Origin of the sequence: Halococcus salsus (assembly GCF_009900715.1) — an archaeon.
Taxonomy (GTDB): domain Archaea; phylum Halobacteriota; class Halobacteria; order Halobacteriales; family Halococcaceae; genus Halococcus; species Halococcus salsus.
Genome location: NZ_JAAAJC010000002.1, coordinates 164,383 through 222,053 on the forward strand (window position 1 = coordinate 164,383; position 57,671 = coordinate 222,053).

Annotated in this window: 47 protein-coding genes, 1 tRNA gene and 1 pseudogene (2 of these 49 only partly in view); 29 read left to right on the forward strand and 20 right to left on the reverse strand. The window is 64.5% G+C overall.

Annotation, left to right across the window (positions count from 1 at the left end; genetic code table 11):
* The 8 genes from dacZ to GT355_RS08035 form a co-directional block, all read left to right on the forward strand.
* A protein-coding gene (gene dacZ / locus GT355_RS08000; protein WP_120074615.1) for a diadenylate cyclase DacZ crosses the window boundary here: on the forward strand, positions 1–791 show its 3' portion. The gene continues 22 nt to the left of window position 1, outside the view; only the last 791 of its 813 coding nucleotides appear in the window; its start codon lies beyond the left edge, outside the window; the stop codon is at positions 789–791.
* Positions 791–1,573, forward strand: coding sequence for a mechanosensitive ion channel domain-containing protein (locus GT355_RS08005; protein ID WP_160134174.1), 783 nt, complete (start codon positions 791–793; stop codon positions 1,571–1,573). The genes dacZ and GT355_RS08005 overlap by 1 nt, the downstream gene beginning before the upstream one ends.
* A 364-nt stretch (positions 1,574–1,937) precedes the next feature.
* Entirely contained in the window at positions 1,938–2,465 is a 528-nt protein-coding gene (locus GT355_RS08010; RefSeq protein WP_120074611.1) for an amino acid-binding protein, read from the forward strand.
* Complete coding sequence (locus GT355_RS08015; protein WP_160134175.1) at positions 2,462–3,415, forward strand: homoserine dehydrogenase; 954 nt, start codon at positions 2,462–2,464, stop codon at positions 3,413–3,415. Before GT355_RS08010 ends, GT355_RS08015 begins: the two co-directional genes overlap by 4 nt.
* Before the next feature lie 151 nt (positions 3,416–3,566).
* Positions 3,567–4,832, forward strand: coding sequence for a translation elongation factor EF-1 subunit alpha (gene tuf / locus GT355_RS08020; RefSeq protein WP_160134176.1), 1,266 nt, complete (start codon positions 3,567–3,569; stop codon positions 4,830–4,832).
* Entirely contained in the window at positions 4,829–5,140 is a 312-nt protein-coding gene (gene rpsJ / locus GT355_RS08025; RefSeq protein WP_199694056.1) for a 30S ribosomal protein S10, read from the forward strand. The genes tuf and rpsJ overlap by 4 nt, the downstream gene beginning before the upstream one ends.
* A 67-nt stretch (positions 5,141–5,207) precedes the next feature.
* Positions 5,208–5,816, forward strand: coding sequence for a rhomboid family intramembrane serine protease (locus tag GT355_RS08030; protein ID WP_160134177.1), 609 nt, complete (start codon positions 5,208–5,210; stop codon positions 5,814–5,816).
* A gap of 7 nt (positions 5,817–5,823) precedes the next feature.
* Positions 5,824–5,895 (forward strand) — tRNA-Ala (locus GT355_RS08035).
* Between the two features lie 212 nt (positions 5,896–6,107).
* On the opposite strand, the gene GT355_RS08040 is transcribed toward GT355_RS08035, so the two are convergent.
* From GT355_RS08040 to GT355_RS08050, 3 genes are all read right to left on the reverse strand, one after another.
* Positions 6,108–6,716, reverse strand: coding sequence for a hypothetical protein (locus GT355_RS08040; RefSeq protein WP_160134178.1), 609 nt, complete (start codon positions 6,714–6,716; stop codon positions 6,108–6,110).
* Between the two features lie 552 nt (positions 6,717–7,268).
* Positions 7,269–7,991: a M48 family metallopeptidase gene (locus tag GT355_RS08045; RefSeq protein ID WP_160134179.1), complete on the reverse strand. Its 723-nt coding sequence runs from the start codon at positions 7,989–7,991 to the stop codon at positions 7,269–7,271.
* Positions 7,984–10,938, reverse strand: a complete 2,955-nt coding sequence (locus GT355_RS08050; protein ID WP_160134180.1) for a type I restriction endonuclease subunit R — start codon at positions 10,936–10,938, stop codon at positions 7,984–7,986. The genes GT355_RS08045 and GT355_RS08050 overlap by 8 nt, the downstream gene beginning before the upstream one ends.
* Positions 10,939–11,075: 137 nt before the next feature.
* On the opposite strand from GT355_RS08050, the pseudogene GT355_RS18550 reads away from it, so the two are divergent.
* Positions 11,076–11,415: pseudogene (locus GT355_RS18550) on the forward strand (PIN domain-containing protein).
* A 1-nt stretch (position 11,416) separates the two neighbouring features.
* Here the strand turns inward: GT355_RS18550 and GT355_RS08060 are convergent.
* From GT355_RS08060 to GT355_RS08070, 3 genes are all read right to left on the reverse strand, one after another.
* Positions 11,417–12,736, reverse strand: coding sequence for a restriction endonuclease subunit S (locus GT355_RS08060; protein WP_160134181.1), 1,320 nt, complete (start codon positions 12,734–12,736; stop codon positions 11,417–11,419).
* The gene (locus tag GT355_RS08065) at positions 12,729–14,222 is read right to left on the reverse strand and encodes a type I restriction-modification system subunit M (RefSeq protein WP_160134182.1); all 1,494 of its coding nucleotides are present in this window, start codon (positions 14,220–14,222) and stop codon (positions 12,729–12,731) included. Before GT355_RS08065 ends, GT355_RS08060 begins: the two co-directional genes overlap by 8 nt.
* A gap of 189 nt (positions 14,223–14,411) precedes the next feature.
* Positions 14,412–15,053: a site-specific integrase gene (locus GT355_RS08070; RefSeq protein WP_160134183.1), complete on the reverse strand. Its 642-nt coding sequence runs from the start codon at positions 15,051–15,053 to the stop codon at positions 14,412–14,414.
* 747 nt (positions 15,054–15,800) lie between these two features.
* On the opposite strand from GT355_RS08070, the gene GT355_RS08075 reads away from it, so the two are divergent.
* The 3 genes from GT355_RS08075 to GT355_RS08085 all read left to right on the forward strand — a co-directional run bounded on the left by GT355_RS08075 (position 15,801) and on the right by GT355_RS08085 (position 17,943).
* Positions 15,801–16,853 carry a hypothetical protein gene (locus tag GT355_RS08075; RefSeq protein WP_160134184.1) on the forward strand — a complete coding sequence of 351 codons (1,053 nt, stop codon included), beginning with the start codon at positions 15,801–15,803 and terminating at the stop codon, positions 16,851–16,853.
* Between the two features lie 88 nt (positions 16,854–16,941).
* Positions 16,942–17,475 (forward strand): hypothetical protein, encoded by a 534-nt coding sequence (locus GT355_RS08080; protein WP_160134185.1) that lies wholly within the window; start codon positions 16,942–16,944, stop codon positions 17,473–17,475.
* Positions 17,476–17,691: 216 nt separating this feature from the next.
* Positions 17,692–17,943 (forward strand): hypothetical protein, encoded by a 252-nt coding sequence (locus tag GT355_RS08085; protein WP_160134186.1) that lies wholly within the window; start codon positions 17,692–17,694, stop codon positions 17,941–17,943.
* Positions 17,944–18,058: 115 nt separating this feature from the next.
* Here the strand turns inward: GT355_RS08085 and GT355_RS08090 are convergent, their stop codons facing one another.
* Positions 18,059–19,069, reverse strand: a complete 1,011-nt coding sequence (locus GT355_RS08090; protein WP_160134187.1) for a tyrosine-type recombinase/integrase — start codon at positions 19,067–19,069, stop codon at positions 18,059–18,061.
* 383 nt (positions 19,070–19,452) lie between these two features.
* On the opposite strand from GT355_RS08090, the gene GT355_RS08095 reads away from it, so the two are divergent.
* Both GT355_RS08095 and GT355_RS08100 read left to right on the forward strand, forming a co-directional pair.
* On the forward strand, positions 19,453–20,112 hold the full coding sequence (locus GT355_RS08095; protein ID WP_160134188.1) for a type I 3-dehydroquinate dehydratase: 660 nt from the start codon (positions 19,453–19,455) through the stop codon (positions 20,110–20,112).
* A gap of 125 nt (positions 20,113–20,237) precedes the next feature.
* Positions 20,238–21,350, forward strand: a complete 1,113-nt coding sequence (locus GT355_RS08100) for an NAD(P)-dependent alcohol dehydrogenase (protein WP_160134189.1) — start codon at positions 20,238–20,240, stop codon at positions 21,348–21,350.
* A 26-nt stretch (positions 21,351–21,376) separates the two neighbouring features.
* Here GT355_RS08100 and GT355_RS08105 read toward each other — a convergent pair whose 3' ends face one another.
* The 5 genes from GT355_RS08105 to proS form a co-directional block, all read right to left on the reverse strand.
* The gene (locus tag GT355_RS08105) at positions 21,377–22,435 is read right to left on the reverse strand and encodes an NAD(P)-dependent glycerol-1-phosphate dehydrogenase (protein ID WP_160134190.1); all 1,059 of its coding nucleotides are present in this window, start codon (positions 22,433–22,435) and stop codon (positions 21,377–21,379) included.
* Positions 22,436–22,497: 62 nt separating this feature from the next.
* The gene (locus tag GT355_RS08110; protein ID WP_160134191.1) at positions 22,498–23,475 is read right to left on the reverse strand and encodes an NAD-dependent epimerase/dehydratase family protein; all 978 of its coding nucleotides are present in this window, start codon (positions 23,473–23,475) and stop codon (positions 22,498–22,500) included.
* A 55-nt stretch (positions 23,476–23,530) separates the two neighbouring features.
* The gene (locus GT355_RS08115; protein ID WP_160134192.1) at positions 23,531–24,208 is read right to left on the reverse strand and encodes a DUF4396 domain-containing protein; all 678 of its coding nucleotides are present in this window, start codon (positions 24,206–24,208) and stop codon (positions 23,531–23,533) included.
* Positions 24,209–24,308: 100 nt separating this feature from the next.
* Positions 24,309–28,868 carry a glutamate synthase large subunit gene (gene gltB, locus GT355_RS08120; protein ID WP_160134193.1) on the reverse strand — a complete coding sequence of 1,520 codons (4,560 nt, stop codon included), beginning with the start codon at positions 28,866–28,868 and terminating at the stop codon, positions 24,309–24,311.
* A gap of 115 nt (positions 28,869–28,983) precedes the next feature.
* A complete protein-coding gene (gene proS, locus GT355_RS08125; protein WP_160134194.1) occupies positions 28,984–30,444 on the reverse strand; it encodes a proline--tRNA ligase in 1,461 nt (486 codons plus the stop codon).
* A 619-nt stretch (positions 30,445–31,063) separates the two neighbouring features.
* Here proS and GT355_RS08130 point away from each other — a divergent pair.
* The 3 genes from GT355_RS08130 to GT355_RS08140 all read left to right on the forward strand — a co-directional run bounded on the left by GT355_RS08130 (position 31,064) and on the right by GT355_RS08140 (position 35,628).
* On the forward strand, positions 31,064–32,302 hold the full coding sequence (locus GT355_RS08130; protein WP_160134195.1) for a TAXI family TRAP transporter solute-binding subunit: 1,239 nt from the start codon (positions 31,064–31,066) through the stop codon (positions 32,300–32,302).
* Between the two features lie 84 nt (positions 32,303–32,386).
* Positions 32,387–32,896 carry a DUF1850 domain-containing protein gene (locus tag GT355_RS08135; RefSeq protein WP_160134196.1) on the forward strand — a complete coding sequence of 170 codons (510 nt, stop codon included), beginning with the start codon at positions 32,387–32,389 and terminating at the stop codon, positions 32,894–32,896.
* Positions 32,893–35,628 carry a TRAP transporter permease gene (locus tag GT355_RS08140; protein WP_160134197.1) on the forward strand — a complete coding sequence of 912 codons (2,736 nt, stop codon included), beginning with the start codon at positions 32,893–32,895 and terminating at the stop codon, positions 35,626–35,628. Before GT355_RS08135 ends, GT355_RS08140 begins: the two co-directional genes overlap by 4 nt.
* Positions 35,629–35,633: 5 nt before the next feature.
* On the opposite strand, the gene GT355_RS08145 is transcribed toward GT355_RS08140, so the two are convergent.
* Positions 35,634–36,110, reverse strand: a complete 477-nt coding sequence (locus tag GT355_RS08145; protein WP_160134198.1) for a DUF7984 family protein — start codon at positions 36,108–36,110, stop codon at positions 35,634–35,636.
* Between the two features lie 290 nt (positions 36,111–36,400).
* Here GT355_RS08145 and GT355_RS08150 point away from each other — a divergent pair, with 290 nt between their 5' ends.
* Entirely contained in the window at positions 36,401–38,311 is a 1,911-nt protein-coding gene (locus GT355_RS08150) for a beta-CASP ribonuclease aCPSF1 (protein WP_160134199.1), read from the forward strand.
* 10 nt (positions 38,312–38,321) lie between these two features.
* Here the strand turns inward: GT355_RS08150 and GT355_RS08155 are convergent, their stop codons facing one another.
* Together GT355_RS08155 and GT355_RS08160 are read right to left on the reverse strand one after the other, a co-directional pair.
* The gene (locus tag GT355_RS08155; protein ID WP_160134200.1) at positions 38,322–39,173 is read right to left on the reverse strand and encodes a beta-keto acid cleavage family enzyme; all 852 of its coding nucleotides are present in this window, start codon (positions 39,171–39,173) and stop codon (positions 38,322–38,324) included.
* Positions 39,170–39,349: a hypothetical protein gene (locus tag GT355_RS08160; RefSeq protein WP_160134201.1), complete on the reverse strand. Its 180-nt coding sequence runs from the start codon at positions 39,347–39,349 to the stop codon at positions 39,170–39,172. Before GT355_RS08160 ends, GT355_RS08155 begins: the two co-directional genes overlap by 4 nt.
* Before the next feature lie 104 nt (positions 39,350–39,453).
* Here GT355_RS08160 and cdd point away from each other — a divergent pair, with 104 nt between their 5' ends.
* Positions 39,454–39,849 (forward strand): cytidine deaminase, encoded by a 396-nt coding sequence (gene cdd, locus GT355_RS08165; RefSeq protein WP_120075040.1) that lies wholly within the window; start codon positions 39,454–39,456, stop codon positions 39,847–39,849.
* A 36-nt stretch (positions 39,850–39,885) separates the two neighbouring features.
* Here cdd and GT355_RS08170 read toward each other — a convergent pair whose 3' ends face one another.
* On the reverse strand, positions 39,886–40,707 hold the full coding sequence (locus GT355_RS08170; RefSeq protein ID WP_205250437.1) for a restriction endonuclease: 822 nt from the start codon (positions 40,705–40,707) through the stop codon (positions 39,886–39,888).
* A 106-nt stretch (positions 40,708–40,813) separates the two neighbouring features.
* Here GT355_RS08170 and GT355_RS08175 point away from each other — a divergent pair, with 106 nt between their 5' ends.
* The 7 genes from GT355_RS08175 to GT355_RS18500 all read left to right on the forward strand — a co-directional run bounded on the left by GT355_RS08175 (position 40,814) and on the right by GT355_RS18500 (position 49,402).
* On the forward strand, positions 40,814–41,647 hold the full coding sequence (locus tag GT355_RS08175) for a nucleoside phosphorylase (RefSeq protein ID WP_160134203.1): 834 nt from the start codon (positions 40,814–40,816) through the stop codon (positions 41,645–41,647).
* A 77-nt stretch (positions 41,648–41,724) separates the two neighbouring features.
* The gene (gene fer / locus GT355_RS08180; protein ID WP_120075036.1) at positions 41,725–42,378 is read left to right on the forward strand and encodes a ferredoxin Fer; all 654 of its coding nucleotides are present in this window, start codon (positions 41,725–41,727) and stop codon (positions 42,376–42,378) included.
* Between the two features lie 111 nt (positions 42,379–42,489).
* Positions 42,490–43,164 carry a plastocyanin/azurin family copper-binding protein gene (locus GT355_RS08185; RefSeq protein ID WP_160134204.1) on the forward strand — a complete coding sequence of 225 codons (675 nt, stop codon included), beginning with the start codon at positions 42,490–42,492 and terminating at the stop codon, positions 43,162–43,164.
* 110 nt (positions 43,165–43,274) lie between these two features.
* Complete coding sequence (locus GT355_RS08190) at positions 43,275–43,739, forward strand: PH domain-containing protein (protein WP_192927996.1); 465 nt, start codon at positions 43,275–43,277, stop codon at positions 43,737–43,739.
* Positions 43,736–45,256: a PH domain-containing protein gene (locus GT355_RS08195; RefSeq protein WP_160134205.1), complete on the forward strand. Its 1,521-nt coding sequence runs from the start codon at positions 43,736–43,738 to the stop codon at positions 45,254–45,256. The genes GT355_RS08190 and GT355_RS08195 overlap by 4 nt, the downstream gene beginning before the upstream one ends.
* Before the next feature lie 107 nt (positions 45,257–45,363).
* A complete protein-coding gene (locus GT355_RS08200; RefSeq protein ID WP_160134206.1) occupies positions 45,364–46,953 on the forward strand; it encodes an ABC transporter permease in 1,590 nt (529 codons plus the stop codon).
* A gap of 58 nt (positions 46,954–47,011) precedes the next feature.
* Positions 47,012–49,402, forward strand: coding sequence for an RtcB family protein (locus GT355_RS18500; protein WP_160134207.1), 2,391 nt, complete (start codon positions 47,012–47,014; stop codon positions 49,400–49,402).
* Positions 49,403–49,409: 7 nt separating this feature from the next.
* Here the strand turns inward: GT355_RS18500 and GT355_RS08210 are convergent, their stop codons facing one another.
* The 4 genes from GT355_RS08210 to GT355_RS08225 form a co-directional block, all read right to left on the reverse strand.
* A complete protein-coding gene (locus tag GT355_RS08210) occupies positions 49,410–49,694 on the reverse strand; it encodes a DUF7967 family protein (protein WP_160134208.1) in 285 nt (94 codons plus the stop codon).
* Positions 49,695–49,760: 66 nt separating this feature from the next.
* A complete protein-coding gene (locus GT355_RS08215) occupies positions 49,761–50,798 on the reverse strand; it encodes an LLM class flavin-dependent oxidoreductase (RefSeq protein WP_160134209.1) in 1,038 nt (345 codons plus the stop codon).
* 58 nt (positions 50,799–50,856) lie between these two features.
* Positions 50,857–52,665, reverse strand: coding sequence for a glycoside hydrolase family 15 protein (locus GT355_RS08220; RefSeq protein ID WP_160134210.1), 1,809 nt, complete (start codon positions 52,663–52,665; stop codon positions 50,857–50,859).
* A gap of 448 nt (positions 52,666–53,113) precedes the next feature.
* Positions 53,114–54,268 carry an NAD(P)/FAD-dependent oxidoreductase gene (locus GT355_RS08225; RefSeq protein ID WP_160134211.1) on the reverse strand — a complete coding sequence of 385 codons (1,155 nt, stop codon included), beginning with the start codon at positions 54,266–54,268 and terminating at the stop codon, positions 53,114–53,116.
* Between the two features lie 174 nt (positions 54,269–54,442).
* On the opposite strand from GT355_RS08225, the gene GT355_RS08230 reads away from it, so the two are divergent.
* The 3 genes in view from GT355_RS08230 to GT355_RS08240 are tightly spaced (at most 54 nt apart) and all read left to right on the forward strand, a layout consistent with a single transcriptional unit that may run on beyond the window.
* Entirely contained in the window at positions 54,443–55,960 is a 1,518-nt protein-coding gene (locus GT355_RS08230; RefSeq protein WP_160134212.1) for a DHH family phosphoesterase, read from the forward strand.
* A gap of 38 nt (positions 55,961–55,998) precedes the next feature.
* The gene (locus GT355_RS08235) at positions 55,999–56,805 is read left to right on the forward strand and encodes a CBS domain-containing ParB/RepB/Spo0J family partition protein (RefSeq protein ID WP_120073045.1); all 807 of its coding nucleotides are present in this window, start codon (positions 55,999–56,001) and stop codon (positions 56,803–56,805) included.
* Positions 56,806–56,859: 54 nt separating this feature from the next.
* Positions 56,860–57,671, forward strand: partial view of an acyl-CoA mutase large subunit family protein gene (locus GT355_RS08240; RefSeq protein WP_160134213.1) — the start only. It continues 889 nt past the right edge of the window; only the first 812 of its 1,701 coding nucleotides appear in the window; its start codon is at positions 56,860–56,862; its stop codon lies beyond the right edge, outside the window.

A 57,671-nucleotide genomic window follows, 5' to 3' on the forward strand; every position in this document is an offset into this window, starting at 1 on the left:
TCGATGACGTGGTCGAGGGGGCCGAGACGGTGGTGCTGTTCTCCCCGAGCGCGGCCTACTACGAGCGGTCCCTCGACGTCGACGACGTCGACGTGGTGGTGTGTGCGGACGAGAACGACGTCGGCGCGGAGCGGTTCGTGGAGCTGCCCCTGGAGTTCGTCGACGTAGCCGAGCGGATCCGGTTCGGGATCGAGGGTGCGACCGACGAGGGCTACGTCGCCGAGGGCGACGAGATCGTGTGTGCGACGAAGCTCTTCGACGAGACCATCGACAACGTGACCCGCGTGCGCGTCGGCGACTTCGAACCGCTCGGCACCTACGACCTCCTCACGAACTCCCGAGCCGACCCCGACGTGATCAGCGCCGTGATCGACGTCGCGGTCGAGCTGGGCCAGAAGGGCCAGAAGGGTGAACCCGTCGGCGCGCTGTTCGTCGTTGGCGACGCCGGCAAGGTGATGAACAAGTCCCGACCGCTCTCGTACAACCCGTTCGAGAAGTCACACGTCCACGTCGGCGACCCGATCGTGGACGTGATGGTCAAGGAGTTCACGCGGCTCGACGGCGCGTTCGTGATCAGCGATGCGGGGAAGATCGTCTCGGCCTACCGCTATCTCGAAGCCCACGGCGAGGGCGTCGACATCCCGAAGGGGCTCGGCACGCGTCACATGGCGGCGGCCTCGGTCACGCGGGACACCAACGCCATCGCGGTGGCGCTGAGCGAGAGCGATAGGCTGGTGCGGGCGTTCAAGGGTGGCGAGCTGGTGCTCGAGATCGACCCGGAGGATTACTGATGGCGGACCTCGGAACCCTGATCGGGAACCTGCTCTCGGGCCGGATCAGCCTCGTACTGGTCGTCGGTGTGCTGGTCGTGGGCGTCCTGGTGAGCTACCTCGTCGACCGGCTCGCCGGCCAGGTCCTGATCGCGGTCGGCGTCGAGGACGCCGTCGAGGGGACCACCTCCGACCGGGCCGCCCAACGGCTCGGCACCTCGACCGTCTCCGTGCTCGCGGGGCTGGTGGCGCTGTTCGTGTTCGTGGTGTTCCTCGTGCTCGCGCTCACCGTCTCGTCCATCCTCGACGCTACCCTCTATCTCAGCCGATTCATCGATTTCCTCCCGCAGCTGCTCGTCGCGGCGCTCGTGGTGATCTTCGGGCTCGTGCTCGCCGACCGCGCCGAGCTCCTCGCCTCCGAACGCCTCCGGAACGTCAAACTCCCCGATGCCGGACTGATCCCCGAACTCATCAAGTACAGCATCGTCTTCGTCGCGGTGCTGGTCGCGCTGGGCCAGCTCGACGTCGCCGACGACGCCCTCCTCGTGCTCTTCGCGGCCTACGCCTTCGGCCTCGTCTTCCTCGGCGGGCTCGCGTGCAAGGACCTCCTCGCGTCGAGCGCCGCGGGCTTCTACCTCCTGCTCTCCGAACCCGTCTCGATCGGCGACGAGGTCCGGATCGACGGGATGGACGGGATCGTCCAGGAGATCGACGTCTTCGCGATCCACGTCGAGAACGACACCGAGGAGTTCATCATCCCGAACCATCGGGTGGTTCGCTCGGGGATCGTCCGAATCAGGTAATCCGGCCCCACTTTTTTCCTCGTCGGGTTCGCCTCCGGCGAACCACTCCTCGCAAAAACCTGGACTAAAAAGGCTGCTCGCTCCCTCCGGTCGCTCGCAGTACAACCACAGACATCTCCGCACAGCAACGCACCCGCCTCCGCCGAAGCCCTCGCGCTCCCTCCGGTCGCGCTCGCCCTTCATCCACCAGGAACACCCCACTACCGCAACCGCAACGCGGCCGCCGCACCGCCGCACGGCGGCCGGCGGGACCACCGTTTCGGCACTCGATAGCCGTCGCACTGAACGGAGAGTGTGGGATTTATCACCGCTGCTGTACGACCACCGGCATGAACTGCCTCGTTTCGTCGGTGGTGAGCGCTCGATGAGCGAGCCGTCGCCGTCGGCCTCGGCTTACACCGTCCGGCTCGAACTCGTCGACGAACCCGGCGAACTCCTCAGCGCGCTCTCGCCGATCGCCGAGAACGGCGGGAACCTCCTCTCGATCTTCCACGAGCGCGGCTCGCTGACCCCTCGCGGACGGGTCCCCGTCGAGGTCGACCTCGAAGCCACGCCCGAGCGCTTCGAGACCATCGTCTCGGCGCTCCGCGAGGGCGACGTCAACGTGATTCAGGCCGGCGCGGAGCGCTACGGCGAGGAGCTCTCGATCGTCTTCGTCGGCGACCTCGTCGAGACCGACCTCTCGGATACCCTCTCGCGGCTCGACGGCACCAGCGCCTCGGTCGCCGACGTCGCGCTCTCGGCCACCGACGGTACCAGCGAACCGTCGAGCGCCCGGATCCGGCTCGCGACCCAGACCGGCGAGCGCGACCGCGTGCTCGAAACCGTCCACGCGGTCGCCGACGAGAAGGATCTCCTGGTTATCGAACCGCTCCCGGGGACCGACCGATGAGGCTCGCGGTCGCGGGCTGTGGGGCGGTCGGCCGCGCGGTCTGTGAACTCGCCGGGGCCTACGGCCACCACGTCACCGCGCTCAGCGACTCGACGAGCGCGGTCGCGGACCCGGACGGGATCGACGTCGAGGCGGTTCTCGCCCGGAAGACCGAGGAGGGAACCGTGGGCGACGACGACCCCGCGAGCCTCCCCGAGGCCGACTACGATGTGCTCGTCGAGGCAACTCCCACGACCCTCGGCGACGCCGACCCCGGGTTCACCCACGTCGAGCGCGCGCTCGCGCGGGACGCCCACGTCGTACTGGCGAACAAGGGGCCGGTCGCCGAGCGCTACGCCGACCTCCGAGCCGCCGAGCGCGAGAGCGAGGGCGAGGTCCTCTTCGAGGCGACCGTCGGCGGCGCGATCCCGGTGCTCTCGACGGTGGCCGACCTCGGTCCCGGAAACGTCACCGCGGCGCGCGGCGTGCTCAACGGGACCGCGAACTTCATCCTCTCGCGGATGGCGGCCGAGGGGCTCGGCTACGAACACGTGCTCTCTGAGGCCCAGGACCTCGGCGTGGCCGAGACCGACCCCACCTTCGACGTCGACGGCACCGACGCCGCGCTCAAGTGTGTGATCCTCGCGAACGTCCTGAGCGACGCGGGGGCCACGCTGGCCGACGCCGACATCGTGGGGATCACCGAGATCACCCCGAATGCGCTCTCGTTGGCCGCCGAGGACGGCCGGACGATCCGGTTGGTGGGCGAAGTGGTGGTCGGCGACGGCAGCCCCTCGGTACGCGTCGGGCCGCGGCTCGTCCCCACGAACGGCACCCTCGCGGTCTCGGGCACCAAGAACATCGTGCAGCTCCAGACCGAGCACGCCGGGGAGTTGAACCTCAGCGGGCGCGGCGCGGGCGGACGCGAGACGGCGTCGGCGGTGCTCGCGGACGTGGGTCGGCTCTCCTGACCGGGGGCGGTTTCGAGCACGGATCGGAAACCGTGCTGAGGCGTACCAAGCCACCCGGCATCGCCGGATCCGCGGTCGCGAAATACCGCAATCGTTTTAACTCGAAACGCAGTAGGCATCCGATACAGCGCTACCTGCGCGTGAGCTACCAATGGCAGATAAACCGCACCAGAACTTGGCCGTAATCGGCCACGTCGACCACGGCAAGAGCACGCTCGTCGGACGCCTCCTCTACGAGACCGGGAACGTCCCCGAGCACGTCATCGAACAGCAGCGAGAGGAGGCCGAGGCCCAGGGCAAGGGCGGCTTCGAGTTCGCCTACGTCATGGACAACCTCGCCGAGGAGCGAGAGCGCGGTGTCACCATCGACATCGCCCACCAGGAGTTCGACACCGACGAGTACTACTTCACCATCGTCGACACCCCTGGTCACCGCGACTTCGTGAAGAACATGATCACGGGCGCGAGCCAGGCCGACAACGCCGTGCTCGTCGTGGCGGCTGACGACGGCGTCCAGCCCCAGACCCAAGAGCACGTCTTCCTGGCCCGAACGCTCGGCATCGACCAGCTCATCGTCGCCATCAACAAGATGGACCTGGTCGACTACGAGGAGAGTCGCTACCACGAGGCCGTCGAAGAGGTCAAAGGCCTGCTCGGTCAGGTCAACTTCTCGACCGAGGACGCGGGCTTCATCCCCGTCTCGGCCTTCGAGGGCGACAACATCGCCGAGGACTCCGAGAACACGCCGTGGTACGACGGCGAGACGGTGCTCGAGGCACTCAACGACCTGCCCGAGCCCCAGCCGCCCACGGACGCACCGCTCCGACTCCCGATCCAGGACGTCTACACCATCTCGGGCATCGGTACCGTGCCCGTCGGCCGCGTCGAGACCGGCACCATCGAGGGCGGGGACAACGTCTCCTTCCAGCCCTCGGACGCCTCCGGCGAGGTCAAGAGTGTCGAGATGCACCACGAAGAGGTGCCCTCGGCCGGCCCCGGCGACAACGTCGGGTTCAACGTCCGTGGCATCGGTAAGGACGACATCCGCCGCGGCGACGTCTGTGGCCCGGCCGAGGACCCGCCGAAGGTCGCCGAGACCTTCCAGGCCCAGGTCGTCGTAATGCAGCACCCGAGCGTGATCACCGCGGGCTACACCCCGGTCTTCCACGCCCACACCGCCCAGGTGGCCTGCACCATCGAGTCGATCGACTCGAAGATCGACCCCGCCAGCGGCGAGGTCGCCGAAGAGGAGCCCGACTTCATCCAGTCGGGTGACGCAGCGGTCGTCACCGTCCGCCCCCAGAAACCGCTCAGCATCGAGCCGTCCTCCGAGATCCCCGAGCTCGGGAGCTTCGCCATCCGCGACATGGGTCAGACCATCGCCGCCGGCAAAGTGCTCTCGGTCAACCAGAAATAATGCAGCAGGCGCGCGTCCGTCTGGCCGGCACCAGCCCGGAAGACCTGGATGACATCTGCGACGACGTTCGCGAGATCGCCACCAAGACGGGGGTCAACCTCAGCGGGCCGATCCCGCTCCCCACCAAGCAGCTCGAAGTCCCGGCGCGGAAATCACCCGACGGCGAAGGGACCGCGACGTGGGACCACTGGAACATGCGGGTCCACAAGCGGCTGATCGACCTCGACGCCGACGAGCGCGCGCTCCGCCAGCTCATGCGGATCCAGGTGCCGAACGACGTCTCGATCGAGATCGTCCTCGAGGACTGAGTCCGGCCGAGCGCGTTTTTCGTTTTCCGACCCGTGCAGTTTTCTACCGCGAGTGACAACTGGGGCTATGCGCGGGTTCGCCGACAGCCCGACCCTCCAGACCCTCGCGGTGATGGGGGTCGTGTTCGTCGTCCAGCAGGTCCTACAGTTGGTCGGGCTGATGGGGTTTTTCTTCGTGTTAAGCCCGTCCTTCTTCGTTCGGCCGTGGTCGTTGGTGACGAGCGTCTACGCCCACGCGAACCTCGCCCACCTGCTCGGCAACGCGCTCGTGCTCCTGCCGGTGGGGCTCGCGATCGAGTCGTTCACCTCGCGGGTCCGCTATCACGCCTTCTTCGTCGCGACGGGCGTGATAGCGGGTCTCAGCCAGGTCTTCCTCACCGGGAGCGGCGTGCTCGGTGCGAGCGCAGCGATCTTCGCGCTGCTCGGCTACCTCGTCACGGGCAACCCGGTCTCGAACTCCGTGCTCGACCGCCTCGGTCTCAACCGACGCGTCCAGTTGGTGGTCTTCGGCGTGCTCGCGGTGCTCGTCACGGTGTTCACCGGCTCGCCGGGCGTCGCGCTGGTCGCCCACTTCACCGGCTTCCTGCTCGGGCTGGTGAGCGGGCGGCTGGGGTTGCTCGGGACGAACAAACCCCGACACAGAACGCAAGTTACAAACCGGCCGCCCGGGTACTGATGGATGCGGGCTCGTAGATCAGTGGCAGATCGCTTCCTTCGCAAGGAAGAGGCCCCGGGTTCAAATCCCGGCGAGTCCATCCTTCTAGAGCTTGAAACACATGGCACAGACGGCATCCGGATAGGCTGCTATATCGTGTCCAACCCGTTCCGAGTTCAAGCGGAAAGGGCTGGGACTCATTCCAGATTGGGCTTCCCTGTGAGCTGACGCTTCTCTCTGTTCGTTCAAGACATAAAAGCGTGTGTGAGTCGTTGACTACACAGAGTGCTGGAACATCATAGGTTCAATACACTAAGCAGCATTCGTCGGCAATTCATCCTCATCACGTTCGTGGACATCATCGAAGGAGGCACTCGACTCATTGCCTGCCCATGCGATAGGAGTACCAAACGGTGTACAAACATCAATGACCTCCGCGATAGACTGAGACCGTCTCATCATCAACTTGACCGAGTCTGTCAATTCGACGTACCTTTCCACTGAGACACCGAGTGCATCAGCACCCTGCTCGTTTTCCCATACTGGGTGCATTTCACCAAGCATGACAACGAAATCTGTCGGAGTGAGACCAGATGACCATTGGTAGTCCGCGATTTGGTCAACCATCTCCAGTGTCCACTCATCAATAAAATCAGAAATCAATTGACAGGACTCTTCGTCAGTCAGTAGGTGGTCACTGACGTCGGTCTTAAATTCGAAGCTTGTTGGGTATCCATACCTTCCAGGTTCAGAGGTCGAAATATAGTAACTAATGTCTGGTTCGGATAAGCCAAAGCTCATCAACATGTCGTATTTCGATGTGGCATACAACATCCACTTGTTGACAACTCGTCTGAGAGCTATCTGCCGCCAAGTACTTGACAGTTCTCCGGGAGCGACCTGGTAGATGAGCGCTGCCATTCTATACTCCATGTCACATCTTCCTCGACCCGTTATATACATCTATTCATGTCAATTACCTTACTGTAGTGTAGGTCCGTGGAGTGTCTTTAACCAATTCTTATCATTAGATTGAATAGTGTTGGATAAATGATTGTTTGTCTCCGAGATATCAAGGGGGGTGACATCACTACATCTCCGGTAGTCTCTCGGTAGAAATCGGCTACCGACGTGGTGAGCAGATGAGGGGCTGTACTCGCTATCTTTCCCAGACGGACTTTCTTTCGGATTTCTCCGATTTCCGCAACCGTCGCTCAAGTCGTTCATCTTCAATTCTCGCATCGTTGTTTCGTTCTGCAAGCAGCATTTCGGAGAGGGTACGTCCCTGGTTGTCGGTCTCGCCTGCGAGCTCGCCTGTGAATTCCGACGGATGAGGTACTCGCTCAACGACTGGCCCATCCTCAGTCTCTCGTACGGTGTATCGGTCGTTACACATGGTTCTTAGGAGGGTCTGTAAACTCTTGTAAGTATCGTGGATTTCTATGAGTTAGCCATGTAAGAATGGTGAGAAATTCACAAATCGTCTTCTGTGAAAATCAGCTGTGTACTGTTTTCGTTGAGCCATTCGGCACGAGCCTTGTACTCCGGGTCGTACTCGACGACGAGCGACCAGAAAGTCCCGTTGTGATTCGGCTCTCGGAGATGAGCGAGTTCGTGGACCACGATGTAATCGATAATCTCGGATGGGGCCATCATCAGTCGCCAGTTGAGGCTCAGGGTTCCCGAAGTCGAACAACTCCCCCATCGCGTTCGTTGGTTGCGTAGTTCGATACTCTTGTACTCGACACACATTTCGTCAGCGTAGTGGTCGGCGCGCTCCTCGAACGTCTCCCGAGCCTTCCGTCGATACAACGTTTCCAACGCTCGTTGTACCGACGTCTGCTCAACGTGATGCCGCGCGAGTTTGAACGCCCCTTCTTCGACCGTCGACGCGGGCCGATGCTCGACAACGATTTCGTGCGGGTCGCCGAAGTACGGGAAGGTCGCGCCTGCCTCAAAGGTCCGGTCCGGTATCGTCTCTCGAAAAGAGTCGTACTTCTGTTTCTTCTCCATCACCCACGCGGCATTCTCGGCGAGTAGCTCCTCGGGGTCAGTCTCCGAATCTCGTGGCAGGACGACCACCACGTCGTGGATGTCGATGTCGATTCGTGGGTCGTCGGCCTCGTCGCTTCGGCGCACCTCGTAGGAGACTGTCTCACCGAACAGGTCGACCTCTCGCGGAGCCGCTTCAGGCATAGTTCTCGATGAGATAGCTCCGGGTCGCGTCCACGAACTCGTCGTCGTTCATTAGCGCTGGCTTCTTGTGTTTCTTCACCAGCGTATCGAGAAGCAATTTTTCTATCTCCCTGACTGTGCTTTGGTTGGTCTGCCAACCGGGATAGCTTCGGTCGACGCGCTCTTCGAACTCTTCGCTGATGCCCTCGGCAATCTCCTCGGCCAATTCGTCGTTCTCGATGATGTCGGTCTCCTTGTCGGTCAAATGCGTGTAGATAGCGAACTCCGCATCCGACATCCCCCGTTCTCCGGCTTCCCTCTCGACTTCCAAGACCTCCCCTTCGACTGATTTCAGCGCTTCGACCGCTTCGGGGTCGGCCATTCCACCGCTCTGCCAGCGTTCAACGATGTCGTTGACGCGCTCGCTCAATCGTTTGTAACGGGGGTTCTGGCCCGTCCGTGGATGCAGGTGTTCCCGAGTTGCGTGCGCGACCTGTGAGGCTTTCACACCGGGGTTATCCAGACCCTCTACTTCGTCGAGATACTCCTCGCCGAGCTTGTACATCGGGAAGTCGCGGCGTATCTCTTCGATGTCGACATTTTCGTCGAGGATGTCCCGCGTCTTCTGGGCCATGTCCTCCTCGGGAGCATCGTCGCCTGCGGTGGTCCGCTGGAAGGCTATCTGTATTTTACCCAGCCACTTGTATTGGTCCTGAATCCCTTGGTTGATGAGACGCTTGTCAGGTGCTACCGACTCGTAGAGGTCCTGAAGTCGTCGGAAGCCTTGCTTGAACTCACGGCGTTCCGGGTGGGTGCTGATTCGTTCGATGGCGTCGTTGGCTGCTTCCTGACTGTCGTTCTTCGGGATGTCGTCGAAGATGTCCATGACCGTTTCGACCTGACTCACGAGGTCCTCGAAGAGTTCTTTCTCGTCCTGAGCAGCGTAGGCCTTGGTCTCCGCGTCGTAGTCGAGCGCCTCGTCGATGTTCTCGAAGACCCCTTGGAAGTCGATGATTTCGCCGTTCTCCTTGCCATCGGCGGGACGGTTCGTCCGCGCGATGGCTTGCATCAGGTTGTGGTTCTTGAGGTTCCGGTCGAGGTACATCGTTTTCAGGACTGGAGCGTCGAATCCCGTCAAGAGCATATTGTGAACGACGAGGAGCTTCGGCGAATCTTCCTTCTTGAAATCCTGTACGATATCGTCTCTCTCCTCGGAATCCGTGTGGAACTGACGAATCAGCTCGGGGTCGTCCTTCGTCGCGGTATACAGCACCTCCACGTTCTTTTCGCCAAATCGCTCGATAAGTCGCTGGCCGTACATTGCCGTAGAGCGACGGCTGGGCGTCACGACCATGCCCTTCCAGCCGTTCGGCGCGACGTGTTTGGTGTAGTGCCGTTCTATTTCCTCGACAGTCCTATCGACCCGTGGCGAGAGTTCTGCCAGCGTCTTCGCCGTGACCTGCTCGCGGATGAACTCGCGTTTCTCGTCGGTGGTCATCGTCCTGAACTCGTGTTCGAACTCCTCGTCGAGACCCGCCTCGTCGATGTCCCACTCCATCTCGTGGCGGAGCGTGAAGTACACAGGTAAAATCAGGCCGTCGTCGATGCCCTGCTTAACCGAGTAGCGGTGAAGGTACTCCTCACCTTCAGGCGAGAACTCTCGGAAGGTGTTGCGTTCGTTCTCGCGTTCACCCTCACGGACAGGCGTACCGGTGAAACCGAAATGAGAACACGTGGGAAGCGCGGCGTCAAGGCGACTCCCGAGGTCAGCCTCCATGAAGCGGTGGGCCTCGTCACTCATCACGATTACCTCGTCGTTGCCCTGAACATCCGGGTCGACATCGGCGAACTTCTGGATGGTCGTGAGGACAAGCTGGCTCTGACCCTCCTCGATGAGTTGTTCGAGGTGAGAAATCCGCTCGGCAACGGTCCACTGTTCGAGCGAGAGGTTCGCCAGCTGGTCGCGCATTTGGCTGTTGAGCTTGTCTGTGTCGACGATGATGAAGACCTGGGGATTCGTCACAACGTCGCGTGAGAGAAGGTTCTGGGCCGCATAGAGCATCGTGAAGGACTTGCCAGACCCCTGGGTGTGCCAGATGAGGCCTCGGTTGTGCTCGCCCTCTCGCACTCTATCGAGAATAGCGTTGACCGCGTAGTACTGCATATATCTCGGAACGATTTTGGCGTCGCCGCCGGTTCGGCGCTCGTAGAACACGAAGTTCTTCACGAGGTCGAGGACCGTCTCGGGGTTACAGAGCGCTTGCGTGGCCTGCTTCATCCCGTTGTCGTCCTCGTAGAGTGCCGGCGCATCGTTCCATGGTTGGTAGAAACCCTTGGGTGCGCCGACCGCGCCGTAGCGGAGTTCCATTGTGTCGGCGGCGATATTGAACAGACCGGGAACAAACAGCCGAGGAACGTCCTCTTGATAGTCGAGAAGGTCCCTCACGGCGTCTTTCCAGTGGTTGTCCTGTGCTCGGCTCTTGAGTTCCATCGTCACCAGCGGGATGCCGTTGACGAAGAGATTCACGTCTGGACGGATGGTGGTCTCACGGGAGACCGAAAACTGATTGGCGGCATGAAAGCGGTTGTTCTCGGGGTTCTCGTAGTCTATCAGGTCGACGTAGATGGTCTTGCTCACGCCGTCAGCACGCTTGACCGAGAAGGTCTTGCCCTTCGTGAGGAGTTGGTGGAACGCTTGGTTGCCGTCGAGGAGGTTTTCGTGGTCGAGGTCGCGTTTCAGCGAGGAGATGAATTTCTCGACGTTTGCTTTGGTTACGTCATCGTTGAGCGCGACGACCTGTTCGGCGAGGAGGTCCCAGTAGATGACTTCGTTCGTTCGGCGTTCGTATCGCTCGTCGAGGACTCGCGCACCCCGTCCGCCGTCCTGACCGTGTGTCTCCCACCCGATGCCGTCGAGCCACGAGAGTAGGGAGCGCTCGACGCCGCCCTCGTTCGGCGTGCTAATCATGGCTCTCGTTCGGATAGCACTCACATGGTTCTGTCGGTGAAACGGAGAAACAAAGCATTGGCTTCGTTCATCACGATGAGTGAACGTGATGGTCTGTGGATTTAGACGTTATTGACGACGTGGAGGCGGACGTCTCGATGGAGCGCGAACTCGAAGCCGAGGGGGTGGCGCTCGTGATGCCAGCGATGACCGTGTTGGAACTCTACATTGGCGTGGGAAAGGTTGCGAACACGCCCGCCGAGCGTCGGACCGTCGAGGCAGTGCTTAATTCGTAGTTAGTGGTGTCGATGACGCCATCCACCACTCGGCGTGCCGGACGACTCCTCGGCAAGCGGATGGACGACGGTGCGGACGGTCCCGGCATCAGGAGGATGATGCGGCAATCGCCGCGAAGCCATCGAACGCGACAAACCGGTTCTCGCTGGTGATTCGCACTTCGGGACGATTCCCAGCGTCACGCTTGAAACCTATCGGTGAGTCAGCCGTGCGCCAGCACGTCGTCGAGAACCTCAATGTCCACGTCGTCGGTGCGGACCTCGCCTGAAAGGAGGTCCTGCATTAGGCCCTGTTTGAGGCGCTTGAGTTGAGAAATATACTCATGAGAGTCCATGAAAGTTTTCTGAACTTCTTCAAGACTCTCTGCGATTTCTTTCTGCTCTTCCTTTGGAGGTATCGCAATAACGAGGTTGTCCAAATCGTCACTGCTCACTGAATCAAAGGTACTTCCGATAGCGATTGATTTCACGTACCGTTCACGCCTTCGGAGGTGGTGGTAGAGATATTCCGGTAGTATAGAGTCACCTGCTGAGATAGCGGCGAGTCCCCGTCCGATACAGCAGTTTCTGTCTGCCATGTTCACTTGTCCGACGTATGTCCCTCGAATGGTCATCAGTGTGCTACCTTCTTCGGCCGTCTTTACTGGATTTGAGCACCACCTATTATGGGAAGGACTGCGAAGACCAAACTCGTTGTTTGCTTGAAAGAATGGAAGACCGTCACCAGACTCGTTGTAGTATTCTGATTTCGGTGATGACCCCATTGTAATGGTGCATTCTTCACCCATCAGCCCACTTTCCCAGTAATCCGGTATGCTTCCTACGGTCGGGACCTCATCATAATCGCAATCAAGACGCTCTCCCGAAAACAGACTTTGCAGAAGTCCATCGTCAACACGTTTTGTCTGCTCGATTATCTCCTCAGTCTTCTGAATCGTTTGGTCGACGGCGTAGAGTATAGTGGCGATTTTGCGCTGCTCTTCGAGTGACGGAGTTGGTAGGTTCACATCCCGAATATTCGACTGAGATAGATGTTTCACAGTCGTCCCCGCTATTGATTTTTGTATGTAGAACAGCGGTTTTTCAATCCCATATCGGAGGAATATCTTGTTGTACTGCTTTGTGGGTTCTATCTTACATACTCGCTGGTTCAAGAGAGATTTCGGACCTGACCATAGGTGCGGCTCAAATTCTCCGTCCATTCCCACGAGCAGGTCGTCAGCTTCGATGAGATATTTTGAATCGTACTCGCCAGTGAAATTCAGGGTTGTTTTATCAGTTCCGAGGTCACGAATCCTAATCAGAGGAACACCTCCCTCATCGGCGAAGTCCTTAGATGAGAAGTTGTTACCAGTGAGTAAGTCTATATCAGAACCAATATTATTAACATTCCACTCGTCAGGAACGTAGTCCAGAGTTGACCATGCGACTCCTTTAATCAGTCCATCATTTGGCTGGTTAGCGACATCGTTACTCGCCTCACTTTCATCTGTGAACTCGTCCAGTGATGCCTCCTCACTCATAGTTCAGCGCCTCCATGTGCTGGGTCATCCGAGCCTCAATCTCGTCGCGCTCAGCCTGCAACTCCCGGAGCGTCGCTAACTCCTCGCGCACATCGATGTCCTCCTCGGGTTCAGTGGTGTCGACGTAGAGCGCGATGTTGAGGTTGTAATCGTTCTCGCGTATCTCCGAGAGTGACACCGTTCGGCTGACGCGCTCCTCGGTGGTCCACTCCCGGACGCTTTGCACGATGTGCTCGACACCCTCATCCGTGAGTTCGTTCTGATTCGATAGGTCGTCGTAAAACGCTTTGTCGGCGGCGTGGACGAACTGGACTTCACCCTCCCGGTCGGCGGGCTTATCGGTGTTCAACACCAGAATCGCCGACGGAATCGAGTTGTTCTGGAAGAGGTTCTCGGGCAACCCCACGATGGCCTCCACAAGGTCGTTTTCGAGCATCGGCTCGCGATACTTGCTTTCGTGCTTTCTGAACAAGACCCCATGCGGGATGACAATGGCGGCCTTTCCACCCACGCCGTCGTGGTTAGGCGTCTTGAGCTGCTTCGCCATGTGCATGATGAAGGCGTAGTCACCACGGTCGGCTCGTGGGAGCTTCTCAGCCCAGTCGAACCGGCCATACGGGTCGTCCTGAAGGTCGTCCTTCGCCCAGTTCGCCGAGAACGGGAAATTGGCGAGAACTCGGTCGAAGCGCTGCAACGCCTCCCCGTTGGTGAACTGCGGCGCAGAAAGCGAGTCCTCACGCTCGATGTCCCCGCTAAGTGCGTGGATGGAGAGGTTCATCCGAGCGATGGCCGCGATGTCGGGGTTGATTTCCTGCCCCGTGAACGTGAGCTTCGAGGGGTCGCCACCTTGCTCTCGATAGTACCGTGCGGCCTCGATGAGCATCCCACCGGAGCCAGCCGTCGGGTCGTGGAAGCTTTGCCCGTCCTCGAAGTCATCGACAAGCTGGACGCACAGCTCGACGATGTGCGGCGGTGTGAAGAACTGACCTCCAGATTTGCCTTCCTCCTCGGCAAAGTGACGAACCAGGTCCATGTATGCCTCGCCGAGCAAGTCCGGCGGCACGTTGTCGCGGTCAAGGTCGTACTTGCTGAGGTGCTCGACGAGCTTCCCGAGGCGGTCGTCGTTGAGCGCGTCGGCGTCGATGTAGTCGGCACGGAACAGGCCTTGTAGCTCAGGGTTCTCTTCGGTCAGCGCGTCGAACGCTTCGTTGAGCGCTTGGTCGACGTTGTCGTTGACTGCCCGGAGGTCTTCCCAGAGATACCCTTCTGGAATGACCGGCGTATCGAATAGGTTCGGGCGTCGGGCGAAGTCCTCTCCGTACTCATCGAGGTTCTCCTGATACTGCTTTTCGAATTCGTCGGAGATTGTCTTGTAGTAGACCAGCGGGAGAATGTAGTCCTTGTAGTCCGTCGAGTCCACTGCGTCTCGGATAATGTCCGCGCACTCGAACAGGTGCGAGTCGAGTTCGGTAAGCGTAAGCGGCATACTACAACGCATCAGCCTATCGGGCCTTAGCTTTCATGGATTACAGGCTATTGATGAGACTCGGCAGTAGTACAACCGTTGCATAGCTTCGTCGAGAGGGGTCTCAGCGGCCCGTGACGAAGGTCTGCTGTAGTCGTACTACTGTGGAGAACCCCACGAAGGGAGGCATCTGTCAGCCGTGAGAGCATCTCAAGAGAGTCCATTGAGCTCCTCACCTATCGTTGACGATGTTGGTTCGGTGAGGTACGGCTCAATAGCATCGTAGCTACTCCATCCGCCGATACTCATCATGACTCGGGCGGAGACCTCCTCCTCAACGAGATAATGGTTCGCCCAGGCTCTCCTCAAATCGTGCGAGGAGACATGTTCCCAGTACTCCGGATGGTTGTCATCGTGCTCGCGGGAGCTGCTCTCTTTACCCTCAGACGGCGCGAGATTGCTTGCTGCTTCGCGTACCCAGCGTCGGATGCTATCCACGGAAACATCAACGTACGGCTCACTCAACGCAATGTCGCGCTCCTTAGCGTAGTTGTTGAGTTCGCGTTGCACGTCTTTGGGGACGTACGCCTGTCGTGTGGTTTTCTCCCCACCTTTGGTGTTCTTGCCGCGGACTCGCAACTCCCAATAGTCGCCATCGTCGTTGTAGGAGAGGCCTGCAGGCGTCGCTGATAGTACACCGCTCACACGTAACCCGACCCTACCCATGAGGAGTACAGCAACACGTCGCGACCAGTCACTCTCGCGAGCTTCATCTGCGAGTGCGTTGATGTCGTCGGGGTAGTTGAGCCACACCTTCGTTTGCGAACTTGAGTCATCGATGCTCCGCGGCATACACGCTTTGTTTATAATCTGTGTGTATAGCGCCTTCGGTCATCAGTCGACGACTCACCTCACTCCGGAAATCGTTGTCTTAGGGTCTGTGAGAGGGTTGGCTTCTCGCGGTGTGCACGCTTTGTGGTACAACCCGTGCACGGATGGATTGGGGGAGTATATTCTGCTGAGTCCAGTGAGAACAGAGAAATATATCATTGTTTTGGTTTTTTGAGAGAGGTTGGTTGACTGCTGCGAACACACCCTAACTGACAGCGAAAATCTGCTCAGAAATAGCCAGGGATATGGGTCTTTAACTATTCTTAATACCCCAGTTTTCCTATCAGCCGTGAATTTATAGGAGACCACTGGAGAACCAACTTGAGTGTGTCAACTCCATTATTCTGAAGCGGCGGGTCATGGCGCTCACCCAATTTCATATTGAACTTTTGATATCCTGAAGCCGAGGCCATGGCGTTGTGTACTCAGATACACAGCAGTAAGGTAGGAGTCGGTCATTGAATCACGCAATTGAGCCACGTCTCACTCATGTTATTCTCAAAGATTCGAACGTCAGAAAGTTTTATAATTCTCGGACTCGGAAGGACTATGACAACGTAGCAGATGACCCATGCTCCGCTAATGGAGTGAAGAGACGGGCGCTGGCACGCCCAAACAACCGACTATGATTACACAAATAACACATCAACGAAGAAGTATAATTCTTGCGCATACTCTGAAGGGGGTGGTTCGTACCCGTGTTCAACCATGAGTGCGACACCAGCGCGGAGCATCCCGGTTCCTACTGAAGAGAAACCACTCTCTATAGAGAACGCTCTTCCTTCCGACATAAGGACTATACACGGCGCTCGGAACAACTACGACCTCAAGCGAATCCAAGAATTCGACGAACTCAGCGACGAGACACGCAACCTGCCAGACAAGGACCCGCTGCTTCGTGTCCGAGTTCCACGTGACCTTCCAGAAGAACCAGCGCTCAACATCGCACGTGCTGTCACGTATGGCTCCACTCGGAGTCTCTACAGACGCTGGATGATTGCTGGGTTGCTCAAGCTCGGTCACTTCGCGAGAGCACGTCGACTTGCATCGTGTGGGAACAAAACAAAGGACAGTGGTCGCTACTACTGCGGTCTCCATCGGCTTTGCCCTCGCTGTACTGCAGGAAGCAGTGCTCAGAACAACTACAGCGATTCAGTGATGCAGTGGAATCAGTGGACCTGGACAGCACTCCATGACCGACGCGCCCATCCTCATCCAGCTATCGCTCGGAGGTCCATCCTCGAAACCTTCGAGAAGCTCAAGCGACGTCGTTTCTCGGTCAATGAGGGATGGCTTCGGAAGATGCGCCGGTACGACCCGGACCTCTACCGTGAACTTCGAAGTGAGTACGTGAGCAAGGGTCTCGCTGTACCATTCCAGAAGCTCACTAAGTCAGGTATCGCAGGAGTCCACGTAATGCAAGTCAGAGGAGGATTCGTCGCACACATGGATGTTCTCTGTGCTGCGCCCTGGATAGAATCGGGTCCTCTGGAACACAAGTTGCGGCAGTGCGGGGGAGGTAACGTGTTGATACCCATGCGACTCCGAACAGAAGACGGTTCGGGGGATGTTGTCGAACCTGTTACAAGCGGAGACCTTGACGGAGGTATCCTCGATGGAGACCGACGTGACCGCGCCGAAGCTGTCGACAAGGCCGTAGCATACATCAGCGACACGACAGACATCGAAGACCCGCAGGCTCGCGTGGAATACGACGCTGTAGTGAGCGGAGCACACTCTATTCATCCATGGGGGCTATGATTGTGCTGAGCCTCGTGTACAGTACTGAGCATGAGGAGTGCTTTTCGATGTGTCTGTCTCGCAGATACGGAACTCAATCGACGAGAGAATGAAGTTCAACGAGAAAGAGACGGAGCAGGTCTTAGGAACCCGTCTCCGAGTCAAGTTCGATGAAGATGATTGGTCGTTCGTTAGCGAACTTGCGGAGGAACGAGCCCAGTCCTATCTTAATCAAGAACGTAGTTGTAGAGATACTTCGACAGTCGATGCTCACCGTACCGGAGTAGCGGGCGAACTCGCGGTAGCGCGAACCTACGGTCTCTCCCTTGATACCAACGTCTACGAAGATGGTGATGGAGGGTTTGACCTCGTGAATTCGCATGAGAGTGACGACAAAGAGCCAGAATATATCGACGTCAAAACTCGCACAAGAATGGATGCTCGGCTGATTGTCGCCGAAAAGACCCTTCAGCGAGAGAACTCCGATGTGTTTCTACTCGTGACTGTTTCGAAGACCTTTGCCGACCTTGTTGGTTGTGCAAGTCTCGAAGACCTCCGGCACGGGAAGCTGGTTCGGAGGGACTCGCAGAAGTACCGTGCACTCAGCCAAGATGAACTCCGAGAACTACCAGGTGTTAGGTGATAATGAAACCCCGCAGACTACCACTCATCAATACACCAGAAATATAGACATCTGAGAGCGCGCTATGTGACTGTTATCTTTCATTTGAGTACCCCAACCTGTGTATCAGAATACACAGCTGTGTAACTCACTACACAGCAGTATGGCAACATTAGTACTCCTGTGTAATTGTATACACAGAGACATTTATCCGGGAGGGGTTCAAATGGGAAAGTGATGGAACGACTCCATACGGTCGACATAGAGGGATGGCAGGAGTACTTCGGAAAACTTGGTACATCCATATGGGCACAAGGTCCCAGCAGGAAGTCCAGACTTGCCTGGCTCTACTTTCAGGAGCCAATTGACGATGTTGAGATACTCGACGAACTACGGGATGTCGGGCTCGAAATCATGCAAATACACCGTGGGATGGGTGACACGGTCCGCGTTGACGTAATGTGCCCACCAGTGCTGCCAGGGGCCTGAGAACCAGCGCCGTTCACAGTTACTCACTCATACAAGGAAGCTACTCAATGTAGTATGAGTTGCAATGGGCCTCATAAAGTAATTTTAGGCGGTTGGGCGAGAGGAAGTTTACGCCTTACACGCTATCGAGATACTTCGCTCGGTTCAGACGCCGCTGCTCTTTGTCCCTTGCGTCGTAGTGCATATCCAAAATAGGTTCCGAGACGTTCATTCGCTCGGAGACAATGGCCTTCGGGACGTCAGAGTCTAAGTGGTGAGTGATTGCGCTCCTTCTGATTGGGTGGCTGCTTACTGAACCAGGACACTTCGACATGTGGTCGCGCTTAGTAGCTTGGCAATCGTCGATATCGCGGTCGTGCGGGCATTCGTTGGCGAAGTAGCACGGTCTAACAACTCGGTAGCATACTTTCGAGATAGTCTCGTAGTGCAGTCGACCTTGAGTACTCGCGAGTAGTGGGTGTCGACCAGAGTCATCGACAACGTCTGGTCGTTGCTCCTCAAGCCAGTCATCGAGAGCTCTGGCGAGTCGATTATTGGTAACGGAGACGTTCCGCTCTCCATCCTCTTTCAGCTTTAGCGAAGTGCCCTGCTCTGGACGATGGCGCACAGCGAGATAGCCATTATCCTGATGCCAATCCTGTACGTCCAATGAGTAGAGAGAGGACCTCCGCATTCCAGTGTGATAGAGCAGGCTGAAGACGAGGTGGTTCTTCGAAGCCCACTCGTATCGAGCCAGGTAGTCCATTATCTGAGTGGCCCGGTCATGTGAGATGTGCACATCCCGCGCTTTCTCGGATTCGGGGACGGTCGGTACGATGATTTTGTCGGAGACCTCCTCATCAATCACGCCCACGTTCTCACACCACCGAACGAATACACGGAGTGTCTGCATATGGTATTGGAGCGTGACTAAGTTCAGGTCGAAGTTCGTCATTCTCCAGTTCTTGAACTGCTCGCAGTGGAGTCCGGAGAGTGCCGACAGGTCGTCCAACTCGGACTCCTCGTCGAACCACTGAAGGAAGTAATTCAACCTATAGCGGTGGTTGGTAACCGTACTCGCTGTTGCGTCATGCCTGGATTCGAGATACTGTTCGAGTGCTTCTTCTGGTGTGAGCGTTGTTGTCATGTCTGTCTGCTCTCCACCAACCCACAGGGAAACTCCGTAGTCTGGAAGAGGCCCCGGATGGCCGTTTCGTGCGAGCCGCAGCGAGCACGGAATGGCCACAATCGGACGCGTTAGCGTCTGAGGGTTCAAATCCCGGCGAGTCCATCCCACCTTTTGCTGCGGTCGCTCGTTCACTTCGTTCACTCGCTCCCTGGCAAAATGTGGATCAAAAGCGCGTCGGGTTCCCGTTGGTCACCCTCGCGCCCGCTCGCTCGGCTTCGCCTCGCTCGCGGTGGGTGCGCTTACACACCGCTGACCGCGGCGGACGAAGCACGGCGGACCGAATCCTCCGGCCGCAAGGAACAGCCGAACGAGTTTTCGGCGGGTCGAACTGAGCTGAGGGCATGAACTTCGAGACTCCGGTCCTCGCGGCGGCCACGGCCGATCTCGCCGACGAACCGGCGGCCCGCGAGCACGCCGACGCCGTCGAGTTCCGGATGGACCTCGCCGACAAGCCGCTCGACGCGCTCGACGCGTACGACGGCGACCTCCCGCTCGTCGCGACGAATCGAACGGTCGAGGAGGGCGGCGAGGCCGAGGCCGAAGGACGGCTCGCGGCGCTCGAACGCGCCGTCGAGCATTCTCTAGTGGAGGCGGTCGATGTCGAACTCGCGGCCATCGACGAGGCGGATTCGGTGCTCGACCACGCCCGCGAGAACGGAGTCGAGGTGATCGTCTCGGCCCACGACTTCTCGGGAACCCCGTCGCGGGTCTCGATGCGGGAGACGCTCACGAGCGCGGTCGACCACGGCGACGTGGGGAAGCTCGCGGTCACGGCCGAGAGCCGCGAGGACGTGCTCGCGCTGCTCGCGGTGACCGACGAGATCGACACGGCGGGGCACGCGGTCGCGACGATGGCGATGGGGGAGGTGGGACGGCACTCGCGTGCGGTTGCACCCCAGTACGGCTCGCGGATCGCCTACGCACCCGTCGACCCCGGCGAGGTGACCGCACCGGGTCAGTACGACCTCGCCACGCTCGCGGACCTCCTCGACACGCTGTAGCGCGACGTCGACGCACCAGTGGTCGTCGCCGCTGGGACGTCCGCGAGGGCCGGCTCACCGGTCGCCCACGGAGAGTACCTCGAAGGGTAATCCACAAAACCGCTCGGCGGTAAGTACACGGTGCGATGGAGATCGAAGCTGCGGTCGTCAACGAAACCGGTGGACCGTTCGAGATCGAGCGCGTGACGCTGGACGACCCCCGCGCGGACGAGGTGCTCGTGCGGATCGTCGGCGCTGGCATCTGTCACACCGACCTCTCGGTTCGGGACGGGAACTACCCGCCCGAACCGCCCGTCGTCCTCGGTCACGAGGGGTCGGGTGTCGTCGAAGCCGTCGGCGACGAAGTCACGGACGTCGAACCCGGCGACAGGGTCGGGCTCACGTTCGACTACGACGATACGTGTGCGAACTGTCGGAGCAAGGACGTGGCCTACTGTGACTCGTTCTTCGAGCACAACTTCGGCGGGGAACGCTTCGAGGACGGCTCGTCGCCGATACACAGCGACGGCGAACCGATCGGCGCGAACTTCTTCGGCCAGTCCTCGTTCGCCACCCACGCAATCGCCCACGAGGAGAACGTCGTCCCCGTACCGGAGGGGATACCGCTGGAGCTGGCGGGGCCGCTCGGATGTGGCGTCCAGACCGGTGCGGGCGCGGTGATGAACTCGCTCGACGTCGAGTCCGGTTCGTCGCTCGTGGTCTTCGGTGCCGGAACGGTCGGGCTCAGTGCGGTGATGGCCGGACAGGTGGTCGGTGCGACGACCATCGTCGCGGTCGACCTCTTCGAGAACCGTCTCGACCTCGCGGCGGAGCTCGGGGCGACGACGACGGTGAACCCTGAGTCGGTCGCCGACGTCGTCGAAACCGTCCGCGAGGCGACCGACGGCGGCGCGGACTACGCCGTCGAGTCGACGGGCGTCACCGCCGTGCTCCGACAGGCGTTCGACTCGCTGGCGAAGCTCGGCACCGTCGGCGTCGTCGGCGCACCGCCGCTCGGGACCGAGGTGAGCCTCGACGTCAACGACTTCGTCACCACCGGTCGGTCCGTTCGCGGCGTCGCGGAGGGCGACTCGTACCCGAAGGAGTTCATCCCGACCCTCGTCGAGCTCTACCGGCAGGGACGGTTCCCGTTCGACGAACTCGTCGAGTACTACGACTTCGAGGCGATCGAGGACGCGGTCGCGGCGTCCGAGAGCGGCGAGACGATCAAACCGATCCTCCGGATGAGCGACGCGTAATCGGCGTCGTCGCGGGAACGAACGGCTCAGATGACACCCGTCACCGTGGCGACCTCCCGCGCCGCGGGCTCGTTCACGCCGTTGCCGAGGATGGTGTAGCGGTCCCGGATCTCGTGGGCGGTCGTGAGCGCCTCGATGACCGCCCCGTCGTCGATCCCGAGGCCGTCGGCGGTGGTCGGCGCGCCGATCCGGGCGAGCGCGTCGCGGATGTTCCGCCACCGGCCATCGTCGCCGGTGTGGAGGTACTCGGTGAGGATCGAACCCACTCCCACTTGGTGGCCGTGGAGCGCCACACCGGGCGCGATGCGGTCGAGCTGGTGGCTGAAGAGGTGTTCGGCCCCGCTCGCGGGTCGCGAGGAGTCCGCGATCGACATCGCGACCCCCGAGGAGACGAGGGCCTTCACTACGACCCACGCGGACTCTTCGAGCCCCTTCTTTATCGAGTCGGCGTTGTCGACCAGCATCTCGGCGGTCATTCGGCTCAGTGCGCCGGCGTACTCGGAGTACTCGACGTTCTGGAGCCGGTGGGCGAGCTGCCAGTCCCGAACGGCGGTGTAGTTCGAGATGATGTCGGCACAGCCCGCAGTAGTGAGCTCCCACGGCGCGTCGGCGATCACGCCCGTATCGGCGACCACGGCCAGCGGCGGCTCGGCGGCCACGCTGTGACGGGTGTCACCCTCGGGGACCGAACCGCGACCGGAGACGATGCCGTCGTGGCTCGCCGCGGTCGGCACCGAGACGAACCCCAGTTCGAGGGTGTCGCTCGCCATCTTCGCGATGTCGATGGGTTTGCCGCCGCCGACGCCAACCAGAAATCCCGCGTCCTCCTCGCGGGCGGTCTCGACGACGCGCTCGACGGCGCTGAAGCTCGCCTCCTCGACGACGACCGTCGCCGGCTCTGGACCACCCGCGGCGAACGACGCCGCGACGCGATCGGCGGCCACCTCACGAGCGGTCGGGGAGGTGACGAGGAGGGGCTGGCCACCGAGGTGGAGCTCGGCGATGGCGTCGGTGGTCTCGTCGAGGACGCCGTGGCCCACCACGACGTTTCGCGGCAGGCGGATCCACGTCGATTTGTCGAACATGTTCTCGGGTGTCCCCGGCGGCGCATAACGTTCCCGACCGCGAGCGCGGGAACCGGCCCCCGTCAGATCGTATCGAGGATGCCCAACACCCGCTCCTCGGCGGCGCGGTCGGGACCGTTCTCGCGGCCGGTGCGCCCGGAGTCGCGGTGGTCCTCGACGGTCGCGGCGAGCGCCTCCTCGATCGGGGTCGCCGCCCACCCGAGCCCTGCGAGCTTCGCGGTCGAGAGCACGTGCGGGTAGTCGAGCTGGAGTGGGAAGTCCTCGGGCGCGAGGTCGGCGGCGGCGAGTTCGCGCTCGTTCGCGGTCACGACCTCGACCTCGGCCCCGAGCGCGTCGGCGACGAGTTCGATCCACTCTTCGAGGATCGGGAGCCGACGGTCGCCGACGTTGTAGGACTCACCTGGATCGCCGTCCTCGGCCACCCGCACCAGCGCGCTCGCCACGTCCTCGACGAAGACCATGTGCCGGAGGCTGTCACCGTCGCCGGGGACCACCACCCGGTCGTGGTTCGCGACGCGGTCGACCCAGTAATCGAACCGTTCGGTGTAGTCGTGAGGACCGTAGACCACGGGCGGGCGGACGCTCATCGCGTTCACACCCGCCTCGCCCGCGGCCGCAACCACACGGTCGATTTCGGCCTTTCGCGGGCCGTAGGTCGCCCACGAGTCGTCGGTCGCCTGCTCGTCGGTACACTCGTGGAGCGGCGTTTCGTCCTCGCGTTTGGGGATCGCGTTGGCCCCGTAGGCCGCGCCGCTCGATATCACGACGTAGGCGTTCACGTCGGCGAACACGTCGACCGCGCGGCGGACCTCGTCGGGATGATAGGCCACACAGTCGATCACGACGTCGGGGTCGGTCCGCTGGGCCGCGTCTTCGAGGGCTTCGGGGTCGGTCCGGTCGCCGACGACGTGCTCGACGGTCTCGAAGGGTATCTCGTGGTTCCCGCGGTTGAAGACGGTGACCTCGTAGTCGTGGCCGAGGAGTGCCGCGACGGTGTGACGGCCGATGAAGCGCGTACCGCCGATGACGAGTGCGTTCACGGCTACATACGCACGGCGAAGCCGCAAAACGATGTCGAGCGGTGCGGGAGCGTTCTCACGACGTCGTCTGCCCGCGTTCGGTCGGGTTCTGCATCCCACCCTTGACCCCGCGATGGACCAGGTAGACGTTCACCGGGTAGGCCACGAAGTAGCCCACCGAGAGCGAGAACGCGAGCCCCGTCCAGAAGAGCAGGGCTCCGATGTGGGCGTCCCCGGCGATCCAGATGTCGGTGCCGATGGCGGCGACCTCCATCACGGTGATGCTCGCGGTCTCGCTGTAGAACGAATCCGAGAGCGCCTCGCGGAAGCCGACGCCCTCCTGGAGCAACGGGCCGATGGTGAGCGCGAAGCCGAACAGGTAGGCGAGCGAGAACGTCACGGCCGCGGTGAGCGCCGTGCTGGAGACCGCGAACACGCCCGCCATCGTCACCACGCCGACCACTTCACCCGCCCCACACCCCGAGTAGCAGTGGGTGACCGACCGAAAGCCCTTCCGCCAGAGCGAGTCGCTCGCGATCTGCGACCGCCCGGCGTACCAGTAGGCCCCGAGCGCGATCGGCCCGGAGTAGAGCGTCGAGAGCCCCCACGCGAACTGCATCAGCGAGGCCGTCTCGGGGTTGTTGGTCCGGAGGTCCCACGCGAGAACGACGAGCGACGATGCAACGAGGACGACCCACACCGCGACCACGACCGGGTCGGTGAGAAGACCGGTGAGTGCCGTTTCGAGAGTCACGTCGGTCGATAGGGGTTCGGGGTTTACCGGGATTCTGGTTTCGAAACCGAAGTTATTTCGATTCGGGATTTGGTTTCGAAACCGTTCGGACGATCCGCCCTCAGTCCGCGCCGCCCTCGGCGACGCGCTGCTCGCCGCTCGCGGCGCTCGCCTGGGCCGGCGGTCGGGTTCTGACGTCGGCCTCCTCGCGCTCGGCGATGGCGTCGGCGTAGGCGTCGGGCATCACCTTCACGAACTGCGTCTTCACGTCCTCCCAGTCGTCGAGCACGGCCGCGCCACGCTCGGAGTCGGTGTAGGCGACGTGGTTCTCGACCAGCCGACGGAGCATCGCCTCGTCCTTCCGGTCGAGGTCGCGGCTCGTGCTCACCATGCCGTGGTTGACCTTCGCGTCGAACTCGTCGTCGGGGTCGAGGACGTAGGCCACCCCGCCGCTCATCCCGGCCGCGAAGTTCTTGCCCGTACTCCCGAGCACCGCGATGGCTCCACCGGTCATGTACTCACAGCCGTGGTCACCCACGGACTCCACCACGCCCGTCACGCCGGAGTTCCGAACCGCGAACCGCTCGCCCGCCTTGCCGTTGATGTAGGCCTCGCCCTCGGTCGCGCCGTAGAGCGCGACGTTACCGATCAGGCTGTTCTCGGCGGCCTCGTAGGCCGCGTCGGGCGGGGTTTCGAGCACGAGTTTGCCGCCCGAGAGCCCCTTGCCGACGTAGTCGTTCGCGGTCCCGGTGAGGTCCATCGTCACGCCCGAGGCGAGGAAGGCCCCGAAGCTCTGCCCGGCCGTGCCGTCGAAGCCCAGGCGGATGGTGTCCTCGCCGAGACCCGACCCACCGTGGGCCGTCGAGATACGGTTCGAGAGCAGCGCGCCGACCGCCCGGTCGACGTTCGAGATGTCGTAGTTCAACGAGACGGGCTGGCCCGCCTCGATCGCTTCCTCCGCGTCGGCGACGATCTCGTGGTCCAGCTGCTCGTCGATCTCGTGGGTCTGTTCCCTGACCTTGGTTCGTTCGGTGCCGGGCTCGCCGTCGCTCCGGGGCTCGGCGAGCACCGCCGAGAGGTCGACCTTCCGCGCCTTCTCCTGGCTGACGTCCTCGCGCTGGGCGAGGAACGACGGCCGGCCGACCATCTCCTCGACGGTGGTGAAGCCGAGCTCGGCCATCAGCTCGCGGAGCTCCTGGGCAATGAACGTCATGTAGTTGATGACGTGGTCGGGCTCGCCCGAGAAGCGCTCGCGGAGCTCCTCGCGCTGGGTCGCGACGCCCACGGGACAGGTGTTCTCGTGACACTGGCGGGCCATCACACAGCCCGACGTCACGAGCGAGGCGGTCCCGAAGATGTACTCCTCCGCACCGAGCAGCGCCGCGACCGCGACGTCCCTTCCGGTCTTCAGACCGCCGTCGGTCGAGACGCGGATCCGGGAACGCAGGCGGGTCTCCCGCAGCATCTGGTTCGTCTCGGCGAGGCCGAGTTCCCACGGGACGCCCGCGTTCTTGATCGAGGTTCGCGGGCTCGCACCCGTCCCCCCGGAGTGACCCGAGATGTGGACCACGTCGGCGTTGGCCTTCGCGACCCCGGCCGCGATGGTGCCGATCCCCGCCTCCGAGACCAGTTTGACGTTGATGTCGGCCTCGGGGTTCGCGGCCTTCAGGTCGTGGATCAGCTGTTTCAGGTCCTCGATCGAGTAGATGTCGTGGAGCGGCGGCGGCGAGATGAGTCCCACACCTGGAGTGGCGTGGCGGACGTGGGCGATCATCTCGTTGACCTTCTTGCCCGGGAGGTGGCCGCCCTCGCCCGGCTTGCTTCCCTGGGCCATCTTGATCTGGAGCTCGTCGGCCGAGGTGAGGTACTCGGAGGTGACCCCGAACCGACCCGACGCGACCTGTTTGACGTTACACTCCTTCTCGGTGCCGAACCGTTCGGGCGGTTCGCCGCCCTCGCCGGTGTTCGACTTCCCTCCCAACCTGTGCATCGCCACCGCGTTGTTCTCGTGCATCTCGGGCGAGAGACTCCCGAGGCTCATCGCGGCCGTCGAGAACCGTTTCACGATCTCAGTGACGGGTTCGACTTCGTCGATCGGGACCGACTCGCGGTCGGAGTCGAATTCGAGCAAGCCGCGGAGACTCTGGAGGCGTTCCTGCTGGTTGTTCATCAGCTCGGCGAACTCGCCGTACTGCTCGTAGTCGCCACGGCGGACGGCCTGCTGGAGCGCGCCCACGGTCTTGGGGTTCCACTCGTGGAAGATCCCGCCGGAGCGGTGTTCGTACTCGCCCTGGCGCTCGATCTGTGGGTCCGCCGAGAACGCGACGGCGTGGCGGTCCGCGAGGTCCTCCTCGACGTCCTCGATACCGATCCCGCCGGTTCGTGAGGGGGTTCCCTCGAAGTACTCCGCGACGAACGCCGAGTTCACCCCGACCGCCTCGAAGATCTGCGCGCCCTGGTAGCTTTGGACCGTGGAGATCCCCATCTTCGACATGGTCTTCAGGAGGCCGTCTTCGAGCGCCTCGATGTAGGCCCCGATCGCGGCGTCGAGCTCCGCACCGTCGCCACCCGCGGTGAGGTCCGCGATGGTCTGGTAGGCGAGGTAGGGGTTGATCGCGCCCGCGCCGTAGCCCACGAGCGTCGCGATGTGGTGGACGGCTCTAGGGTCGGCCGACTCGACAACGAGCCCCGCTCGATTTCGGAGCCCGTTGCGCACGAGGTGGTGGTGGACCGCGGCGGTCGCGAGCAGGCTCGGGATCGGCTTCCGGGACTCGCTCGCCGCACGGTCCGAGAGCACCACGATGTCGTGGTCGTCGGCGGCGACGCTGGCGTCCTCGCGCACCCGTTCGACCGCGGTTTCGAGGTCGCCGTCGGCCTCGTAGGTGATGTCGACGGTCGCTGACGTCAGCCCGTTGGCGTCGCCGTTCATCGACTTGATCGCCTCGGTCTGGGCGTCGGTGAGGATCGGCGAGTCGGAGACCAGCTGGCGAGCGTGCTCGCGGGTCTCGCCGAGGAGGTTGTGCTGGTTGCCGAGCCGGGTTTCGAGCGAGGTCACCAGCTCCTCGCGGATGTAGTCCAGCGGCGGGTTGGTGACCTGGGCGAACAGCTGTCGGAAGTAGGTGAACAGCGGGCGGTTGAACTGCGAGAGCACCGAGAGCGGCGTGTCGTCGCCCATCGACCCGACGGGGTCCTTGCCCTTGGTCGCCATCGGTTCGAGCAGGTTGTCGAGTTCGTCGTAGGTGTAGCCGTAGAGCGCCTGGTGGGAGCGGAGGTCGTCGACCGCCTCCTCGGTGTCGCGTGCGGCGTGTTCGTGGGCCGCCTCGCCGGCGAGGTCGTCGAGGTGGACCTGCTCCTCGCCGACCCACTCGGCGTACTTCTCGTCGGTGAGGCTCTCGAAGGCCTCCTCGTCGGGCACGACCCGGCCCGCTTCCGGGTCGGCGACGAAGAGCTGCCCGGGTTCGAGCCGGCCGCGCTCTTCGATTTCGGACGGGTCGAGGTCGAGCGCGCCGGCCTCCGAAGCCATCACCAGTCGGTTGTCGGTGGTGATGTCGTACCGGCAGGGCCGGAACCCGTTCCGGTCGAGCACCGCGCCGACGCGTTCGCCGTCGGTGGCCGCGACGAGGGCGGGACCGTCCCAGGGCTCCGAGAGCGAGGCGTGGTAGTCGTAGAACGCCCGCCGCTCGTCGCTCATCTGGTGTTCCTCGCCGCGGAACGCCTCGGGGATCAGGAGGCGGAGCGCGTGAGGCAGGTCCCGCCCGCCCTGGAGGAGGAGTTCGAGCGCGTTGTCGACGCTCGCGGTGTCCGATTGCTCGGGGTCGGCGATCACGGGTCGGACGGCGTCGATGTCGAACTCGTCGGTTCGGATGTCGTTCTCACGTGCCCGCATCCAGTTGACGTTGCCCTGGATGGTGTTGATCTCGCCGTTGTGGATCACGTTCCGGTAGGGGTGGGCGAGATGCCACGCGCCGAGGGTGTTGGTCGAGAAACGAGCGTGGACCAGCACGAACGTCGAGCGTACCCGCGCGTCGGTGAGGTCGGGGTAGTAGTCGGCGATCTGGTCGCCCTTCAGGAGCCCCTTGTAGACCAGCGTCTGCCGGTCGAGCGAACAGATGTAGAACCGCTCCTCGCCGTCGGGCTCGCGCTCGGCGACCGCCTGTTCGACCGCCCGCCGGGCGACGTAGAGCCGGTGGTCGAACGCCTCGGTTCCGATGTCGTCGTCCGGGACGACGAACGCCTGGGCGGAATCGGGCTCGGCGTCGAGCGCGGTCTTGCCGAGGTCCGCGTTGTCGGTCGGGACGTCGCGCCAGTGCCGCACTGAAAGACCGTGGTCGGCGAGCCGGTCCTCGAAGAGTTCCTGTAACGTCCGGCGGGCCGCGTCGTCGCGCGGGAAGAAGACCGAACCGACGGCGTAGGTCTCGGGGAGGTCGACGTCGAGTTCGTCGGCGAAGAAGTCGTGGGGCGTCTGGAGCATGATCCCCGCGCCGTCGCCGGTGTTCTCCTCCGCACCGGTCGTGCCACGGTGTTCGAGGTTCGCGAGGAGGTCGAGACTGTCGGCGACGACCGAGTGGTCACAGCCGCCATCGAGATCCATCACGACGCCAACACCGCAGTTCGACCGCGCCCCGGAGGGGTCGACGAGCGTCGCCGCCGACTCCTCTCCGGAGGGGTGATGAGTAGCCATATGTCACCGGATACCGTGGTGTCCAATAAGAGGTTGTCCCTGAAAGCATAAGTGTCTGTTAATACCATACATATGCATCGGAGCCGCTCGAAGGGTCCGCGGATCCGGGGCCGGTTCAGTAGGATTTGGCGAAGTAGGCCGTCTCGGTGGCCTCGTCGCCACAGATCGCACAGGTCTCCTGGATCGGGTCCTCGTCGCGGTCGAGGGGCACCATCACGATCTCGGCGGCGATCTGGTCCTTGATCTCGGTCTCGCAGGCCTCGTCGCCACACCACCCGGTTTTGACGTAGCCGCCGTGCTGGCCGATGGTTCCCAACAACTCGTTGCGGCTCTCGGCTTCGCGGACGTTCTCCTCTAGGTGCTCCTCGGCGGCGGCGTAGAGCTTCGCGAAGACGGTGTCGAGGTGCTCCTCGACGGTGCTCGCGATCCCGTCCCGTGACTCGACCACGGACTCGCCGTCGGGGCGGTGGACCAGCGTGGCCTCGCCGTCCTCGACTTCGTGGGGGCCGACCTCGATCCGGAGGGGGACCCCGTAGAGCTCCCACTCGTTGAACTTGAAGCCGGGGTTGCGCTCGTCGCGGTCGTCGAGTTCGACCCGCAGACCGGCCTCGTCGAGTTCGGCCGCGAGGTCGGCAGCGTAGTCGAGCACTTCTTCCTGAGTGTCCTCCTGCCAGATCGGCACCACGACGACCTGTTCGGGGGCGAGCGCAGGTGGGAGCACGAGCCCCTGGTCGTCGGAGTGGGTCATCACCATCCCGCCGAGCGCGCGCCACGACAGCCCCCACGAGGTGGTGTGGGCGACGTGTTCGTTCTCGTCGCGGTCGACGTAGGTCATGTCGAACGCCTCCGCGAACCCGTCGCCGAGGTAGTGGCTGGTGGCGGCCTGGAGCGCCCGGCCGTCGGGCATGAGGGGCTGGATGGCCGCCGTGGTGTGTGCGCCGGGGAACTTGTCGTGTTCGGGTTTGCGGCCCTCCAGCACGGGCATCGCGAGCACCTCCTCGTGGAGCTGGCGGTACTGTTCGAGCCGGCGCATCGTCTCCTCCCACGCCGCCTCGCCGTCCTGGTGGGCGGTGTGACCCTCCTGCCAGAGGAACTCCTTCGTGCGGAAGAACGGCTTCGTGTCGGTGGCCTCCCAGCGCACCACCGAACACCACTGGTTCACCCGCATCGGGAGGTCGCGGTGGCTCCGGATCCACTGGCTCATGAAGGGCGTGATGATCGACTCGCTGGTGGGACGCACGGCGAGCCGTTCGTCGAGCTCCTCGTTGCCCGCCTCGGTGACCCACGCCACCTCGGGGTCGAAGCCCTCCACGATGTCCTTCTCACGTTCGAGGTATCTCTCGGGGATGAACATCGGGAAGTAGGCGTTCTTGACGCCGGTGTCCTTGAACCAGCCGTCGAGATGGTCCTGGATGCCCTCCCAGAGGGCGTAGCCGCGGGGTCGGGTGACGATGAACCCGCCCATCGGGGCGTAGTCCGCGAGCTTCGCTTTCTTGACGACCTCGGCGAACCACTCGCCGGTCGCGTACTCCTTCGATTCCGTGATACCGAGTTCCTGTGATTCCGGTTCGCTCATACGTAGTCGTGTCCGTGATGGGTTAAACGCGGTGCGGTTCCGTCGAGTGGGAAGGGATGATGAGTGGCTCAGTGGCCACTCGGCGGGAACGGAACCGGCGAGCCGGCTCGACGGGAAGCGATCCCCCGATCGAGTCGGTCGTCCATGAGCCATCGCAACGGCCGCGGTACAATAAATCCGAGGGGTCGTGAGCACACCCGCCGGAGGGGAGTGGCCGACCCGTTGCGGTGCGGCTGCTGTCGGCGCGCGGGAGGCTGAAAGCCGACTCGCGCGAGGGATGAGTGAAGCGAGTGAGCGAAGCGAACGAGCGGAACGAATCGGCTGGGGAGGTATGTGGCCGATGCGGGGCGGAGGCGGTCTCTCGTTTGTGTCGGGATTCGTGAACTGTGCTGCTACGATCGTGAACTAATCTGGAAGACGGATCGGAGAACCTCCGGAGTGCCACCAGAACTTCGACATCGAACGCGCGCTCGAATACACCCCGCTCGCGGTCGGCCTCAGGGAAGCGGGCGAACTCGTGGCGGCACGGGGCCCCATCTCCTCCCCGCAGAGTATTTTTCAGCGATCCGTAGACGATCGGTGTCGGTAGATTAATACTATGGAGAATAGTTGACAATGTATGGCTCCAAACGACGAGCGGACACGACGGACCGAGACCGACGACTCCAACGCGTCGCGCCGACGATTCCTCAAGTCGGCGGGTGCGGTCGGCGTCGTCGCGGCGGGCGGGCTGGCCGGCTGTTCCGGTGGCGGCGGTGGCGGCAACGAGTCGGGCAACGGCTCCGGTGGCGGAGGCACGAGCGGTTCCGGCGGCGGAACCAGCGGTGGCGGTGGCGGCGGTGGTGGATCGAGCGGTAACGGGTCGAGCTCGGGCGGCGGGGGCGGCAACGCGCTCGTCTGGGACGCGGGCGGAACTGGTGGAACGTACTACCCCCTCTCGAACGAGATCAAACAGGTCGTCGAGTCGAACACCGACTTCAGCCTCCAGGTGCGCTCGACGGGCGCGTCGGTCGAGAACGTCGGCAGCCTCTCGGACGGCTCCGCCGACTTCGCGCTGATCCAGAACGACGTCGCCTTCTTCGCGAAGAACGGCACCGGCATCGACGCCTTCGAGGGCAACGCGATCGAGAACCTCCGCGGCGTCGGGACCCTCTACCCGGAGACCATCACGGTCGTCACGCCCGGTGACAGCGACATCGCGTCGCTCTCGGACCTCAGCGGCGCGACGATCAACACCGGCGACCTCGGAAGCGGGACCCAGGTCGACGCGAACGCGATCCTCGAAGCCGTCGGTGTCACCGACTTCTCCGAACAGAACACCGACTTCTCGCAGGCCGCCGAACAGATCCAGAACGGCGACATCGACGCGGCGTTCGTCGTCGGCGGCTGGCCGGTCGGCGCGATCGCCGAGCTCGCCGAGACCAGCTCGATCGGGATCGTGGCGATCGAGGGCGAGGAACGCCAGCAGGTCAAACAGGCCGCGGACTACTTCGCGGACGACCGGATCCCTGGCGGGACCTACCAGGGCGTCAGCGAACCGAAGCCCACCGTCTCCGTGCAGGCGATGATCGCGACGACCACCCAGGTCCCCGAGGAGACCGTCGAGACGGTCACCGCCGCGGTCTTCGACAACGTCTCCGACCTCACGATAAAGACCGAGTTCATCAGCGCGGGGTCGGCACAGGAGGGGATGTCGATCGAACTCCACCCGGGCGCGGCGGCCTACTTCGAGTCCGGCGGCGGGTCGGGCAACGCCAGCGGGACTTCCGGAACCAGCGAGACCGGGATGGGCGGGACGACCGGCGGCACGAGCGGCACCGCCGAAACCGGGATGGGCGGCGGAACGACCAGCTCCTGAGCGGGCCGGAACGGCGGTCGCGAGTCTCTCTCCATACCTCTCACATGCACCTGACCGAGAAATGACGGCACGGGAATCGAGTCGATGACGAACCGGCGAGCCAAACGCGTGGTCGGTCTGGCGGTCGTGGCCATAGCGGCCGTCGTGGCCGTCACCGCCGTCGCCGCCGCCACGCCCGGCGGGAACGTCCTCGTCGTCGCGGACGCCGACACCGGCGAGCAGCTGCTCACCACACCGGTCGAGGAGGGCACGCCGGTGATGCTCAACTACACCCACAGCGTGGAGAAGACCCCCGTCCACGACATCTACCGGGTCAACAACGGCTCGCTGGAGATGACGCGCATGGAGTTCCAGTCCTACGGCTGGGGGTTACCCGCACGCGAGAACGTGACCCGGGAGGGCAAGTGGTTCGTCTTCGACCCCCCGGGCACCTACGAGGAGCTCTACGTCGAACCCGGCTCCGTCGCCGGCCACCGACTCCGCGTCGGTGACGAACACTACGACCTCGTGGCGCTCTCCGATGGCGACGGCGTCCGGCTCTCGATCGAACGGCGCTCGATGCTGACGACCACCCTCGACGAGTTCAACCGATGAGTACCGATACACCACCCGACGACCCGAACGACGACCGGACCGACGAGACGACCGAGGACCCCGAGGAGCTCATCGACGAGCTCGAACGCCGGCGGTCGCTTCGGGGGACCGCCGCGTTGGTGGTCCTCGTCGTCGGCGTGCTCTTCTCGGCCTACCAGCTCTGGCTCGCCGCCCGCGGGTTCTTCTTCGAGGTCACACTACCCTTCGTCGGCGAGGTCGGCCCCGGCTCGCTCCAGTCGCTCCAGGTCAACAGCATCCACGTCACCGTCGGGCTGCTCCTCACCTTCCTGCTGTTCCCGGCGAGCCAGGGCGACGGCGCGCTGTCGAAACGGCTGGCCCGGGTCGTCCCGGGGCTCGAAACCCGTCTCGGTACTGACCATCCGGCGACGCGCGGTGTGCGCGGCGTGCGTCGTGGCGTCCGATGGCTCCTGCTCGACCCCGACCGCAACCGCGTGACGCCCGTCGACGCGGTCTTGCTGGTGCTCTCGGCGCTCACGACCCTCTACATGTTGACCGAGTTCGAGGAGATCAACCTCCTCCGGTCGCTGGGGCTGGACTCCGGACAGACGATCGTCGAGGTGTACCCGTTCCTCGACCTGCCGGTGCAGGCGATTTCGGCGCTCGGCATCCCGCTGGACGAGGTCTCCTACGCGTTCGTGCTCGGGGCGATCGGGATCCTCCTCGTGCTCGAAGCCACCCGGCGCACCCTCGGGGTCTACCTCATGGGGATCGTCGGGTCGTTCATCGTCTACGCGCGGTACGGCTACCTGATCCCGGGCGACGCCCCAATCGTGGGCGTGCTCGGGCGGATCCAGCAGGTCGGCTGGGCCGACATCATCCAGAACCTCTGGTACAACACCGCGAACGGCGTCTTCGGTGTCCCAGTACAGGTGAGCGTGCAGTTCATCTACATCTTCATCCTGTTCGGGGCGTTCCTCGAGATGAGCGGCGCGGGCCAGTGGTTCATCGACCTCGCCTACGCCGCGACCGGCCGGCGGAAGGGCGGGCCGGCGAAGGCGTCGATCCTCGCCTCCGGCTTCATGGGGATGATCTCCGGGTCGTCGATCGCGAACACCGTCACCACGGGGGCGTTCACGATCCCGCTGATGAAGCGCACGGGCTACCGCTCTGAGTTCGCGGGCGGCGTCGAGGCCTCGGCCTCCTCCGGCGGCCAGATCCTCCCGCCGGTGATGGGCGCGGCGGCGTTCCTGATCGTCGAGTACACGGGCACCCCGTTCGCGGACGTGATCGTCGCGGCGCTGGTTCCCGCGGTGGTGTTCTTCTTCGGGGTCTGGGTGATGGTCCACCTCGAAGCCTCACGGATGGGGCTCGGCGGCGTCGACCCTAGCGAACTCGTGGCGCTCGGCTCACACCTCCGGCGGGGCTGGTTCTACCTCTTGCCGCTCGGATTGCTGCTCTACTACCTCATCGGCGTCCGGCTGACGGTCGCGCGCTCGGCGTGGTACACCGTCGTCGCCATCGCCGCGCTGGTCGCGCTGGTCGCGGCCTACAACGAGCGCACGCGCTGGCCGCTGCTCGGCGTCATTGGGGCCGTCGTCGGTGGCGAGTTCGTCGCCCACCTCGTGGCCGGCACGGGGATCGTCGGCGCGGTGACGGGTGCCGGGGGTGCGGGGATGGCACCGGTGGCGGCCGCCGCGGCGGTCGGGGGCGACCTCGGCTGGATCGTCATCGCCGTGAGCGTGCTCACCTTGCTCGCTCGGCCCCGGTCGGCCGCGCCGCTGCTGAACTACGACGCCCAGGTCGACGAGGCGACCGAGAACGTGGCCGATTCGGTCGGGTGGTCGTCGCTCGCCGACAACCGAGCGCTCGGCTACGGCTCGTTCCTCGTGAAGGCGATGGAGTCGGGGGCACGAACCGCCACCCCGGTGGTCATCGCGGTGGCCGCGGCGGGCGTCATCCCCGGCGTCATCAGCACCACTGGCCTCGGCCCGAACCTCACGTCGTTGATCCTCTCGGTGGCGGGCGGGTCGCTCGTCGTCCTGCTGGTGATCACCGCCATCTCGTCGATCATCCTCGGGATGGGGATGCCGACCACCGTGACCTACATCATCCTGGTCTCGCTGCTCGGAACCGCCATCGCCGAGTTCGAGGTCCCGTTACTCGCAGCGCACCTGTTCATCCTCTACTTCGGCGTGATCGCCGACATCACGCCGCCGGTCGCGGTCGCCGCCTACGCCGCCTCCGGGATCGCGAAGTCCGACCCGTTCCAGACCGGGATCGAGGCGTTCTCGCTCTCGCTCAACAAGGTCATCGTGCCGTTCGCGTTCGTCTTCGTCCCGGGGATCGCGTTACTCCGACGGACCGCGGGCGTGCCGGCGGACGCCGACGAGGCCTACCACGTCCTCGGGCTCGCCGACGTGCTCGACGTCGGCTACTTCGTCCCGGAGGTCGCCGTCCCGATCGTCGGGGTGTTCCTCGGCGTCGTCGCGCTCGCCGCGACGGTCATCGGCTTCCTCTACACCGACGTCTCGCGTGGCGAGCGCGCCGCGTTCGCGGTCGCCGCCGTCCTGTTGATGGCCCCCGCCCTGCTGTTCAACCCCGTCCAAACCCTCCTCGGCGCGAACGCCGGGTTCGGACCGCTGACCTTCGACCTCGCGCTCCGTGCGGTCGGCGGGGTGTTGTTCGCCGCGCTGGCGCTCTCGAACCGGCGGCGAGCCGGGTCGGGAGCCACCCCCGCAGAGGAGGGGGAATCGTCCGCGACCGAGGCCTGAGACCACTACTCGATCGCGAACGGGCTCTCGCGTTCGGTCCACTCCCAACCCGGGAGCCGTGTCTGGAACCCCGCCGCGAGCGCGGCGTCGAGGTCGTCGAGTCCCGCGGGTCCCGCCGTGTGGGTCGTGACGTCGGCGTAGTGGAAGGTGGCCTCGCCGAGCAGGCGGAGCGGCTGGGTCCCCGCGACCATCCCCGCGAGCTCGCGCCCGAGGAGTTCGTCGACCACGAAGCCCGGGTAGTCGCCCTCGACGTCGAGCTCGCGGAGCACGCGAACGAGAGCCGCGACGTTCACCGCGAGGTCGCCGTCGGCGAACACGTCGTCGACCGCACGCCGGTACTCGTCCCGTGTCACGCGCCCGACCTCGGTGTCGAACGCCGCCCCGAGGTCGGCACGGACCTCGTTGACGAGGGGGACCACTCGCGGGGCGCGCTCGACGGTCCAGTCGCGTTCGGCCGCCACGGCCGCGGGTGTGAGTCGCATGGGTCGACCCACGCGACGCGCTCGGGTGGCTCTTTTGCGAAAGGTTTTATAATCCACATCCTATACCCGAGGGTACACGCGGGTTTTCGGGCCTCACAGTGCCGAAGCGCATCGAGACCCGAACCCACGGGCCCGTACGGGCCGAACAACCTCCAGAGTGTATCGTATGCTATACGCGTCGCGTTTCCGACGACCGACGACCCGCCAGCGGCGTCGCCGGAGCGGGTCGCGGGTCGGACGCGTGGAGCCTCGATACACCGACCATCCTCTCACATGACCCGAGTCTCAGTATGAGTACGGTAGACAAACAGCTCGACGAAATCGAGTCGACGATAACGAACCAGCTCCCCGACCGGATCTCCGTGACGGACGTGACCTACGAGGGTCCCGAGCTCGTGATCTACACACGGGACCCGAAGGAGTTCGCACGCAACGGCGACCTCGTGCGGAACCTCGCGGGCCAGCTCCGAAAGCGGATCACGGTGCGGCCCGAACCCGACTCCCTCACCCCCGAGGCCGACGCCCGCGCGGCGGTCCTCGACGTGATCCCCGACAAGGCCGACGTCTCGGAGCTCGACTTCCACGAGGACACCGGCGAGGTCGTGATCCAGGCCGCCAAACCCGGCATGGTGATCGGCCGCCACGGCTCCACCCTCCGCGAGATAACCAAGAAAGTCGGCTGGACGCCGGAGGTCGTCCGGACCCCGCCGATCGAGTCCTCGACGGTCTCGAACGTTCGGAGCTTCCTCAAACAGGAGCGCGAGGAACGCCGCGACATCCTCGAACGCGTCGGGCGGCAGATCCACCGCGACCAGATGTCCGACGACGAGTGGGTCCGGATCACGACCCTCGGGTGCTGTCGGGAGGTCGGCCGGGCGAGCTTCATCCTCTCGACCCCCGAGACACGGATCCTGATCGACTGTGGCGACAAACCGGGTTCGGACGACACGCCCTACCTCCAGATCCCCGAGGCGAACCCGCTGAACTCGCTCGACGCGGTGGTCCTGACCCACGCCCACCTCGACCACTCCGCGCTGATCCCGCTGTTGTTCAAGTACGGCTACGACGGCCCGATCTACACAACCGAACCGACCCGCGACCTGATGGGGCTCCTCCAGCTCGACTACCTCGACGTCGCCTCGAAGGAGGGGCGCACCCCACCCTACGAGAGCGCGATGGTGCGCGAGGCGGTCAAACACACTATCCCTGTCGAATACGGCGACGTCACCGACATCGCGCCCGACATCAAGCTCACCCTCCACAACGCCGGCCACATCCTCGGGAGTTCGGTGGCGCACTTCCACATCGGCGACGGCTTCTACAACGTCGCGTTCTCGGGCGACATCCACTACGACGACACCCGGCTGTTCAACGGCGCGGTCAACGACTTCCCGCGGGTCGAGACCCTCGTGATGGAGTCGACCTACGGGGGCCGCAACGACTACCAGACCGACCAGGCCGACTCCGAGCAGCGGCTGGTCGACGTGATCAACGAGACCCACGACAAGGGCGGGAAGATACTGATCCCCGCGTTCGCCGTGGGCCGCTCACAGGAGATCATGTTGGTGGTCGAGGAGGCGATGCGCAAGGGGAAGATCCCGGAGATGCCGATCCACCTCGACGGGATGATCTGGGAGGCCACCGCGATCCACTCGACCTATCCCGAGTACCTCCGTGACGACCTCCGGGATCGTATCTTCCACGACGACGAGAACCCGTTCCTCGCCCCGCAGTTCAACCACATCGACGCCGGCGAGGAGGAACGCGAGGAGATCGCGGCGGGCGATCCTGCGATCATTCTCTCGACCTCCGGGATGGTCACCGGCGGGCCGATCATGTCCTGGCTCTCACACCTCGGCGGCGACCCGGATACCACGATGACCTTCGTCGGCTACCAGGCTCAGGGCACGCTCGGCCGCCGGATCCAGAACGGCTGGGACGAGGTCCCGATGAACGGCGGGCGCGGCCGCGGCGGCACCCTCAGCCTCGAACTCGACGTCGAGACCGTCGACGGCTTCTCCGGCCACGCCGACAGACAGGGGCTCGAGAACTTCGTGAAGACGATGAACCCCCGTCCGGAGAAGGTGCTCTGTGTCCACGGCGACGAACGCAGCGTCCAGGACTTCTCCTCGGCGCTCTATCACAACTACAACATGCGGACCTTCGCCCCGAAGAACCTCGAAACCTTCCGGTTCAAGTAGTTTCGAGAATTCACACACCGCGAAGCCCGAGGATCGCTCGGGCCTCGGCGGGCGTCGCGACCGGTCGCCCGAGTTCGTTCGCGACCCGAACCACGCGCTCGACCAGCTGGGCGTTCGACGCGGCGAGCTCGCCACGGCGGTAGTAGACGTTGTCCTCCAGTCCGACGCGGACGTGTCCCCCGAAGAGGACCCCCATCGTCGCGAACGGGAGTTGGTGGCGACCGAATCCCAAGGTGTTGAACGTGGCACCTTCGGGGAGGTCGTCGATCGCGGTCAGGAAGTTTCGCGGCGTGGGGCGAGTGAGCGTGCCCGGCCCGAAGATCAGGGTCGCGTAGACCGGGTCGGCGAGGTCACGGCGGTCGAGGAGTCCTCGGATCTCGTTGCGGTGGCCGTCGTTGAAGACCTCCAACTCGGGTTTGATGCCTCGCTCGTGCATCTCGTCGTAGAGCGAGTCCACCAGCCCGCGCGTGTTCTCGCTGGTGAGGTGTGCGTACCGATTGAGTGGCCCCATGTCGAGCGAGGCCATCTCGGGTGCCGGGTCGGTCCGGAGCGGCCGGTGGCGGTCGGCGTCGGGTGCGGCGGTCCCTCCAGTTGAGTGCTGGATGATCACGTCGTCCGCGTGGCGGCGAACCGCGTCGTCGATCGCCTGGAAGCGCCCGGTGTCGAACGTGCGCTCGCCGTTGGGTCGCCGGGCGTGGAGGTGGACGACCGCCGCCCCCGCTCGCTCCGCCGCGGCCGCCGCCCGCCCGATCTCCTCGGGGCTTTCGGGGAGGTTCGGGGTCGCCTCCTTGCCGTGGACGCCGCCGGTGAGCGCCGCGGTCACGATGACGGGCTCGTCGGCGAGAAAGGAATCGTAGCTCATTCGGCGTGCTCGCGGTAGATCTCGCAGTGGCGCTCGTGATCGAGGTCGTAGCGGTCGTTACAGATGTCGGCACGCATCGGCTCGACGAACCGCTCGGCCGCCGTACAGTACGCCCGCTCGGTGTCGAACTCGTGGTCGCCGGCCGCCGCACGGTAGCTGAGATACGGGCAGGACATGCGATGGAATCGGGTCGCGACGGGGTAACGATTTCCCCGCCTCGCGACTCCCACCGTGCCCGTCGTCCCGGTGGCTATTTCATCCCGCGCCGGCCAGAACGAGCATGGACGACGAGGATCTCCTGGCCGCCGCCCGCGAGGCGACCGCGAACGCCCACGTCCCCTACTCCGAGTATCGGGTCGGGGCGGCGCTCGAAGCGGCGGACGGCACCGTGTTCACGGGCTGCAACATCGAGAACGCCAACTACTCCAACAGCCTCCACGCCGAGGAAGTGGCACTCTCGGAGGCGGTCAAGACCGGCCACCGCGAGTTCACGGGGATCGCGGTGACCTCCTCCGAGCGCGACGGCGTACTCCCCTGCGGGATGTGCCGCCAGACCCTCTCGGAGTTCTGTGAGGACGACTTCCGGGTGGTCTGTGACGAGGCCGAGGGCGTCGTCGAGTACGAACTCGGCGACCTCCTGCCCGACGCCATCTCGGCGGACACCCTCGGAAAGTGAAAAGCGGAGAGGGACGCAACCGCCAAGAACGGATTTCTATGGTGTGAGCGACCGGCGTCGACGATAAAAGTACACGGGGAGAGTGATGTAGAAGACGAACAAACCCAGGAGATACATCCACGCCGTTGGGTTCCATGAGCTATGGCGGCGGACGTGTCTGATATCGAAATAGAGTGAAACTCCAACGACTACAAGAGCGACAGCCCAAACAAGTGAGAGTACACCGCCAAGGGCTTCGAGCACGCCAATACCGGAATTGAGCAACAATCCGTCTATCAAGAAAACGACGACCGCAACTCCGCTACTCTTGAGTAAGGTTTGATACCAGTTCCGACCGCTCCCGATCCGGGAAAGGAGACCCTGGTTCTCCTTTACGGAAGGAGTACTTCCCCGCGGAGGTGTGTGTTGTGGTCGGACCTGGGACTGCGACCCTTCCGACGCATCGATATCGTACTGAGTAAGAAGGTTTTCAGCCTGCAAGTTATCGACCATTGAGACGAGTCCGTCGCCATCGACCAGCTTGACGTTCAACTCGTCCGCTCGTTGCTCTGCTGCCCGCGTGAATTGGTTTGTCGTCACAACGACGACCGAATCCACATTTGGTTGTTGGTGCCTCAAACTCGCATACTGTTGAATGGCAGGCCCACCAACGGTGGTATTCGGTCCATATCGTTTCGCTTGGATTAGTTTCTTTTGTGGATACGGATCCGATTTCGTTGCAACAACGTCGATTCCAGCATCAGCAGAGGCTTGGGAGACCTCACACGTCCAACCCATCCGCTCCCACAGATCACCAACGAAATGTTCGAAATCGTAATCATCCATTTGTTGAAGACGACTCTTGACAGTAGCTTGCATCGAATAGGATCGATCACGAAAACCAACACTATAAATCAACCCCTTAGGTGAACTCTCCAGAACGGAAAGCCACGACTTATTTGCTGGAGGTCGGTGAAATCAGGCTATGACTGGCGACAGCGAGGACCCGAACGACGAGGTCCAGTACCACCTCGCGGTGGGGCCCGACGACGTCGCGGGAACCGTGCTCGTTCCGGGCGATCCTGAGAGAGTCGAGAAGATAGTCGACCTGTGGGACGAGTTCGAGCTGGTGGCCGAACACCGGGAGTTCCGGACCGCGACGGGTGCGCATCGCGGGACGCCGATCTCGACCACCTCCACGGGGATCGGCAGTCCGTCGGCGGCCATCGCACTCGAAGAGCTGGCGCGGGTGGGCTGTGAGACGTTCATCCGGGTGGGATCGTGCGGCGCGATCCAGCCCGGCATGGACGTGGGCGACCTCGTCATCACGACCGGAGCCGTCCGACAGGAGGGCACCAGCGACGAGTACGTTCGCGAGGACTACCCCGCGACCGCCGACGACCGGGTAGTGGCGGCGCTGGTGGCGGCCGCCGAGGAGCTCGGCTACGACTACCACGTCGGCGTCACCGCGAGCACCGATAGCTTCTATCCCGGTCAGGGCCGGCCGGGCTTCGAGGGGTTCGAAGCCGCTGGGAGCGACGACCTAGTCGACGACCTCCGCGAGGCGGGCGTGTTGAACATCGAGATGGAGGCGAGCTCGATCCTGACCCTCGCGGGCCTCTACGGGCTCCGAGCGGGTGCGGTCTGTACGGTCTACGCCAACCGCGTCACCGGCGAGTTCCGGACCGAGGGCGAGTCCCGGGCGGCCGAGACCGCGAGCCTCGCGGCGACCTACCTCGAACGGATGGACGAACGGGCGCGCGAGGCCGGGGCCGACCGCTGGCATCCGGGGCTCGGCCTCGGCGACGCCACCGAGTGAGTCGGGTGAAGAGCGGCCGTGACACGCCGTAGAGCCGGGCGGGAAACGTTTTTCCTCGTCGCAACCCAGCGATCGATGTGGCGTCCCCGTTCGAGATCCTTGGCCTCGACCCCGATGCCGACGAGCCGGCGGTCCGCCGGGCCTACCGCGAGCGCGTCTTCGAGGCCCACCCGGACCACGGCGGGTCGGCCGCCGAGTTCCGCCGGGTGAAGACCGCCTACGAACGGCTCTTGAGCGGCGAGTCGGTCGAGGCCGAGCCGGCGATCGCGGACGCCCCCGCCGACGAACCCACCGCCACGGAGCCGGAGAAGGTCCGGGTCGAATACCTCAACTACGCGGTGCTCGACGACCACGGCTGGGGGATCGACGACCCGGACCTGTTCGAGACCGCCGCGGCGGCGGACCTCGCGGACGCCGACCACGGCGAGTTCCTGGTCCACCCCCGCGAGTCGCTGCTCGAAGCCGCCGAGAACCGCGGCTACGCCTGGCCCTACGCCTGCCGAGGTGGGGCGTGTGCGAACTGCGCGGTCGCACTGCTGGAAGGGGAGCTGGAGATGCCGAACGACACCGTGTTGCCTCCGGAGATGAAATCACGGGGGATCCGGCTCTCGTGTAACGGCATCCCGGTCTCCGACGAACTCAAGGTGCTCTACAACATCAAACACCTCCCCGCGCTCGAAGAGCTCCGCCTCCCGCCCCGGCCGTTCGAGCAGGCCTACGCAAGTGACTGACCCCGGAGATGTCAACGATCGATCGATGGGGAATTCCGCCGCCGTCGCTCGATTCGCGGGCCGAAACCGACGATCCAAAGTGTTGATGATGGTCGGGAAGCAAGCGGGCGCATGAAGCGTCGAACGTTCCTGAAAGCGACGAGTATCTCGACGGTCGCGGGGATGACGGCCCTCGCGGGTTGTTCGAGCGGGAGCAACGAGAGCGGGAACGGCAGCGGTGCCAACGGGAGCGGCGAGGGAACGAGCGGCGGCACGGGAACGAGCGGCGGTGCGAGCACGACCCAGTCGGGCGGGGGCACCGCGATGACCTCCTCGGGGACCAACGGCTCGACCACGGGCGCGAACGGCACCGCGGCGACGAGCGGCGGCGGGGGCGGAACGGAGACCGTCGGGATGTACACCGACGGGAGTACGTACTACTTCGACCCGATCGGGCTGTTCGTCGAACCCGGCACCACCGTCGACTTCGTGATCGAGTCCGGGGCGCACTCCGCGACCTCCTACACGACCGACAACCCGTCGGTGAGCGAACGCCGTATCCCAGAGGGCGCGGAGTCGTGGGACAGCGGCACCATCAGCGGCAGTGACAGCTTCGAGTACACCTTCGAGACCGAGGGCACCTACGACTACTACTGCATCCCGCACAAGACGCTCGGGATGGTCGGTCGGGTCGTCTGTGGGAGCCCCGGTGGCCCCGCCGAGGGCAGCATGCCCCCGGACGGCGACGTCCCGGAGAGTTCGGCGATCGTCGAGCAGGGTTCGATCGCCTTCAGCGACTTCAGCTGACGACGTAGCCATCGGTCGAACCGGCGGCGGGTGCCGCCGCGGAACCACCGGAAGTTATCCCATCTCCACGTGAGAATCGAAGGATGAGCGAGAGCGCCCCGTCGGGGTCGATGGAGTCGCTCGATCCGCGCGCCAGAACCGTCTGGGTCGTCTTCGAACTCGTGGTAGGGGCCGTCGTCGGGCTCGGCGGCACGTGGCTTGTCGACCGGTTCGTTTTCGCGCTCGCGTTCTGGGTCGGACCGGCGGCGGCGGTCGTGCTCGCGCTTGCCGGCGCTGGGTACGCCCTGCTTCGCTACCGTATCTGGCGCTTCGAAGTCCAAGAGGACGCGATCTACCTCGAACGTGGGGTCTTCACCCGGGTCGAGTCGGTGGTGCCGTTCGTCCGGATACAGAACGTCGACACCCAGCGCGGTCCGGTCGAACGTCTCGCGGGGCTGTCGAGCGTCGTGGTCTACACGGCGGGCACGCGCGGTGCGGACGCCACCCTCCCCGGTCTCGCGCCCGAGCGGGCGACGGCGCTCCGCGAGGAGCTGCGCGAACTCGCCGTCGAGAGCGAGTACGAGGACGCGTTATGAGGCTCCACCGGCTGTCGGCCCCGCTGCGCGCGGCGTCCGACCTCGAGATCGGACAGGTCCTGCTGCTCGGCGGCGGCGGTGCGGTCGTCGGCAGCGAGGGCGGGATGGGGGGCGGCATCGTCACCGGGCTCGCCATCGTCCTCGTGCTGTTCGTCGTCCAACTGGGGTGGGAGATACTCTACGTCCAGCGGTTCGCCTACCGGCTCACCGACGACAGCCTCGACATCGACTCCGGGGTGCTCTCGCGACGCGAACGGTCCATCCCGATCCGGCGGGTCCAGAACGTCGACATCACCCGGGACCCGTTCGCGCGGCTCGCGGGGCTCGCGGCGGTGGCGTTCGAGACCGCCGGCGGGGGCGACGACGCCGAGGGTGAGATCCGCTACGTCACCACGACGGAGGCCGAACGCCTCCGGAACGAGATCCAGCGGCTGAAGCGCGCGAACACCGGGAGCGGGTCGGGCGAAACGACCGATTCGATCGACGAGAACCGGACGGAAACGACGGACGAGGACCGAGAGGAACTGTTCGTCCTCTCGACCCGCGACCTCCTGGCGGCGAGCGCTCTCTCGCTCGACCTCAGACCGCTCCTGCCGGTGGCGCTGCTGGTCTTCGAGGGGACGCGGTATCTCCCGAACGGGTTCGCGAGCGCCGTGGTCGGCAGCCCGAGGCTCGGCGTGGTGCTGACCGCCGTCGGGTCGTTCCTCGCGGGCGCGGCCGTGACCTTCGCCCGGTTCTACGGGTTCCGGCTCTGGCGGTCGGGCGACGAACTCCGCTACGAACGCGGGCTGGTGAGCCGGTACACGGGGTCGATACCGTTCGAGAAGATCCAGCACCTCGTCGTGAGCGAGAACGTCCTCTTGCGCCGGTTCGGCTACGCGGCGCTCGACGTCGAGACCGCGGGCTACGGGAGCCAGAGCGCGGCCACCCGGGGCTCGGAGTCGGTCGTCCCGTTCGCCGAGCGCGGGGCGGTGCTGGCGCTCGCGCGCTCGATAGACGGGTTCGAGTTCGACACACCGACCTTCTCCCGACCGCCGAAGCGTGCCCGACGGCGCTACGCCGGCCGGTACGCCATCGCAGTCCTACTGGTGACCGGCGGGCTGTTCGTCGCGAACCGACTGTTCAATTTCGACCCCCTCCAGTGGTGGTTCGCACCGCTCGCGCTCCTGATCGCCGCGCCGTTCGCGGCCCACTACACCTGGCTCCATCGCGGCGTGGCGACCGACGAGGGGTTCGTGCTGACCCGCAACGGCTTCTGGCGACGGACCACCGAGGTGGTCCCCTATTACCGCGTTCAGACCGTGAACGAGGACCATACGCTCTTCCAGCGCCGGTGGGACCTCGCCACGGTCGTGGTCGACACCGCGGGGACGGGGAGCCTGGGTCGCGAGGGCGCACGCGCCGTGGATTTCGACCGTCACGAGGCCGACGCGCTTCGTGAGACCGTCCGACAGCGGCTTCGACGAAGCGTGATCGAGCGCCGGGTGGAGCGCCGCCGCCGGTCCAGCGGCTCGTGACGACCCGGTGCGAACGGCTGGCCGCGGAGACGACGGGTGCTCGTATCGGAGAACCGGCATGTTGAAGGTGGTTCCGTCGGCACGAACGGTGAAATGAGGGAGCAGGCGTGAACACGCGGCGGGCGGTCGGCGGAGTCGTCGGGCTGGCGATCCTCTTGGGCGTGGCGTACGTGGTCAGACCCTGGCTCCAGTGGCTGGTCTACGGGCTCTACACGACGCCGATCGCGTGGGTGTTCGTTCCGGTCGGGCTCGCCGCCGTGGCCTACTTCGGGGTCTCGTTCGAGTCCCGCGGGGCGAACCGGCCGCTCGGGATCGCGCTCGGCCTCGTGGTCGTGGCGGTGATCGTGCTGACCTCGGTCGGCGGGCTCTACGCGCAGACGACGCTCGCCGACCGGACGATGGCCGGCGCGACGCCGACCCAGGGGCTCTCGCCCGCCGACGCCGACCACCCGCGGGTCGTCACCCGGAACGTCTCGGACAACTACGCCGCCAACACCCTCCAGCTCTCGCGCTACCGGGTCTCGAACCCGGACGTCACCTTCCGGAACGGCACCCCGTACTGGTCGTACGCGCTCTCGCCCGACGGGGTCCGGAACCACTTCGCGCTGAAACAGGACGGGACGGTGCTCGTCAACATGAGCGCCCAGAACGCGAAGGTCGAGACCGTCAGGGGCGAACTCGACGCGGGCATCGGCACCGCGTGGTACAACAACTACCGGTGGAGCGTGCTCAAACAGGGACAGTACCTCGTCGACTACGGCGACCCGTTCATGGTTCCCCATCGGAACGAGTCGTACATCGCAGTACCGTACACCAAACCCAGCTTCCACGTTCGGGCGCTCCCGGTCCCGCTGCCCTACACCGTGCCGGAGTGGGGTGGCGTGGCACTGGTCGCGCCGGACGGCAGCGTGACCGACCTCTCGCCCGCGGAAGCCCGGTCGAATCCCGTGCTTCGGGGGCAGAAGCTCGTCCCCTTCGACCTGACGCGTGAGCGGGTGACCGCCACGAAGTACCGCAACGGCATCCTCAACACCCTCCCCGTGGTCGGCTCACACACCGACGAGATCGAGGTGGCCGCCACGCCCGGCAGCGGCAACGAACAGCCGTATCTCGTGCCCACGGCGGACGGCACGAAGTACGTAGTCGCGGTCGAGCCGTTCGGGAACGCACAGGGTCTCCGGGAGGTCTGGGAGATCGACGGCCGGACCGGCGAGGCCTCGGTCTATCGCAGCCCCTCGGGCGAGTCGCTGTTCGGCCCTCGGAAGGCCGCCGACTACGTTCGCCAGGCGAGCCGGACCACCGACTGGAACCGGTTCTCCCCGGCCGAGCCGCTGCCGGTGGCGGTCGACGACCGGCTCTACTGGATGGTGAAGGTCGTCCCCGAGGGCGGGTCCGGGATCTCGTACGTGGCGTTCGTGAACGCCGAGTCCTCGAACGTACAGGAGACCGCCTCGACCGCCGCGGTCGAGGAGTTCCTCCGTGGGAATCGGTCGGCGGCGCAGTCGGTGCGCGATGGCGGGCCGAACGCCTCGACGGGCGGGCCGCGGAACGAAACGGTGGCCGGCGGAAACGTCAGTCTCGTTGTCGAGAAGCGCGCGCCGAACGGGTCGGTGGTGGCGACCATGACGGTCTACGAGAACGAGTCGGTCTCGATCGAACCCGCGCGGAACGGCACGAACGCGACTGCGACGGAATAGCGGTCGGACGGGCGACGGACGAAGGGCATTAAGCGACGGCCCGGCAAACCAGTTCATCATGACCACCACTATCACCGGCGAACACACGACCGCCGAGGTCTTCCTCGACGAGGCCGACCTCGAAGGCCTCACGCGCGACCAGATCCAGGAGATGGTGGACCACGAGGCGTTCACCGAACCCGTGCGGGTGATGCCCGATGTCCATCCTGGCGCGGGCTGTGTGATCGGCTTCACGATGCCGATCGCCGACAAGGTCGTACCGAACGTGGTGGGGGTCGACATCGGTTGTTTCACGGGCGACACCGAAGTTGAACTCCTTGACGGCCACGACCATCGTATGGATGAGTTGAGCGAACGGAACGAACCGTTCGGGGTGTGGAGCTGTAAACCGGACGGGGAAGTGGTGGCTGCGAAAGCGACCGCCCGAAAGACCCGCTCCGATGCATCTCTCGTTCGCGTCACGCTCGACAATGGGGAGGAGATCGATTGCACACCGGACCACGAGTTCATGCTTCGTGACGGGACCTATCGTGAAGCGCAGAACCTCACGGCGGAGCAGTCGTTGATGCCGTTCTATACACGTACCGACGAGGATGGGTATCGGCTCGTCTATCAGAACCTTCCGCAGTCATCGTATCAACGAGGCCACTGGATCGTCGCTCGTTCCGGTTTGATGGGGCCGGTACCGTCGTACGATGACCAGACGACCGTCATCCACCATCGAAACTTCACCGAACACGATAACCGCCCGTCAAACTTGGAGTATATGGGCGCACGCGATCACTCGACGTTTCACCGGAATATCGTCGAACGGAACGAACACTGGCAATCCGACGCATTCGAGCAAGCTCGCATCGAAGCGATCAGGCGATCGTTCACGGAGGGTGGTGCGATGTACGAACAGCGAGCCGCACAGGGTACGGAGAACATTACTAGATGGATGGAGGAGAATCCAGAGGCTTTTGCCCAGTCCGTCGAAGACAACGGGGAGCGCGGCAAGAAGTATCTCCGAGCGTTCAACACCAGCGAGCGTACCTGCGACCTTTGTGACGAGGTGTTCGACAACCCAGCGGCCGAATACTGGCATCAAGTAAAGCAACATCCGGAGAAAACGGAGTACAACACCGACCACAAGAACGCCCGGAGTGCGATGGAGAATCACGAGGTCGCTTCCGTCGAAACGCTCGACGAGACGGAGGACGTTTACTGCCTCAACGTCCCCAACTATCACAATTTCGCGCTTTCATCCGGTGTCTTCGTCCACAACTGTGGTATGTTAGCGACCCAACTCGACTCGAAACCGGACCTCACCGAGGAGGCGATCGACGACCGGATCCGCGAGACGATCCCGATGGGGTGGCACGCACACGACGACCAGACCTACCACGTCGGCGAGGACTTCCCCTGGACGGAGGCGACGGCGAAGGTCGAACGGCTGCAAGCGGGTCGCGACACCGACTTCGCGTTCGACGGCTACGACCTCGAGTACTTCAAAGATCTCTGTGAGAAGGCCGGCGTCGACCTCAACAAGGCCATCAACCAGGTGGGCACCCTCGGCGGCGGCAACCACTTCATCGAGGTCGCCGAGTCCGACCGGACCGGGAACTGGTGGCTGGTGTTCCACAGCGGGAGCCGCGCGCTCGGCAACTCCGTGGCCGACTACTGGCAGACCGAGGCGACCGAGCGGCGGAACGCGACCGCGATCGACCCGGTCACCGCCGAGGACCTCCCCGAGGAGGTCCGGGACGCGGGCGGGACGCCCGCGGACGTCACGGACGAGACCGGCCGCCGGATCGACATGGACCGAGTGGCGGCGTTCTGCCGCGAACGCTTCGAGGGGAGCGAGATCGAGGCCAACGTCAATCGACTCAGGCAGGTGCACCACGACCGTCAGGAGGCGTTCGAGGCCGACCGGAACACCGACCTCGACTACCTGGAGGGCGAGGCCGCCCACGGCTACCTCGTCGACATGGCGTTCTGTCAGACCTACGCGTGGGAGAACCGTCGGTGGATGGCCCACCTCGTGACCGACGCGCTCGGGGTCGAGGTCGCCGACTCGATCCACTCGCCGCACAACCTCATCGACTTCGAGGACCTCGTGATCCGAAAGGGCGCGACCCGCGCCCACGAGGGCGAGCGGCTCATCGTGCCGTACAACATGGGCGAGGGCTCGGTCGTCCTTCGAGGAAAGGGCAACCCCGAGTGGAACCGGAGCGCGCCCCACGGAACGGGCCGGAGCGGAAGCCGTCGGTGGGCGAAGAAGGAGTTCACGATGGAGGAGTTCGAGGCCGCGATGGACGGGGTGTTCTCGACCTCGGTGAACAAGAACACCATCGACGAGAGCCCGATGGCGTACAAGGACCCCGCGCTCGTCGAGTCCCGGATCGACGAGACCGGCGAGGTCGTCGACCGGCTCCGACCCGTCATCAACTGCAAAGCCGACTGGTAGGCGGCGTTCAGATCGCGTCGTCCGGGTCGTGTTTCTCGGCCATCCGGCTCGCCTCGGTGGCGTAGCGCTCCCTGCGTTCCGGGTCCTCGACCGGCCCGATGCTCCCGGGGTCGGCGTCGATCGCCGCGGTGGTCTCGCGAACGTCGGTGAAGGAGGTGAGCGCGCGCTCCTTTCTGGAGTAGCGCGTCCCGTCGGTGGTGGCGTAGGTCAGTATCACGAGGTTCTGCTCGTCGTCGGAGTAGGTCCGTTCGACCAGCCAGACGCGTGTCGGTTCGGTCGTGGAATCGGACATGACGGGTCGTAGCCCGCTCGGGGATAAATGGTCGCGGGTGGTGCGGTCGTGCGGCGGTTCGTGCGGTTATCGCGGCGAGAGGTCGAAGGCGTCGGCGAGGAGCGCGTGGGATTCGAGGACGTTCTCGGGGTCGGCGATCTGGTTCTGGATCACGACGTCGTCGACCCCGATCTGGTCGGTCATCGTCCCGAGGACCTCGCGCACCGTCGAGGGACTCCCCGATATTGCCCGCGGCCACGCACCCGGATCGACATCGGTCGGGGTCGGGTCGGGGACCCCGCCGAGCTCCTCGACCGCCTCGTCGGCCGACCGGATCGGTGGCCGGTCGATATCGCCCTGCCGGAGCCGTCGCCGGGAGGCCTCGGTGGTCGCGCGCCGCCGCGCGGCTTCCTCGTCGGTCTCGGCGCAGGTGACGTTCGTCGCGAGCATCCCCCGGGGTTCGTCGGGCCCCGCGCCGAACGGCGAGGGTTCGAAGCGCTCGCGGTAGACCTCGAAGGCTCTGACCGCGGGTTCGGGTCGGATGAACGCCGCGAAGCAGTACTGGAGCCCGAGCTCCCCGGCGACCGCGGCGCTCGACGGGCTCGACCCGAGCACCCACATCTCGGGGGCGGTGTCGGCCGCCTGCGGCACGTCGAGCTGGCCGAACTGGTTGTCGTCGTCGAAGCCGTCGTAGAGGTGGGCCGCGACCTCGTGGATCTTTTCCTTGTGGTCGTTCGCCCCGCGGCGCTGCTGGCTTCGATCGGGCTGGAGCGCGAAGTCGGAGAGCGGGGAGCCGTTCGCCCGGCCGAGCCCGCAGTCGATCCGGCCGGGCGCGAGCGAGTCGAGCACGCCGAACGTCTCGGCCACCTTGTAGGGGCTGTAGTGGTTGAGGAGAACGGTACCGGATCCGACTCGGATGTCGTCGGTCTTGGCCGCGATGTGGGGGATCAGCACTTCGGGCGTGGTGCTGGCGAGCCGGTCGGTGAAGTCGTGGTGTTCGGCCACCCAGAAGCGGTCGTAGCCCAGCTGCTCGGCGTGTCGGGCGCGTTCGACGGTGTTCTCGAAGGCTTCGGTCGCGGAGCCACCCTCGGGAACCGGCGCGAGGTCGACGATCGAGAGGTTCACGTCGGATCGACGGGTCGGACAAGGATATACCACCCGCCACGTGGCGGCACGGTACCCCTCAGTCGTCCGTGGCCTCGTTGAGGTAGAGCACGGCGTTGACCAGCCCGATGTGGCTGAACGCCTGGGGGAAGTTGCCGAGGTGCTCGCCGGTCTCGGGGTCGACCTCCTCGGCGAACAGCCCGAGCGGGCTGATGTACTCCATCACGCCCTCGAAGACCTCGCGGGCCTCCTCGACACGGTCCGAGCGCGCGAGACACTCGACCAGCCAGAACGAACAGAGCACGAACGCGCCCTCCTCACCGGGCAACCCGTCGTCGCCCTCGTAGCGATGGACCAGCCCGTCGTCGGTCATCAGGTGCTCCATCACGGCGTCGATAGTCGCCTGGAAGCGGTCGTCGTCGAACGGCAGGAAGCCGACGCTCCCGAGCCGGAGCGCGGCGGCGTCGACGGTCTCGCCCGCGAAGGTCTGAGTGAAACAGTCGAGCTCGTCGTCGTAACCCTCTTCGAGCACGACCTCGCGGATCGTCTCGCGGTCGCCGCGCCAGCGTTCGAGGGGTGCATCGAAGCCGTGTTCCTCGGCGATCTCGATCCCGCGGTCGAGCGCGGCCCAGCAGAGCACCTTCGAGTGGACGATGTGGCTGGGCTCGCTTCTGACCTCCCAGATCCCGTTGTCCTTCCGGTCCCAGACCCCCGAGACGTACTCGATCATCTCCTTCAGGACCTCCCAATCGCCCTCGTAGATATCGGCCCCGTAGTCGCTAGCGGTGTAGATGGCGGTCATGAGCTCGCCGTAGGTGTCGAGCTGTTCCTGGTCGCCCGCGGCGTTGCCGACCCGAACGGGCTGTGAGCCCCGGTAGCCCGAGAGGTGGTCGAGTTCCTCCTCGACCATCTCGGGCTCGTAGTGGAGGCCGTAGAGCGGGTGGCCGATCTCGCCGGGGTCGTCCTTGTGACACATCGTGAGACACCAGTCGAAGCCGTTGCGCGCCTCGCGCTCGTGGCCGAGCTCGTGGAGCGCCTGGATGGTGTAGGAGACGTCGCGGATCCACGCGTAGCGGTAGTCCCAGTTCCTGATCCCGCCGATCTCCTCGGGGAGCGAGGTGGTCGGTGCGGCGGCGATGGCGTGGGTCTGCGGGTTCATCAGCAATCGGAGCACGAGCTCCGAGCGAACCACGTAGTCGTGGTACGGCCCCTCGAACGCACAGCCCGACTCGTCGGGGCACTGGTGGGTCCAGTCCTGCCAGAAGTCGATCGTCTCGCGCAACAGCCCGGCGCAGTCGGCGGCGTCGATCGGTTCCCGGTCGTTGTACTGGAGCACGAACCAGTCGGTCTCGTCCGTGTCGAGGGTCTCGGTGGCGGTGGCGTACTCGATCGTCCCCTCGGTGGTCTCGAACGGCGCTTCGCCCCAGAGGTAGCACTGCTCGCCGTTGCCGCGCCCGAGGACACCCTCGCTCGTCGTCTCGACGGTGGTCCCCACCCGATCGTAGTCGAACCGGGGGTCGAACTCCAACTCGAACTCGACGGACCCCTCGACGCAGGTGACCTTCCGGTAGATCGCGCTCACGGTGTGGCCGAGTTCCATGCCGTCGACCACGGGCATGAAGTCGGTGACGACCATCGTCCCCGAGTCGGTCTCGAAGGAGGTCTCGAGCACGTTGGTCCGGGTGATGTAGGACTGTTCTGACGTGTACTCCTCGGCGGGCTGGATGCTGAAGTGCCCACCACCGTCGTCGTCGAGCAGCGCGGCGAAGACGCTCGACGACTCGATATGCGGAAAGCAACACCAGTCGATCGAGCCCTCCTCGGAGACCAGCGGACAGGTTTCGAGGTTGCCGATGACTCCGTAGCCCTCGATCGGCGTGAATTCCATACGAAACTCACGACGGACCCCCATATAGTACCCCGTACCCTGGAGCCGCTTACCGATCCACTACCGGAGGGTCGGCGGTCGCGGCCGGTGCGCCGCGGTGGTAGTGGTGGTGCGGCTGCGGCGGCGACGGCGGTAGCTGTGGCGGTGGCGGTAGCTGTAGCGGTGCGGTGTCTCGGCGAGCGGCAGTGAGCCGAGATGAGCGGTTGCGGGGCGGTCGCGGGGCGGTCCTGGCAGATGAAGGGCGAGCGAACGCCGACGGCGTGAGCGAGGGCTTCGGCGGTGCGGGCGGAGGCGGTGCTGTGCGGTCGCGGGATGTGAGGGAGTCGTACCGTGAGCGAGTGAACGAGCGAGCGGGCCGACGATTGACCGAAGGGAAAGAGGAGGCTTTTGATCCACATTTTGCCAGGGAGGCCGCTTCGCGGCCGACCGCAGCAAAAGGTGGGTGGTCCTACATATCGGACCAGGCCCGCGCCGCCCGCCCCGGCCCCGTAATGTCGTTGATCCAACGTGCGGCGATGGCCTTCTTGATGAAGACCGCGGCGGGACCGCTGAAGGTGTTGAGCGGGATGCCGACCACGTCGTGGGCGACCGCCTTCTCACCGATCGAGACGAGGGTGCCCTTATCCTCGTGGGTCCAGCTGTCGAGGGGCTGGCCGTGGAGCGCGCGCGCGACGTTCTCGCCTGCGACCTCGGCGGCCTGCCAGGCGGCCTGTGCGGTCGGCGGCGCGGGGCCGTCGGGCTGGTCGACGATCGCCGAGTCGCCGAGCGCGAACACGCGGTCGTCGTTGGTCTCGAAGGTGGCCTCGGCGTTGACCCGGTTGTGTTCGTTGTCGAGGCCCGAGTCGTCGATCGCGTCCTGGCCCGTGATGCCGCCGGTCCAGACGAACACGTCGTGTTCGAGCGTCTCGCCCGAGTCGAAGTGGATCACGCCCGCTTCGGCCTCGGTGATCGGGTCGTTCGTCGAGATCTCGATGTCACGCTCTTCGAGCCGCTTTCTGAGCGCGCCCTGGAGCTCGGGGTCCATCCCCGGGAAGACGTTGTCGAGCGCCTCGACCAGCGTGATATCGATCGGCGCGTGGTGCATGTCGCGGAACTCGGCGATCTCGCCGGCGCTCTGGATGCCCGAGAGCCCGGCCCCGCCGATGGCGACGTGGGCGGGGTCGTCGGCCGTGGCCTCGCGCGCGGCCTCCTTGACCTGGTCGTGGATGGTGAGCGCGTCGTCGAGGCTCTTGAGGGTGAGCGAGTGCTCTTCGAGCCCGTCGATCCCGTAGTAGGCGGTCTGGGAACCGAGGGTCACGAGGAGGTAGTCGTAGGAGACCGTCGAGCCGTCCGCGAGTTCGACCGCCCGGTCGTCGCAGTCGAGCCCCGAGACCTCGCCCTGGATGAACCGCGTGCCCGGCGATTTGATCTCGTCGACCGGGATCGTGACCTTGTCCTGAACGCTCGGGTCGCGGATACACCGATGGGACTCGTGGAGCACGAGGTGGTGGTCGTGGTCCGAGACCCACGTGATGTCGGCTTCGTCGCCGAGCGTCTCCTCCAGTTTCTTGATTGCGCCCGCCCCGGCGTAGCCCGCACCGAGAACGACGACAGTCTCCGTCATAGGCGCACGTGTGTGGGCAGGCGTTACAAAGGCTTTGAAACGATATCGGATGTGAAACCGACGAGTTCGGCCGGGAGTCGCCGATACGGTGGCGCTTCGGCTCGTTCGGCGTCGCCCGGTTCGGGCGGGAGCCGACGCGCGGGGTTTTAATTCCCGTGGAGCCAACCCGACTCCATGGTTTCGCGGTTGGTGTTGGGCTGTGGGTCGGTCGGGCGGACCATCGTGAGCGCGCTCGCCGACCGGCCGGGCGACGTCCTCGTGGTCTGTGACAACGAACACCGGATCGAGACCCTCCGGAGCGACCGCATCGACACCCACCGCGCCGACCCGACCGACCCCGCGACGTTGGACGAGGTCGACCGGTCGATCGACGTGCTCGTGGTCGCGAGCGACGACCCCGACATCAATCGGGCCGCGACCGAGACCGCCCGGGAGGCCTACCCCGAGGCGTTCGTGCTGGCCTACACCGGCAAGGAACCCTCGATCGAGTGTCGACTCGACATCGAGGCGAACGCCGACCGGGTCGTCGAGTCCGCCGGCACCGCCGCCGACGACCTGATCGAGCGTATCGGCGAGGAGAGCATGCGCCCGCGGCGGCTCTGGCGTGTCCTCCGGTCGATCGCGGGTCGGCTCGCGGTCGTGACCCACGACAACCCCGACCCAGACGCGATCGCGAGCGCGTTCGCGCTGAAGAAGATCGCAACCGCCGCGGGCTGTGAGACGGACATCTGCTACTACGGCACGATCACCCACCAGCAGAACCGCGCGATGGTCAACCTGCTCGACCTCGAGATGCGCCAGCTGGAGGGCGACGAGACCGAGGAGTACGACGGGATCGCGCTCGTCGACCACTCCCGACCGGGCGTCAACGACCAGCTCCCCGAGGACACCCCCGTGGACGTCCTGATCGACCACCACCCGCCGCGCGCACCGGTCGAGGCCCGGTTCGTCGACCTCCGGAGCGACGTCGGCGCGACCTCGACCCTCCTCGTGGAGTACCTCCGCCAGCTCGGTATCCGGGCCGACGAGACCGTGGCGACCGCGCTGCTCTACGGGATCCGAGTCGACACCAAGGACTTCCGGCGCGAGGTTTCCACGGTCGACTTCGAGGCCGCCGCGTACCTCCTGCCGTTCGTGAAGGATTCGGTGCTCGAACAGGTCGAGACCCCGAGCATGAGCGCCGAGACAATCGAGACGATGGCGCGGGCGATCCGGAACCGAGAGGTCCAGGGCTCGGTGCTCGTGAGCTACATCGACGACCTCCACGAGCGCGACGCGCTGGCCCAGTCGGCCGACCAGCTCCTCGACATCGAGGGCGTCAGAACCACGCTGGTCTACGGGATCATCGACGGCACCGTCTACTGTTCCGGCCGAACCAGGGGGACGAACCTCGACCTCGGCGAAGCCCTCCGGGACGCTTTCGAGCAGATCGGGAGCGCCGGCGGCCACGCCGACATGGCGGGCGCACAGATCCCGCTGGGGCTCCTCGGGGACTCCGACGAGTCCGAACTCTCGAACATCGTCCACGACGTCATGGCCGACCGGTTCTACGGCGCGCTCGAAACCCGGGACGAGGGTCGACCCGCGCCGGTCGAGACCGACGGTGGCGAGGGCGAGAGCGGTGACGGGACGCCGTCCACGGAATCGGCCGATGCCGACCCCGGAACCGACGAATCGGAGCTGGACGGCTGAACGAGGGGTTTTTGTTCCGGGCTGCCGACCCGTTCCCAATGGCCACCGAGAACGAGAAGCCCCGGGTTTCGGAGTACATGACCCCGGACGTCGTGACGGTCTCGCCCGACGACACGGTGGCGTCGGTCGCCGAACTCGTCGCCGAGAACGACGCCCACAGCGGGTTCCCGGTCTGTGAGGGTCGCCACTGCGAGGGGTTCGTCACCGCCCGCGACCTCCTGCTCGCCGACACCGACGACGCGCTGGTCTTCACCGTCATGTCCGAGGACCTCGTCGTCGCCCACCCCGAGATGGCGATCTCCGACGCCTCGCGCGTCATCCTCCGGTCGGGGATCCAACAGCTCCCGGTGGTCGACGACGCCGGCAAGCTCGTCGGGATCATCTCGAACACCGATATCGTCCGGAGCCAGATCGAACGCGCCACGCCGGGGAAAGTCGCCAAGCTCTCGCGCACGCTCGAGAACATCCACGACGTCGAGACCCGCGAGGAGCGCCGGTCGGTGGCGCTCGCCGACCTCACGCCCACCCAGTCGAAGGTCTACGCCGACGAACTCGAAGGCCGGCGCTACGAACTCGAACGTGGCCTCGCCGAGCCGCTCGTGGTGATCGACACCAAGGACGAGAAGCTCCTGCTCGCCGACGGCCACCACCGGGTGAAGGCCGCCGCACGCGCCGGGATCGAGGCGATGGACGCCTATGTCATCGCGATCGACGAGCCGATCGAGCTCGGGATGGCCGAGACCGCCCGCAAGGAGGGGCTCGCCACTATCGACGACATCACGGTCGTGGACTACGCCCACCACCCGCTGGTCGAGACGATCGAGCGGCTCCAGGACCCCGACTGAACCCACGATCGGGGCGTCGGAACCTTCATTGACGACCGTCGCAAAAGTTGCCCGATGTACGACGCCGACGACCTCGACGCCATCCGGGAGGGAAAGGAGCGCTGGGCCGACGACACCCTCGACCCGGTGCGCTCGCGCCACGGCGAACGCAAGGACCGCTTCGCCACGGTCTCGAACCACGAGGTCGATAGGTTGTATACCCCCGCCGACGTCGCCGACCTCGACTACGAGGCGGACCTGGGCTTCCCCGGCGAGGAACCCTACACCCGCGGGGTCTATCCCACGATGTACCGCGGCCGGACCTGGACGATGCGCCAGTTCGCGGGCTTTGGCACCGCCGAGGAGACCAACCAGCGGTTCAAGTATCTCGTCGAAGAGGGCCAGACGGGGCTCTCGACCGCGTTCGACATGCCGACCCTGATGGGGATCGACTCGGACGATACGATGGCGATGGGCGAGGTAGGGAAGGAAGGCGTCGCGGTCGACACCCTCCGCGATATGGAGGTCCTCTTCGACGGCATCGACCTCGAAGCCGTCTCGACCTCGTTCACGATCAACCCGAGCGCGCCCGTGATCTTCGCGATGTACGTCGCGCTCGCCGACCGGCGGGGCGTCCCACGCGAGAAGCTCCGCGGGACCATGCAGAACGACATGCTGAAGGAGTTCATCGCGCAGAAGGAGTGGGTAATTCCCCCGGAAGCGTCGCTCGACCTGGTGACGGATACAGTAGAATTCGCGGTCGAGGAGACCCCGAAGATCAAACCCATCTCGGTCTCGGGCTACCACATCCGGGAGGCGGGGTCGACCGCGATTCAGGAGCTCGCGTTCACGCTGGCCGACGGCTTCGCCTACGTCGAGGACGCGAT

Bases quoted from the DNA above. Each gene is read 5' to 3' on its own strand.
- GT355_RS08210 (WP_160134208.1), bottom strand. From the start codon at position 49,694: ATGTCCGATTCCACGACCGAACCGACACGCGTCTGGCTGGTCGAACGG.
- GT355_RS08105 (WP_160134190.1), bottom strand. From the start codon at position 22,435: ATGTTCGACAAATCGACGTGGATCCGCCTGCCGCGAAACGTCGTGGTG.
- GT355_RS08085 (WP_160134186.1), top strand. From the start codon at position 17,692: ATGGAACGACTCCATACGGTCGACATAGAGGGATGGCAGGAGTACTTC.
- GT355_RS08235 (WP_120073045.1), top strand. From the start codon at position 55,999: ATGGCCACCGAGAACGAGAAGCCCCGGGTTTCGGAGTACATGACCCCG.
- GT355_RS08030 (WP_160134177.1), top strand. From the start codon at position 5,208: ATGCGCGGGTTCGCCGACAGCCCGACCCTCCAGACCCTCGCGGTGATG.
- proS (WP_160134194.1), bottom strand. From the start codon at position 30,444: ATGAGCGAACCGGAATCACAGGAACTCGGTATCACGGAATCGAAGGAG.
- GT355_RS08130 (WP_160134195.1), top strand. From the start codon at position 31,064: ATGGCTCCAAACGACGAGCGGACACGACGGACCGAGACCGACGACTCC.
- GT355_RS08185 (WP_160134204.1), top strand. From the start codon at position 42,490: ATGAAGCGTCGAACGTTCCTGAAAGCGACGAGTATCTCGACGGTCGCG.
- GT355_RS08080 (WP_160134185.1), top strand. From the start codon at position 16,942: ATGAAGTTCAACGAGAAAGAGACGGAGCAGGTCTTAGGAACCCGTCTC.
- GT355_RS08175 (WP_160134203.1), top strand. From the start codon at position 40,814: ATGACTGGCGACAGCGAGGACCCGAACGACGAGGTCCAGTACCACCTC.
- GT355_RS08145 (WP_160134198.1), bottom strand. From the start codon at position 36,110: ATGCGACTCACACCCGCGGCCGTGGCGGCCGAACGCGACTGGACCGTC.
- GT355_RS08045 (WP_160134179.1), bottom strand. From the start codon at position 7,991: ATGCCTGAAGCGGCTCCGCGAGAGGTCGACCTGTTCGGTGAGACAGTC.
- cdd (WP_120075040.1), top strand. From the start codon at position 39,454: ATGGACGACGAGGATCTCCTGGCCGCCGCCCGCGAGGCGACCGCGAAC.
- GT355_RS08140 (WP_160134197.1), top strand. From the start codon at position 32,893: ATGAGTACCGATACACCACCCGACGACCCGAACGACGACCGGACCGAC.
- GT355_RS08015 (WP_160134175.1), top strand. From the start codon at position 2,462: ATGAGGCTCGCGGTCGCGGGCTGTGGGGCGGTCGGCCGCGCGGTCTGT.
- gltB (WP_160134193.1), bottom strand. From the start codon at position 28,868: ATGGCTACTCATCACCCCTCCGGAGAGGAGTCGGCGGCGACGCTCGTC.
- GT355_RS08225 (WP_160134211.1), bottom strand. From the start codon at position 54,268: ATGACGGAGACTGTCGTCGTTCTCGGTGCGGGCTACGCCGGGGCGGGC.
- GT355_RS08195 (WP_160134205.1), top strand. From the start codon at position 43,736: ATGAGGCTCCACCGGCTGTCGGCCCCGCTGCGCGCGGCGTCCGACCTC.
- GT355_RS08060 (WP_160134181.1), bottom strand. From the start codon at position 12,736: ATGAGTGAGGAGGCATCACTGGACGAGTTCACAGATGAAAGTGAGGCG.
- GT355_RS08160 (WP_160134201.1), bottom strand. From the start codon at position 39,349: ATGTCCTGCCCGTATCTCAGCTACCGTGCGGCGGCCGGCGACCACGAG.
- GT355_RS08230 (WP_160134212.1), top strand. From the start codon at position 54,443: ATGGTTTCGCGGTTGGTGTTGGGCTGTGGGTCGGTCGGGCGGACCATC.
- GT355_RS18500 (WP_160134207.1), top strand. From the start codon at position 47,012: ATGACCACCACTATCACCGGCGAACACACGACCGCCGAGGTCTTCCTC.
- GT355_RS08220 (WP_160134210.1), bottom strand. From the start codon at position 52,665: ATGGAATTCACGCCGATCGAGGGCTACGGAGTCATCGGCAACCTCGAA.
- GT355_RS08135 (WP_160134196.1), top strand. From the start codon at position 32,387: ATGACGAACCGGCGAGCCAAACGCGTGGTCGGTCTGGCGGTCGTGGCC.
- GT355_RS08005 (WP_160134174.1), top strand. From the start codon at position 791: ATGGCGGACCTCGGAACCCTGATCGGGAACCTGCTCTCGGGCCGGATC.
- tuf (WP_160134176.1), top strand. From the start codon at position 3,567: ATGGCAGATAAACCGCACCAGAACTTGGCCGTAATCGGCCACGTCGAC.
- GT355_RS08170 (WP_205250437.1), bottom strand. From the start codon at position 40,707: ATGCAAGCTACTGTCAAGAGTCGTCTTCAACAAATGGATGATTACGAT.
- GT355_RS08075 (WP_160134184.1), top strand. From the start codon at position 15,801: ATGAGTGCGACACCAGCGCGGAGCATCCCGGTTCCTACTGAAGAGAAA.
- GT355_RS08090 (WP_160134187.1), bottom strand. From the start codon at position 19,069: ATGACAACAACGCTCACACCAGAAGAAGCACTCGAACAGTATCTCGAA.
- GT355_RS08070 (WP_160134183.1), bottom strand. From the start codon at position 15,053: ATGCCGCGGAGCATCGATGACTCAAGTTCGCAAACGAAGGTGTGGCTC.
- GT355_RS08050 (WP_160134180.1), bottom strand. From the start codon at position 10,938: ATGATTAGCACGCCGAACGAGGGCGGCGTCGAGCGCTCCCTACTCTCG.
- GT355_RS08095 (WP_160134188.1), top strand. From the start codon at position 19,453: ATGAACTTCGAGACTCCGGTCCTCGCGGCGGCCACGGCCGATCTCGCC.
- GT355_RS08065 (WP_160134182.1), bottom strand. From the start codon at position 14,222: ATGCCGCTTACGCTTACCGAACTCGACTCGCACCTGTTCGAGTGCGCG.
- GT355_RS08190 (WP_192927996.1), top strand. From the start codon at position 43,275: ATGGAGTCGCTCGATCCGCGCGCCAGAACCGTCTGGGTCGTCTTCGAA.
- GT355_RS08010 (WP_120074611.1), top strand. From the start codon at position 1,938: ATGAGCGAGCCGTCGCCGTCGGCCTCGGCTTACACCGTCCGGCTCGAA.
- GT355_RS08100 (WP_160134189.1), top strand. From the start codon at position 20,238: ATGGAGATCGAAGCTGCGGTCGTCAACGAAACCGGTGGACCGTTCGAG.
- GT355_RS08150 (WP_160134199.1), top strand. From the start codon at position 36,401: ATGAGTACGGTAGACAAACAGCTCGACGAAATCGAGTCGACGATAACG.
- GT355_RS08040 (WP_160134178.1), bottom strand. From the start codon at position 6,716: ATGGCAGCGCTCATCTACCAGGTCGCTCCCGGAGAACTGTCAAGTACT.
- GT355_RS08155 (WP_160134200.1), bottom strand. From the start codon at position 39,173: ATGAGCTACGATTCCTTTCTCGCCGACGAGCCCGTCATCGTGACCGCG.